Annotated in this window: 43 protein-coding genes and 1 pseudogene; 11 read left to right on the top strand and 33 right to left on the bottom strand. The window is 33.2% G+C overall.

Translation table 11 applies throughout. The features are described from left to right. Positions 1 to 245: 245 nt before the first annotated feature. Positions 246 to 473 (top strand): aspartyl-phosphate phosphatase Spo0E family protein, encoded by a 228-nt coding sequence (locus JOD29_RS16995; protein WP_124766674.1) that lies wholly within the window; start codon positions 246 to 248, stop codon positions 471 to 473. Positions 474 to 1257: 784 nt separating this feature from the next. Here the strand turns inward: JOD29_RS16995 and JOD29_RS16990 are convergent. The 4 genes from JOD29_RS16990 to gabT form a co-directional block, all read right to left on the bottom strand. Further along, a complete protein-coding gene (locus JOD29_RS16990; RefSeq protein ID WP_124766675.1) occupies positions 1258 to 2247 on the bottom strand; it encodes an HD domain-containing phosphohydrolase in 990 nt (329 codons plus the stop codon). Between the two features lie 13 nt (positions 2248 to 2260). Then, on the bottom strand, positions 2261 to 2404 hold the full coding sequence (locus tag JOD29_RS16985; RefSeq protein ID WP_158610606.1) for a hypothetical protein: 144 nt from the start codon (positions 2402 to 2404) through the stop codon (positions 2261 to 2263). Between the two features lie 511 nt (positions 2405 to 2915). Next, positions 2916 to 4304: an NAD-dependent succinate-semialdehyde dehydrogenase gene (locus JOD29_RS16980; RefSeq protein WP_124766676.1), complete on the bottom strand. Its 1389-nt coding sequence runs from the start codon at positions 4302 to 4304 to the stop codon at positions 2916 to 2918. A 3-nt stretch (positions 4305 to 4307) separates the two neighbouring features. Next, complete coding sequence (gabT, locus tag JOD29_RS16975) at positions 4308 to 5645, bottom strand: 4-aminobutyrate--2-oxoglutarate transaminase (RefSeq protein ID WP_302849680.1); 1338 nt, start codon at positions 5643 to 5645, stop codon at positions 4308 to 4310. Between the two features lie 139 nt (positions 5646 to 5784). Between gabT and gabR the strand changes: the two genes are divergently transcribed. Then, the gene (gene gabR / locus JOD29_RS16970) at positions 5785 to 7188 is read left to right on the top strand and encodes a MocR-like transcriptional regulator GabR (protein ID WP_124766678.1); all 1404 of its coding nucleotides are present in this window, start codon (positions 5785 to 5787) and stop codon (positions 7186 to 7188) included. A 378-nt stretch (positions 7189 to 7566) separates the two neighbouring features. On the opposite strand, the gene gltX is transcribed toward gabR, so the two are convergent. The 7 genes from gltX to JOD29_RS16935 form a co-directional block, all read right to left on the bottom strand. Beyond that, entirely contained in the window at positions 7567 to 9036 is a 1470-nt protein-coding gene (gltX, locus tag JOD29_RS16965; RefSeq protein WP_124766679.1) for a glutamate--tRNA ligase, read from the bottom strand. A 95-nt stretch (positions 9037 to 9131) separates the two neighbouring features. Continuing rightward, positions 9132 to 10619, bottom strand: coding sequence for an aldehyde dehydrogenase family protein (locus tag JOD29_RS16960; RefSeq protein ID WP_124766680.1), 1488 nt, complete (start codon positions 10617 to 10619; stop codon positions 9132 to 9134). A 13-nt stretch (positions 10620 to 10632) separates the two neighbouring features. Beyond that, positions 10633 to 11598 (bottom strand): PDR/VanB family oxidoreductase, encoded by a 966-nt coding sequence (locus JOD29_RS16955; protein WP_124766681.1) that lies wholly within the window; start codon positions 11596 to 11598, stop codon positions 10633 to 10635. Continuing rightward, positions 11599 to 12096 carry a hypothetical protein gene (locus tag JOD29_RS16950; protein WP_124766682.1) on the bottom strand — a complete coding sequence of 166 codons (498 nt, stop codon included), beginning with the start codon at positions 12094 to 12096 and terminating at the stop codon, positions 11599 to 11601. Between the two features lie 5 nt (positions 12097 to 12101). Then, entirely contained in the window at positions 12102 to 13100 is a 999-nt protein-coding gene (locus tag JOD29_RS16945) for a heme-dependent oxidative N-demethylase family protein (protein ID WP_124766683.1), read from the bottom strand. A 12-nt stretch (positions 13101 to 13112) separates the two neighbouring features. Then, positions 13113 to 14546, bottom strand: coding sequence for a cytosine permease (locus tag JOD29_RS16940; protein WP_124766684.1), 1434 nt, complete (start codon positions 14544 to 14546; stop codon positions 13113 to 13115). A 22-nt stretch (positions 14547 to 14568) separates the two neighbouring features. After that, positions 14569 to 14772, bottom strand: coding sequence for a hypothetical protein (locus JOD29_RS16935; RefSeq protein WP_124766685.1), 204 nt, complete (start codon positions 14770 to 14772; stop codon positions 14569 to 14571). A gap of 164 nt (positions 14773 to 14936) precedes the next feature. Between JOD29_RS16935 and JOD29_RS16930 the strand changes: the two genes are divergently transcribed. After that, positions 14937 to 16733, top strand: coding sequence for a sigma-54 interaction domain-containing protein (locus JOD29_RS16930; RefSeq protein ID WP_124766686.1), 1797 nt, complete (start codon positions 14937 to 14939; stop codon positions 16731 to 16733). Between the two features lie 86 nt (positions 16734 to 16819). Here the strand turns inward: JOD29_RS16930 and rpoN are convergent, their stop codons facing one another. Continuing rightward, a complete protein-coding gene (gene rpoN, locus JOD29_RS16925) occupies positions 16820 to 18088 on the bottom strand; it encodes an RNA polymerase factor sigma-54 (RefSeq protein ID WP_124766687.1) in 1269 nt (422 codons plus the stop codon). 86 nt (positions 18089 to 18174) lie between these two features. On the opposite strand from rpoN, the gene JOD29_RS16920 reads away from it, so the two are divergent. Beyond that, a complete protein-coding gene (locus tag JOD29_RS16920) occupies positions 18175 to 18354 on the top strand; it encodes a hypothetical protein (protein WP_205101722.1) in 180 nt (59 codons plus the stop codon). 91 nt (positions 18355 to 18445) lie between these two features. Here the strand turns inward: JOD29_RS16920 and argJ are convergent, their stop codons facing one another. Then, a complete protein-coding gene (argJ, locus tag JOD29_RS16915) occupies positions 18446 to 19639 on the bottom strand; it encodes a bifunctional glutamate N-acetyltransferase/amino-acid acetyltransferase ArgJ (protein ID WP_124766688.1) in 1194 nt (397 codons plus the stop codon). 16 nt (positions 19640 to 19655) lie between these two features. Then, positions 19656 to 20138: an N-acetyltransferase gene (locus JOD29_RS16910; RefSeq protein WP_124766689.1), complete on the bottom strand. Its 483-nt coding sequence runs from the start codon at positions 20136 to 20138 to the stop codon at positions 19656 to 19658. A 267-nt stretch (positions 20139 to 20405) separates the two neighbouring features. Between JOD29_RS16910 and JOD29_RS16905 the strand changes: the two genes are divergently transcribed. Beyond that, positions 20406 to 21443, top strand: a complete 1038-nt coding sequence (locus JOD29_RS16905) for an S-layer homology domain-containing protein (RefSeq protein ID WP_124766690.1) — start codon at positions 20406 to 20408, stop codon at positions 21441 to 21443. 265 nt (positions 21444 to 21708) lie between these two features. On the opposite strand, the gene JOD29_RS16900 is transcribed toward JOD29_RS16905, so the two are convergent. Beyond that, positions 21709 to 23364 (bottom strand): DUF2075 domain-containing protein, encoded by a 1656-nt coding sequence (locus tag JOD29_RS16900; RefSeq protein WP_124766691.1) that lies wholly within the window; start codon positions 23362 to 23364, stop codon positions 21709 to 21711. Between the two features lie 337 nt (positions 23365 to 23701). On the opposite strand from JOD29_RS16900, the gene JOD29_RS16895 reads away from it, so the two are divergent. Continuing rightward, positions 23702 to 24448 carry a YHYH domain-containing protein gene (locus JOD29_RS16895; protein ID WP_124766692.1) on the top strand — a complete coding sequence of 249 codons (747 nt, stop codon included), beginning with the start codon at positions 23702 to 23704 and terminating at the stop codon, positions 24446 to 24448. A 1037-nt stretch (positions 24449 to 25485) separates the two neighbouring features. On the opposite strand, the gene JOD29_RS16890 is transcribed toward JOD29_RS16895, so the two are convergent. After that, positions 25486 to 26652, bottom strand: a complete 1167-nt coding sequence (locus JOD29_RS16890) for a putative phage abortive infection protein (protein ID WP_239585772.1) — start codon at positions 26650 to 26652, stop codon at positions 25486 to 25488. Positions 26653 to 26972: 320 nt separating this feature from the next. Here JOD29_RS16890 and JOD29_RS16885 point away from each other — a divergent pair, with 320 nt between their 5' ends. From JOD29_RS16885 to JOD29_RS16875, 3 genes are all read left to right on the top strand, one after another. Then, complete coding sequence (locus JOD29_RS16885) at positions 26973 to 30071, top strand: Eco57I restriction-modification methylase domain-containing protein (RefSeq protein ID WP_124766693.1); 3099 nt, start codon at positions 26973 to 26975, stop codon at positions 30069 to 30071. Between the two features lie 18 nt (positions 30072 to 30089). After that, positions 30090 to 33209 carry a helicase-related protein gene (locus JOD29_RS16880; RefSeq protein WP_124766694.1) on the top strand — a complete coding sequence of 1040 codons (3120 nt, stop codon included), beginning with the start codon at positions 30090 to 30092 and terminating at the stop codon, positions 33207 to 33209. A 350-nt stretch (positions 33210 to 33559) separates the two neighbouring features. Next, the gene (locus tag JOD29_RS16875; RefSeq protein ID WP_124766695.1) at positions 33560 to 34117 is read left to right on the top strand and encodes a recombinase family protein; all 558 of its coding nucleotides are present in this window, start codon (positions 33560 to 33562) and stop codon (positions 34115 to 34117) included. 16 nt (positions 34118 to 34133) lie between these two features. Here JOD29_RS16875 and JOD29_RS16870 read toward each other — a convergent pair whose 3' ends face one another. The 7 genes and pseudogenes from JOD29_RS16870 to JOD29_RS16855 all read right to left on the bottom strand — a co-directional run bounded on the left by JOD29_RS16870 (position 34134) and on the right by JOD29_RS16855 (position 37674). Continuing rightward, on the bottom strand, positions 34134 to 34733 hold the full coding sequence (locus JOD29_RS16870; RefSeq protein WP_124766696.1) for a hypothetical protein: 600 nt from the start codon (positions 34731 to 34733) through the stop codon (positions 34134 to 34136). A 330-nt stretch (positions 34734 to 35063) separates the two neighbouring features. Further along, positions 35064 to 35195, bottom strand: a complete 132-nt coding sequence (locus tag JOD29_RS20665) for a hypothetical protein (RefSeq protein WP_275579662.1) — start codon at positions 35193 to 35195, stop codon at positions 35064 to 35066. 32 nt (positions 35196 to 35227) lie between these two features. Then, complete coding sequence (locus JOD29_RS20660) at positions 35228 to 35356, bottom strand: hypothetical protein (protein WP_275579661.1); 129 nt, start codon at positions 35354 to 35356, stop codon at positions 35228 to 35230. Positions 35357 to 35387: 31 nt separating this feature from the next. Then, a pseudogene (locus tag JOD29_RS20825) lies at positions 35388 to 35534 on the bottom strand (hypothetical protein); the annotation flags it as partial. Positions 35535 to 35555: 21 nt separating this feature from the next. Further along, the gene (locus JOD29_RS16865) at positions 35556 to 35759 is read right to left on the bottom strand and encodes a hypothetical protein (protein WP_205101721.1); all 204 of its coding nucleotides are present in this window, start codon (positions 35757 to 35759) and stop codon (positions 35556 to 35558) included. Between the two features lie 125 nt (positions 35760 to 35884). Further along, positions 35885 to 37063: an HNH endonuclease gene (locus JOD29_RS20490; protein WP_239585771.1), complete on the bottom strand. Its 1179-nt coding sequence runs from the start codon at positions 37061 to 37063 to the stop codon at positions 35885 to 35887. A 158-nt stretch (positions 37064 to 37221) separates the two neighbouring features. Further along, positions 37222 to 37674 carry an HNH endonuclease gene (locus JOD29_RS16855; RefSeq protein WP_124766697.1) on the bottom strand — a complete coding sequence of 151 codons (453 nt, stop codon included), beginning with the start codon at positions 37672 to 37674 and terminating at the stop codon, positions 37222 to 37224. A gap of 286 nt (positions 37675 to 37960) precedes the next feature. Here JOD29_RS16855 and JOD29_RS20755 point away from each other — a divergent pair, with 286 nt between their 5' ends. Then, positions 37961 to 39799: an AAA family ATPase gene (locus JOD29_RS20755; protein ID WP_124766698.1), complete on the top strand. Its 1839-nt coding sequence runs from the start codon at positions 37961 to 37963 to the stop codon at positions 39797 to 39799. A 6-nt stretch (positions 39800 to 39805) separates the two neighbouring features. Beyond that, entirely contained in the window at positions 39806 to 42643 is a 2838-nt protein-coding gene (locus JOD29_RS16845) for a nuclease domain-containing protein (RefSeq protein ID WP_124766699.1), read from the top strand. A gap of 29 nt (positions 42644 to 42672) precedes the next feature. Here JOD29_RS16845 and JOD29_RS16840 read toward each other — a convergent pair whose 3' ends face one another. The 10 genes from JOD29_RS16840 to JOD29_RS16790 form a co-directional block, all read right to left on the bottom strand. Further along, on the bottom strand, positions 42673 to 42963 hold the full coding sequence (locus JOD29_RS16840) for a recombinase (RefSeq protein WP_124766700.1): 291 nt from the start codon (positions 42961 to 42963) through the stop codon (positions 42673 to 42675). Between the two features lie 40 nt (positions 42964 to 43003). After that, positions 43004 to 43234 carry a DUF4181 domain-containing protein gene (locus tag JOD29_RS20820; RefSeq protein ID WP_205101720.1) on the bottom strand — a complete coding sequence of 77 codons (231 nt, stop codon included), beginning with the start codon at positions 43232 to 43234 and terminating at the stop codon, positions 43004 to 43006. A 590-nt stretch (positions 43235 to 43824) separates the two neighbouring features. After that, positions 43825 to 44913 (bottom strand): OmpL47-type beta-barrel domain-containing protein, encoded by a 1089-nt coding sequence (locus JOD29_RS16825; RefSeq protein WP_124766702.1) that lies wholly within the window; start codon positions 44911 to 44913, stop codon positions 43825 to 43827. A gap of 354 nt (positions 44914 to 45267) precedes the next feature. Then, positions 45268 to 45528 carry a hypothetical protein gene (locus tag JOD29_RS16820; RefSeq protein WP_124766703.1) on the bottom strand — a complete coding sequence of 87 codons (261 nt, stop codon included), beginning with the start codon at positions 45526 to 45528 and terminating at the stop codon, positions 45268 to 45270. Positions 45529 to 45713: 185 nt separating this feature from the next. Beyond that, positions 45714 to 46283: a recombinase family protein gene (locus JOD29_RS16815; RefSeq protein ID WP_124766704.1), complete on the bottom strand. Its 570-nt coding sequence runs from the start codon at positions 46281 to 46283 to the stop codon at positions 45714 to 45716. A 37-nt stretch (positions 46284 to 46320) separates the two neighbouring features. Continuing rightward, a complete protein-coding gene (locus JOD29_RS16810) occupies positions 46321 to 46611 on the bottom strand; it encodes a hypothetical protein (RefSeq protein ID WP_124766705.1) in 291 nt (96 codons plus the stop codon). Between the two features lie 312 nt (positions 46612 to 46923). Then, entirely contained in the window at positions 46924 to 48705 is a 1782-nt protein-coding gene (locus JOD29_RS16805) for a DUF262 domain-containing protein (RefSeq protein ID WP_124766706.1), read from the bottom strand. A 3-nt stretch (positions 48706 to 48708) separates the two neighbouring features. Then, on the bottom strand, positions 48709 to 50007 hold the full coding sequence (locus JOD29_RS16800; RefSeq protein ID WP_124766707.1) for a DUF262 domain-containing protein: 1299 nt from the start codon (positions 50005 to 50007) through the stop codon (positions 48709 to 48711). A 584-nt stretch (positions 50008 to 50591) separates the two neighbouring features. Continuing rightward, the gene (locus tag JOD29_RS16795; protein WP_124766708.1) at positions 50592 to 51194 is read right to left on the bottom strand and encodes a hypothetical protein; all 603 of its coding nucleotides are present in this window, start codon (positions 51192 to 51194) and stop codon (positions 50592 to 50594) included. Positions 51195 to 51447: 253 nt separating this feature from the next. Next, a complete protein-coding gene (locus JOD29_RS16790; RefSeq protein ID WP_124766709.1) occupies positions 51448 to 51897 on the bottom strand; it encodes an SHOCT domain-containing protein in 450 nt (149 codons plus the stop codon). Between the last annotated feature and the right edge of the window lie 329 nt (positions 51898 to 52226).

Genomic DNA, 52226 nt, shown 5'->3' with positions numbered 1-52226 from the left:
TTAAAATAAGACTGAAAAATACCCGGAAAATCTCAAAAAGACAAAAGGCCTTCAGAATGAAACCATTCTGAAGGCCTTTTGTCGACAATCTGAGTAATTCTACAAAAGTAGAATTGCTTTTTCTTTTTTTAAATAAGGGAATTATTTCAAAAAATGTTCAATTAATTCCAAAATAATGTATACATTTATATTTTACTTTTTGTATACTTACACCATAGAACGTAATAGGAGATAATACTAATTTAATGAACAATACGTTAGAAGAAGTAAATTGTCTAAAGGAAATAGAAAAAGTTAGAGCTGAATTAATAAAAAGTGGCATGGAAAAGGGATTATCCCATCCAACAACCATTGAAATTAGCCAAAGCCTTGATCAAATGTTAAACGAATATACGACACTTAGAAATTCTACTAAAATTGCCTATGCATACAAATCTACCGCTCACCTGTCTGTGCATTTAAATACTCCATAATTTCAGAGAAAGAGTCGAGATGTTTCTCGACAGTCTTTCTCTTTTTTTATTCTTTTATTAAGTCTCTTCTTATTGTGGTCGTCAAGTTGTAACTACTTTATTTTACGCCTAATCAAACTGTCCAGCTAACTGCTAAATCTGAGTAGGGTCACCCGCCAAAGTGACGGATTCCATTACCTCAAAGTGACGGATTCCAATACGTCAAAATGACGGACTGCAACACGTCAAAGTGACGCTCTCCAACCCGTCAATTTGTGGTGAGCAATACCATAAGATTACTACAGAGATTATAAACAGAGATTACTAAAAAGAATAAGAATAATATTGTGCGGCAGGCCGCACGCTTCATCCCTTTTTAGAAAAGGCATTAAAAAACAAAACAATAAAAAACCAAAAGAAAAAATCGCTTCTGTTCCCTCAAAAGAACTGAAGCGTTTTTCTTTTATTTTTATAAACGAATCTACTAGAACATTAACAATATAAAACCTGAACCAAAATAAAACTTGAAAAAAAATTTACTTAACATGTCTCTTTTTATGTCGTTAATCCGTATATAAAAGACAGATGGAAGATTAGAATGGAACAAACCACAATCCAAGGAGGATAATACATATGCAAAAATCAATTATCAAAGGATATCCGTTTAATTTAATCGACTCACAAGGATTAACCTTTATTAATTTCTACTCCAAGATTTCGAAAGGATTTTCTATATATTCAGAAGTCATTTAGATTTTATCTATCATCAATCCAAATTAAGAACGCTTAATATTACTAGTTACGACTAAAACAAGCTTATAAAAGTTTCAGCAATGGATGGATCAAAATGTTTTCCCTTGTTTTCATCAATAAATGTTAATGCTTTTTCTTTTGACCACGAATCTTTATAAGGTCTACGAGTGGTTAATGCATCGAATACATCCACTATTGATACGATTCTTGCTTCAAGAGGGATTTCTTCACCCTTTAAATTAAAAGGATATCCTGTGCCATCCCATTTTTCATGGTGATACAAAATAATATTTTCAGCTACTTCCATACTTTTAATAAAGTCATAATTGATTTCCTTAGACATTTTATTTAAAATATCTGCGCCTATTAACGGATGCATTTCAATTATTTTTCTTTCATAAGAAGTCAGTGCACCTGGTTTATATAAGATTCCCTCTGGCATTCCTGCCTTACCTATGTCATGTAATATACTCGAATGAATAACATTGTTGATATAATTTGGTTCTAATTGAAGGTTATTTTTCTTATTATGTGCTTTGATCAGAACTTCGGTTAATTCTTGAACTCTTATTAAATGCTCTTCCGTTCCAGGATCTCGAATCTCACATGATATTGCTAGAACCTTTAATAGTTCTCTTTGTACTTCTATTTTTTTGTTTTCGGATAAGTATAAGCCTTCTTCCAACTGTTCTAACGCACGAAAAATACCAATAAAAAACAAGTCCTCCCCAATCTGAAAAGGAGTGATTGTAATAGAAGAATGCCAAAGTTCCCCAGACTTCTTTCGATTAATAAAAATTCCGGACCAAGGGATGAGTTGCTTTAACGAAGTTTTCATTGAAGTATAGGTTGATTGATCTGTAAGGTTAGATTTAATAAATCCTGCCTTCAAACCGATGATTTTATTTCGTTCAAATCCTGTTATGGTTTGATATGTATCATTTACTTCTAAAATAATATGATGACTGTCAGTTATAATAACAGCATCTCCTAATTCCAAAAATCCTTTTAGTTGGTAAGGTAATTGTAACGTTGTTTTCATTATAATCTCCTATTTATCCCATTTCTTGTGTAATCAAGGTAAGACGATCTGCAGAGCGAGTAACCTCTTCAAAGGCTCTTCCTAATTCATTTATTACGTCTATAAATGAATTAAGCTCATTCCCAATCTTGTTACGTTGAAGCATTGTTTCTGCCATCCATTTTTGACTTCAACTTCACTATCCCTGATTATGTTTAAATCCGCATATTCCATTTAGGATTTTTAACTTATAGATCCATTCTTACGTTTTCACAAAATCACGAACCGCCTCAAATTAACATACATGGAAATATTATACTGATAAATCAAAAATAATGCGCACCTCTTCTTAGTGAAAAATGACACTTTTTCCACTCGTTATATTAAATTCTCAATTTTCTAATTTTTTATTGGATAAAATCCCCTGATTTATAGATTATTACATAACGCACATATGTTAGGAAAAAAACGAAAGTTGAAACATACGATTCGCTTTTAGATGGGGTCCGTGCTAATTTCATTTTACTTTCGACTGGATTGGATCACGATTTCCTTTCCATAGAAAAAAACACCTCCACGTTGCCTTTAAGGATTCAATGCCCAGTTCTCAACGTAAGGTGTTTTTATTTTATCTCAATTTATGGGGGAGTATGAAGATGTTTAAAACAGCAATTCGATCAGTGTTGGTTTTACACACCTACTGATAAATATTTTGTTTCTAAGTATGGCTCAATTCCTTCCGAGCCGCCTTCACGGCCCACACCAGAGTCTTTCATGCCACCAAATGGAATATGTGCTCCAGATGGCGCGCCATCGTTCCATCCGATGATTCCATACTGTAAGTTTTCACTTAAATATAAACCATCTTTATAATTTTCTGTAAAGAAGTAAGCAGCTAAGCCATATGGTGAATCATTGGCAATCGTAACAGCTTCTTCTAATGTCGTGAATGTTACAACCGGAATAACAGGTCCAAATGTTTCTTCATGCATGATTTTTGCATCTAATGGGATGTCGGTAATCACTGTCGGTAAAACAAAATAATATCCTTTTTCATCATCTATATCGTAACCATTTCCGCAAGCTAAAGTTGCGCCACGGTTAACTGCATCTTCGATTTGCTCTTTAATTTTGATAAACCCTTTTTTGTTGATGATTGGGCCTACATTTACATCTGGATCAAAACCATTTCCTACTTTTAATGTTTGTACTTTGTCGACTAATAGTTTCGTAAATTCCTCAGCGATCTCTTCATGTACAATTAAACGGTTTGGTGATACACAAGTTTGTCCAGCATTGCGGAATTTAGCTGTAACTGTTTGCTCAACAGCTACGTTTAAATCTGCATCTTTTGCGACGATAATTGGTGCGTGTCCACCTAATTCCATCGTTACATGCTTAACCGTTTGTGCACTTTGCTCCATCAGTAATTTTCCGACTGGTGTTGAACCTGTGAAAGTGATTTTACGGATAGCTTTATGTGATGTAAAAATTTCACCTACTATTGGTCCTTCATTTAACACGTATTGCAATGCATCTTCCGGAATGCCTACGCTATGTGCTAATTCAATTAAGCGAATTGTTGTTAACGGTGTTTCTTCAGCTGGCTTCACGATAAATGTACAGCCTGCTGCTAATGCTGGTGCAGCTTTACGTGTCATCATCGCCGCTGGAAAATTCCATGGTGTAATTGCCGCTACTAATCCAATCGGCTCTTTTGTCACCGTAATACGCTTGTTTGGCACGTGTGCGGGCACTGTACGACCATAAATACGTTTCGCTTCTTCTGCATACCAATCGATGTAACTAACAGCGTAATCAACTTCACCTAATGCTTCCGGTAATGGCTTACCATTTTCAAGTGTAATTAATTCGCCGATTTCTTGACGATTTTCACGGATACATTTTGCCCAGCTGTTTAATAACTGTGCGCGTTCATGTGCACTGCGTTGTTTCCACGATGAAAACGCTGCTGCTGCAGATTCAACTTTTGATACAATCGCTTCTTCTGAATCATATTGAAGCGTATGAATTAACTCCCCATTTGCAGGGTTGTTGACGTAAACAAGTTGAGCCATCTATTATTTCCCCCCATAGTTTGCAAAGGCATCATCTAAAATCGCTAAACCTTTTGCTAATTCTTCATCTGTAATTACTAATGGTGTTAAGAAACGAATGACATTCCCTTTAATTCCTGCAGTTAGCAATAATAAACCGTTCGCATTTGCGTATTTTGCAATTGCATAAGCTGCTTCTTTATTTGGCACTTTATTGTCGCCGATTAACTCAACAGCAACCATTGAACCTAAACGACGAATATCACCAACAAAGCTATATTTTGCTTTATATGTTTCTAAGTGTGATTCTAACTTAGCACCGATTGCTTCTGATGCTGCACATAAGTTTTCTTCTTCGATAATATCAATAACCGCTAACGCAGCTTCACATGCTACTGGACTACCAGCATATGTTCCACCTAATTCACCCGGTGTTGATACTTCCATAATTTCTTTGCGGCCAACTACACCACTTAAAGGCAAACCAGCAGCTAAAGATTTCGATACAGTCATTAAGTCTGGTACTACATCAAATTGCTCAATCGCAAATAAAGTACCTGTACGTGCGAAACCAGTTTGAATTTCATCTGCAATGAAGACGATATTGTTTTCTTTACAGAACTTCGCTACAGCTTGTACGAATCTTTTCGGTGGTACGATGAAACCGCCTTCCCCTTGTACTGGTTCCATTACAACACATGCAACCATTTCTGGAGCAACCGTTGAGACGAAGAAATCATGGAATTGCTCGATGATGAAATCTACATATTGCTCATCTGTAAGCCCTTCTGGTTTACGGTATAAATATGGGAATGGCGCTTTATAAATTTCCGGAGCAAATGGACCAAATTCATATTTATAAGGTTTTACTTTTGAAGTCATTCCCATTGTTAAGTTTGTACGGCCATGATAGCCATTTGTAAATGCAACGACACCTTGTTTCTTTGTATACTTACGTGCAATTTTCACCGCATTTTCTACTGCTTCTGCACCAGAGTTTAATAAGATGACTTGTTTCTCATGTGTACCTGGTGTAACTTCTACTAACTTTTCTGCTAGATTAATATACGAATCATACATCATCACATTAAAGCCTGGATGTAAAAACTTTTCTACTTGTGCTTGTACTGCTGCTACTACTTTTGGATGGCTATGTCCTACATTTAATGTACCAATGGCAGATGCGAAATCGATCCACGCATTACCTTCTGTATCGATAATTGTCGCGCCCTTCGCTTCACTTGCGATTGCTAAACAGCCATTACTTACTCCTTGTACGACGAATTCTTTACGTTTGTTTACAATTTCAACTACTGTGTTTTCTTTAATCATTTTGTTTTTCCCCTTTGCAAATGTTTGTATTTGATAGTATTAGTATGTAATTTTTTGGTTCACAAAAAAAGGTCCAACTTTTATAAAAAAAGGTACCAGTTTTCATCATTTAAGCTCAGCTTTATACTATAATCAGAATACACAGTTTTTTTAATAGAGGAGATTTTCTATGATTCGCATTGATTTTACATCTGATCATCGTTTTATTTACCAACAAATTTATAGTCAGCTTCGAAAACAAATTTTACAAAATGAACTGCGTGCACATAGTAAGCTCCCATCCAAACGAGAGCTAGCAGAAATTTTAAATGTTAGCATTAACTCTGTAAAAACCGCTTACGAACAGTTAATGGAAGAGGGCTATATTTATACAGTCGAACGGGTTGGCTATTATGTAGAAGAAATTCAAGAATTTAAACTAGCGGCAAATACGCAACAAACCTTCCCACCAAACCTAAAGGAAACAGTAGAGACACGTAAAGGTTGGTTGTCATTGTCACATATGAACACAAATCCACATCTCTTTCCATTTAAAAAATGGTTATCGTGTCAGTCAAAAATATATAATACATATATTTCTTCACTCGGAGATATGCCACATACGCAAGGCCCTTATATGCTACGCCAAAGTATTGCAGAGATGCTGTATCGAACACGAGGCATTACTTGTGAGCCAGAGCAAATCGTTTTGCATGCAACAAGCCAAGGCTTATTAGAGCGAATTATTTATATGCAACAAAAGAAAACGTTTGCGACGGAAAATCCTGGCTATGCACGCTATCATCATTTATTAAAGCGGGCCAACATAAATACACATTTAATCCAACTAGATGCTCAAGGAATTGACGTAGATTATTTAACGAATACAAATGCCGATATTGTCATTACAACACCATCGCATCAATTTCCAACAGGAATTATTATGCCGATTTCAAGGCGAATTGAATTATTAAACTGGGCAGCAGCAAAAGAAGAGCGTTATATTATTGAGGATGATTATGATAGTGAATATAAATATCAAACAGACAATATTCCGGCGTTACAAAGTTTAGACTATAATCAAAAAGTCATTTATATGGGGACTTTTTCAAAGACGCTGTTACCAGGCATTCGGATGAGCTATATGGTACTTCCGCCAAAATGGTTATCATTATACTTAGATCATTTCGCTTTAGAGATTCAACCAGCCAATATACTAACCCTTTATACGTTACATGAATTTATTGATAGTGGACTGCTTGAAAAACATGTACGTAAAATGACCAAGCATTATGAAACAATTCGCACCCTGCTTATTGAACAGCTCTATGAACAATTAGGGGAACATATTGTGATCCACGACATACCGGCAGGACTGCATTTTTTAGTGGAAGTCTTTACAGAAAAAACTTATACCGCAATTGAAGAACAAGCCATTTTACATAAACTCGAGCTCTATACGTTAAAGCGTTTTTCATTAAATTCGCTTCCCCTGATTAAAAAAAGTCGTTCGATTATTATCGGCTTTGCCAACATTGCGCCTGAAGATATTCCAAAGGCTGTTGAAAGACTTAAAAAAGTGTTGTTTCATTAGGGGTATACTGGCCTCACAGCTAGATTGAGACACAAAAAAACCATTTTTCTCTTTGAGGAAAATGGTTTTTTCTATTTATGATAATTAGTGGTACTCCATCAAAGTAAATTCTAATAAAGAATCTAATATAGTATCAGGTGAGAGCAGACTGGCACACAAGCCGCAAAGCCACGTTGTAAACGTGTCTTTACGACTTGTCTTTGTGCTTTGTGTAAGGTCTGCTCACATATAATGTGCCCTTCTAAACGTTCAGGAAACTTTGCGCGGCTTACAGTGGTAGGCCGCGTTTTCTGGAGGATGGCTAACACTTTTTCATCTTAAATTAAAGGTAATAGTAGCATTTCTTAATAATTTCACTTAACTTCCAGTCTCGTTTTTTTATATTGTCACTTTACCGTTAAATTGCGCTAATCGTTTTACTAATAGATCCTTCCCTAGAAGTTTCAACACTAAAGGTAATTCTGGGCCGTGTGTTTGGCCTGTTAATAAAATACGGATTGGCATGAATAAATTCTTCCCTTTTAGGCCCGTTTGTTTTTGGATTTTTTTAATGAGTTGTTTCCACTCTTCACTACTCATTGGCGTTTCTTCTTGAAGAGTTGTCGTTAACGCCTCTGCAATTGCTGCTGTTTCGCTTGCTTCTAACCATGCTTGTGCCTCATCTTCGTAGATCACATTCTCTTCAAAGTAGTGCTTTGTTAGCTCAACAATTTCTGCGCCGTAGGTCAATTGTTCTTGATATAACAGTGCAAGTTCCTTCACCCATTCAAGTTGCTCTTCATTTACCTCAGCAGGGAACACATTTGCCTTTTGTAAATGTGGTAAAACCAACTCTACTAATGCTTCTGACGATAAGCGCTTAATATATTGATTGTTCATCCACATCAGTTTTTTCTGATCAAACATTGATACGGATTTTGAAAGGCGTCGAACATCAAATTGTTCAATTAATTCTTCCGGTGATAATAATTCTTGCTCCCCTTCTGGAGACCAACCTAATAAAGCAAAGAAATTAAACATTGCCTCTGGTAAAAAGCCTAGTTCACGGTATTGAGATACGAACTGCACAATTGTTTCATCTCGCTTTGAAAGCTTTTTACGTTGTTCATTGACGATCAATGTCATATGTCCGTATTGTGGTGGTGTCCAACCGAATGCTTCAAACACCATCAATTGTTTTGGTGTATTCGATAAATGCTCTTCCCCACGGAATACATGGGAAATGTCCATATCATAATCATCTAACGCCACCGCAAAATTATATGTAGGAATACCATTTGTTTTCATAATGACCCAATCGCCAATATCTTTTGATTCAAATGCGACATCCCCGCGAACTAAATCATGGAATCGATATGTTCCTTCAGGTACACGCATACGAAGAGTATAAGCTTCTCCTGCAGCCTCTTTCGCTTGTATTTGCTCTTGTGTTAATGTTCTACAAGTACCATCATAGTGAGGTGCTGCTACCCCTGCTGCTTTTTGCTCTTCCCGTGATTGTTGTAGGCGTTCTGCTGAACAAAAACATTTATAGACTTGGCCATTTGCTAATAGTTTTTCGGCGCGTTCTTTGTAGATTGATAGGCGCTCCATTTGTCGATACGGTGCATACGGGCCACCTATATCAATGGATTCTTCAGGTATAATGCCTAACCAACGTAAATTATCTAATTGTGAGGCCTCACCGCCCTCTACATTGCGTTCTATATCCGTATCCTCTATACGTACAATAAATGTCCCATCGTAGTGTTTCGCGTATAAGTAATTAAATAATGCTGTTCGAGCTCCGCCAATATGTAAAAAGCCAGTAGGACTTGGCGCATAACGTACACGTACTTGTTTAGTCATTTTGTTTATCTCCTCTGCTATGTAAAAAATATCCTTATTATATAGTTTTGTGAATCTATATAATAAGGAATTCATGTCAATTTACTTCATGATTATTATTGTGGGAACCAGCCTACTGGTTCAACATTTAAACGAATATTAATTTGTTTTACTTCTTGGAATTCTTCTAAACTATATTTTCCTAAACTACGACCAATACCAGATTGCTTGTAGCCACCCCATGGAGCTTCTACATAAGTTGGGTGATAATCATTTACCCATGTAATCCCTGCACGAACTTGCTTAATCACACGTAATGCTTTCGCGCCGTCATTTGAGAAGACACCACCAGCTAAACCAAAATCAGTGTCATTCGCTAATCGAACAGCTTCTTCTTCAGTTGAGAACTTTTGAATCGTGACAACTGGTCCAAAAATTTCTTCACGCACGATTGTCATATCTGGAGTTACATCCGTAAATACAGTTGGTGCGATAAAGAAACCTTTATCTAAACCATTTTCAGTTAGACGGTAACCACCTGTTTTTAATGTAGCCCCTTCTGCTTTACCTTTTTCGATATAACCTAAGATCGAGTTCATTTGTGCTTCACTTACGATTGCACCCATGTTTGTTTCTGGATCTAAACCAGGACCTACTTTGATTTTTGCTGCGCGCTCTACATAGCGTTTTACGTATTCATCATAAATTGTATCTTGTACTAAAATACGGCTACCTGATGAACATACTTGACCCGCACCTAAGAAGATTCCAAATAAACCATAGTCAACTGCTACTTCTAAGTCTGCATCTGCAAATACGATATTTGGCGATTTCCCCCCTAGTTCTAATGAAATCTTCTTTAAGTTGCCAGCTGCCGCACGCATAATGCCACGTCCTACATCTGTACTACCTGTGAAGGATACCATGTCTACGTCATTACTTTCTGAAATCGTTTGCCCAATAATTGAACCTTGACCAAATACCATGTTAACAACACCTTTTGGTAAGTTTAGCTCATGTAAGATTTCAAATAACTTGAAAGCTGTTACAGGCGTCACTTCAGCAGGCTTGTAAACGATAGTATTTCCTGCTGCTAAAGCAGGTGCGATTTTCCATACACTCATTAGTAATGGGAAGTTCCAAGGTACGATTAATCCTGCAACCCCAACTGGCTCTTTAACAACCATCGCTTGGACATTATTGTCAGGCACATGATATGTTTCACCGTCTGGATGTAAAATAATCCCTGCATAGTAACGGAAACAAGCAATTGCATCTTGTACATCTGCTTCTGCTTCTGCATATAACTTCCCGTTATCTTGAGTTTCTAATGTAGCGAATTCTTCAAGACGCTCCTCAAGTTTATTTGCAATCGCGTTTAAAATATTTGAACGGTCTTTTGCTGTCGTATTTTTCCACTCGCCCTCATCGAATGCTACACGTGCAGCACGAATCGCCTCTTCTGTTTGTTCTTTTGACATTCGAGGTGCTGTAGCAATTACTTCTTGGTTTGCTGGGTTAATAACTTCAACTGTATTTTCTGCTTCTACCCATTCACCATTTATATAACTTTTTAAGTATAATACGTCAGTTGCTATTGTCATTGATCATCCCGCCTTATAGTTTAATAGTTAAATTAGTAGATTTTGCACGTGAGCAACAAGTTAAAATGGTGCTTCGTTGCTTTCTATTTTCTTCAGAAAGGAAGTGGTCTCGGTGTTCCACATCCCCTTCTACAACTTCAATTTCACAACTACCACAACCACCGATTTTACATGCATATGGTGCATTAACCCCTTCGCGTAGTAGTGCATCTAATAAAGTCTCTTTTTCAGATACTTGAATTTGTTTACCGCTTTCCGCTAGGGATACGACAAAGGGTTCTAGGTTTGAATTATCTAAACCACTTGAGAATAATTCAAAATGAACAGCACGTTCTGGGTAACCGTAAGAGAATGCTGCATCACGGAATTCCTCTACCATGCTAACAGGTCCACAGAAATACACATGAGAACCTATTCGGTGTTCCTTCATTAAATCTGTTGTTAAACGGTTTGGCTCTTCTACACGTGAAAAATGGAATGTCGTAATGTCTGCATATTTTTCTTTTAGTTCTTCATAAAATGCACACTCTTCAGGTGTACGAGCTGCATAATGAAGCTCTACTGTTTGTTCAAATTGAATATCTTGTAGCATCGATAGGAATGGTGTAATGCCAATTCCAGATGCATAAAACACATGATGTTTTGCATGTGGATTTAAAGGAAAGTAATTTCGTGGGAATGAAATTTCAAGTTCATCCCCTACTTTCATTGCTTCATGCCAATGCTTTGAGCCTCCACGTGAGTTAGGATCTTTGCTAATCGCAATCTCGTAGTATTCACGATTACGAGGATCACTTATTAATGAATACTCGCGTTCATATACTGTTTCCCCATCGCTTACAAAAGTTTTTAAGTGAGAACCACCTGTAAACGCAGGTAGCTTTTCATCTTCTGTAGGTACAAATCGGAAACGTTTAATCGTAGACGTCTCTTGTACAATACGATCGATTTTAACTGGAATATTGCCTGCGATTCTCATTTACATCACTCCTTCTGCTTCTGGTACAAATGGATAGCCAATATACCCTTTACGCACTTTTGAATAAAAAGGTCCAACATTTAGATGTGCACCACAGCCGCATTGTACTTGCTTGGCTTGTGTGTCGATTTCGCTAGGGGTGAAGCATTTCATACAGTAAACATATTTACGCTTTTCGCCGATAGTTTTTACTTGTAGTTCTTCTTCAGAGACCCCTTCTTCAACAGCTGTCGAGAAAATCGTTACGGCATCATCCCAATTAGCGACGATGTAAAAACAAGTGCCCATCTTTTGCTCTACTATAAATTTTCGAACATCAGCTGGATTCTCGAATATCAATGTATCTGATGGTGTATCGTAGAGCTGTGCTTGTAATTGCTGCGCTTCCTCTTTGTAGGCCTCATCGCAAATAATCGCAGCCTTTACGAAATGAGTTTTAGGCGATAACTTTTCTGTTAATGTAACGGATTCAAAAAATAATACCGGGCTATTATACATACAGCTTATCCCTCCTGCGTTTGTAGTGCTTGATTCTTTAACTTTTCGTCTACACGACGTAAATACTCTACAGATTGCGGTAAATAAGGAGCGATTCCTTTATATTCTGCCATCGCTTCTGGAATATCTTGCAATACGCTATAAGTTAAATCAAACCACTCTTGACGAAGTTGTAAATCTTCTAAAGGTAGGAACTGTGTATTTAAAACAAATAAAATTGCATTACTGCGTGACATGCGATAGAATTTTTGTTCTTCTACACGTAGACGTACTAATTTACCTGCATTTTCAGGTGTGATCAGGCTTCGTTGTGGTTCCCAAACATCCATAGTTTCATAGTTTACATCCCAACGGTTGGCCATTAAGTTCCAGTTAATTCGTGTCCATGGCTCCCCTGGGTTTATTCCCAATAAGAATTTACGAACGCGATCTATTAAGTTATCCCCATTACGTGATACAAACGGTACTGGTCCATGGATTTCATCGAACGACATCCCTGTATTCCAATGGGCAGAAAATAAAGCAGCGTAAGACACTTGTCCTATTTCTAGGTAGAAATTATCTTCGCGGTTCACCATTAACACAAAATCTTGGTGGAAATGACGACCAGCAAAATCATATGGCTCATACGGTAATGTAGATGGATCACCGAAAGTAAATGTTTGCTCTTCTTTTAAAATATTATTTTTAAATGTCCATTCATCCCCATTTTTAATAAGCTCAAAATGTTGAGGATATTTTTCAACTGCCATTTCAAATACCATTTCTAAAAACTCCCACTGCATTTCCATTGTGTGTGGGAATGATTGATAACGAACCTCTGGCTGTTCATCTAATAACCGGCGTTTAGCACGAACTTGCAATTCATATTCTGGTGTGATTGTTACTAAGTTTGTGTCCTCTAATTTGCGCAAGTCATTGGAATAACGATAATTATCCGAACGGAATGGGAATGGGAATGTATTTAAGTCCGTTGTTTTAAAATCTAATTCTTGTGTAAACATATAAAACGCCTCCTAAAGTGATGTTTTCGTTTTTAATAAATATTCTTTAAATTTCTCATCTTTTGCTGATACACGATCCACTTCGAATCTAAAAATGAATTTCGCACACACATAGTACAAAACACCTGCCAGGAAGAATGTCGGAATACCAGCTGTAATCTTCAAAAATAATCCCTTTGCTTCTAACGTTATAGGGTTGTAGATCCCCCAGAAGAAGAAATAACTTGCCACTAATGTCACGATTGCGGAGGGATTAAAGCCGAACCAGTAGTTATACTTTCCTTTTGTGTTGTACAGATCACGCAAAGAAATATTTTGGTTTTTCACGAAGAAATAATCGGCAATTAAAATACCACCTAAACTCGCCATCGAGAACGAGATGACACTCATGAAAATATTAAATGCATCATAGAACGTTGAATTTAATAGCAAGATAATCGTTGGTAATAGTGTACTTACCGCTATAATCCATGAACTTTTTGAAAATAGTGTTTTAAAGCTGATGGCAAATGAGTACATCAAGAACAATGTCGCTCCTAAATTGGCAACTGTTAATAAAATCAATCCAATAATGGCAAATTTGCTACCCATAATGGCATTCATCCAATCACCTGGATACATAGAACCTGAAATGAGTGCGGCAATTGCTCCAACTACAGCTGCAACGACTACAACCACTCCATAGCTATAAAAACTAGCGGAATAAGCTGACTTTGATGATTTTGCCAAACGGCTATATTGTCCTAAATATGGCAACCAAGAAAAGCCCAATGCAACATTAATCTCAAGTGCCGTCATAAACGATCGTGTATGATTTTCAAAAGGTTCTACCGGCGTTAACTTATTTAAAGCAGGTATATGGTCTGAAAATACAACCGCAATAATTAGTGCGATCAAAAATAAGAAAAATGACGGTACCGCAATAATATTGAATTTACGAATCGCATTCGGCCCCCGTAAGACGATGATAAAGGCTATGAAAAATAAGATAATCGCACAAACAGTTGGACCTACACTGCCAGAAAGAAACTCCGGAGCATTTACCACCTTGAATGCACTTGATAGCGATTCACCTGCCATAAATAAAGCTAAAGCGCTATAGCCTAATGACAGCAAATAAAACAAAATAAAGAATGCGACGACGCCGTTATAACCAAGCGCACTGCGATAACCTACAAAGGTATCCACTCCATACTTGGCGAAATAAAATGCAACTGGTGCAATTAAAAACATCGGAAAAGCATTTCCAAAAAATACTGCAATTAATGAATCGCCAGCTTCAACCATTGTTCCTGCATATGCTCCAGATAGTAGACCAAATGCAGATAGGCCAACGACCGTCTGGACTAGCAACAAATCGAAAAAGCTCATCTTTCTCTCTTTTTTATGTGTTGGTAAATAAGCAAACGCAATATCTGCATTTACATTTGATTTTGTTTTAGACATAGCCTCATCTCCTTATGTTGGCTCAAAAACTAAATAAACCAATCGTAATAATCGCCATAACCACTGTGACACCGATAAAGTCTGAAATTTTTGCTTTGTCATTTTTCTCGATTAATTCTTCTTCGAATGTTTCAATTCGTTTTTCCAAATCCTCATACAGCATTTTTACGAATGGTTCCTCTGATTGAAGTTCCTGTTCGTAGCTCTTTACAGAAGCAGCTTTCATATAATTCCTCCTTTTTTTATCTTTACTTTTAATAATGCAAGTTGCGTGCCAATTAAAAAGAGTATGAATTTACTGAATTTTGTGTTGAAATTTGTAGAAATTTATTGCAAATTTGAAATAACGATTTCATTTTTGAAATTCATTCGTTAAAAGGGGTAGTTTAAATGGAACAAGTAACAATTTTGTCTCAGATGTTTGACTTTTCGATTGTTACAAAAGAAAATGGTGAGATTTTAGAGTACTTCGCAAGCAATGATACGTATAAAAGTAATTTATCTTTACATAAAAGTATTGTTTCCTTTGAAGAGGAAATTTTTAGTAACCCAATTTTTACATCACTTGTAGTGAGTGATGAAAAGCAAACGTTTCTCCAACAAACATGGAACAAGCACCGTGTGTTAACGTACGTCATTCATTCTAACGGTAACTATATATTTGGCTACAATATCATTGAAAAGCCAGCAGAAGTGAAGAAGGAACCTTTGAGTTTCAACAGCGACTTTATCGTCAAAAGTCCAGCAATGACTAAAGTAGCGGCACAAATTCAAAAAGCAGCAAATGCAGGAGCGACAACACTTCTTTTAGGCGAATCGGGTGTCGGTAAGGAAAAAGCGGCACGTGCAATATACCAGTCAGGTTCGCGAAAAAATCAGCCATTTGTGGCGATTAACTGCGGGGCATTACCGGAGACATTAATTGAAAGTGAATTATTTGGTTATACAGAAGGTTCGTTTACAGGCGCCCAAAAGTCGGGGAAAATCGGTAAATTTCGTGAGGCAAATAAAGGAGTCATTTTCTTAGATGAAGTCGGCGAGCTTTCATTATCGATGCAAGTAAAGCTTTTACGTGTCTTACAAGAGCGGATCGTCACGCCAATTGGTTCTTCGAAAGAATATCCAATTGATGTTCAAGTGATTGCAGCAACAAACAAATCACTAATTAATATGGTCAATGAAGGGTCATTTAGGGAAGATTTATATTATCGCTTAAATATTATCCCAATTACGATTCCACCTTTACGCGAACGTGCAGTTGAGATTCCAGAACTTATCGAGCACTTCACCACAATTTCTAATAATAAATATCATTGTAACCGCCTATTCTCTAATACGGCCATTGACTTTTTAACATTACAAGAGTGGCCTGGAAATGTACGGGAACTGGAGAATTTCATTGAACGTACGATTATATTAGCGGATGAGGACATCATTTCCATCCAAACCGCGCGTGATTTTCTAGATGCACCAAGCAGTAATCAAGCGGTAGAAAAGGACTTTTCCATTAATAAGCTAATACCATTACAAGAAGCCCAGGAGTTAATTGAAGAGCAACTGATTACAATGGCAATGGAAAAATATAATTCTTTAAAACTGGCCGCAAACGTTTTAGGGATTAGCCCTCCAACGATGACCCGCAAATATAAAAAGATTAAAGAAATGAAAGAAGAAGCTCAGATGCTGTTTAGTACGCGGCATATTTTAGAAAGTGAATTAGACAAGCGGTTGCGTGCGACCGCTGTCGTGACATCTGTCTCAATATCACCGACCGTGTTGGAAGAGGCCGTTAAGCAACCAAACAATACAAAATATCTTGACCCATTATCTGAACAACTTACCCAAATCTATACAAGAGAAGAAGGGGTGCAATGGGGGTTTATTTTTGTTCGTGATCACGAAGGCAACATTGTGAATCTCACTTCAAGTGAAGGCTTTGTGATTCCAGTTGGGACTACTTATATTGGTAGTGATATTATTTTAAAATCCATTGATAATGCGTTTAAAGGCATTGTGAGTGTGACCCCTGTTTATGAAGATGAATACGGTGAATGGAAAACATGTTGCTCACCATTGTATGACTCAGAAGGTAAAGTCATCGCGATTTTAGGCTTTGATTACTCAAAGGAGTATGTAAATAATGAACTACACAAATTAAGTGAATCCTTAAACATCTCTCTTTCTTAAAGAATTAAATAAAGACCATAAAAAAAGACAAAGTACATGAGGAGCGAACCTCTCCACGTACTTTGTCTTTACCTTTGACTATTATTCTATTCTTCTTTTAAGTATGCCCGCTTCTGAGAGCTTGGTATATTTAGCTGTTCGCGGTATTTAGCAACCGTTCTGCGTGAAATCGTAATTCCCTCTTTTTTTAATAAAAGTTCAATTTGTTGATCGCTATACGGAGAATTTTTATCTTCATCTGCAATAATAGCAGCAATCCGATCACAAACAGTCGAGGTCGTCACATTATTAATGGCTTTTACAAATAAGTCATTCATCGCAAAATTCCCTTGTGCTGTTCGTAAGTACTTGCCCTTTACTGCACGACTAATAGTTGATTCATGCATATCCAATGCCTCTGCAATATCTTTTAAGCGCATAGGCTTCAATGCACGAGGTCCTTTTGCAAAAAAATCTGGCTGCTGTTCAATTAAATAATGTGTAATGGCATATAAAGTATTTTTACGGAAATCTAACCCTTGTGCAAGTGTTGTAAAATCACGCATACATGCTTTCAAATATGTTGGATCCTCTATTTTTAATAGGTTGACGTACACATCATTTAAACGAATAGCAGGCACTGCTTTTTGTTCAACTTCGATCAACCATTGCCCGTCAATACAATACACAGAGACATCTGGCAAAACCGTTGCCACCACTTCGTTTAAAGAAATAACAGGCATACAAGGCAACTCTTTAATGAATGTAATCGTGGCCATTACTTCACTTGTCGTTAGATTATAACGTTTTCTTAATGACACAATGTCCATTTTCGCTATAGCTTCCATTTCATACATGACGAAGTCTTTGGCGAATTGCGGTACATCCTCGCATTGATCAATATGCTTCAATAAAAATTGTGTGCTATTTTGACACCCCACACCAATTGGTTCAAATGATTGTAGAATTTGAATGAATCGCTCCGCTTCTTCTACTTCCATCGTAAAACGCTGTGCTACTTCAGTTGCATCCGTAGTCAAGAATAAACGCTCATCTAAAGAATGAATTAAATAAATTAACACAGTTCGTTCAAAATCGGTCGCTTTTAATGGAATCTGCTCTTTTAGAAAATCGGCTGCCGTATGTTGCATGGCAATCATACTATAGTCTGTTTCAATGCTCCCCTTTAGCATTTTTTCAGAAGGCCATGTGTCTTCCTGTTGATCCATCAAATCAATTAAAGGATTCTCTAAATTTTTTTGTTCGACGAGCTCTTTCAATTCCAAATTCGTTAACTGTAAAATACTTAAACGTTGAATCATTTGTGCAGTTAACTGTTGCGACATGATGGTTTGCATTCCCAATTGTACATTCATATCGCCACCCCCTTTGTATGAAAATGATAAATTAGTGAAGAGATTCTAGATTGTTATTTCAACTTTCTTCAAATAGGTAAAATAACTTGAATTTGACTTTATACGATAATATTCGACAAAAAATGATTATAGAGATGGAGTTAGCTGGCTTAGCTAACTCCTATGATTCAGCTGCCCCCTTTGCGCCAAATACTCTCTATCTAGTTTACATTTCAAGTCATGACGTCTTGTTTACGTTGCAAAACAAATGGGAAAACTTTAAATAAAAGATTTATCATCTTGAAATGATAAATCTTTTGAAGTCATATTATATTTTCTAAAAAAGTAAGGTTAAAAAGCTCAGTGAAAAATAATGATTTACGTTGTATAGGCACCATTAATTTCTACATAGTCATAAGACAAGTCACAACCCCAAACAGTCGCTTCATGTGTTCCTGTTCTAAGTGAAACTCTGATTTTTATTTCAGAATTCTCCAGATAGTTTTGGATCTCAATTAAATTTTCGTCCCCTAATGGTCTGCCCTGATAAATTAATAAATCTCCAAAATAAATAGAAACGTTTTCCGGATGAATATCTAATTCATCTTCACATTTTCCGATTGCCATAGCGATTCTTCCCCAGTTTGGATCTTTACCGAATATCGCCGTTTTCACAAGCGGCGAGTTGACAATACTTTTCGCAATTTTTTTAGCTTGTGCAAAGCTAGATGCCTCATCTACAGTAATCTCGACCAATTTTGTCGCACCTTCACCATCGCGTGCAATTTCTTTTGCTAAGCCGATACTCATGTCAATTAAAGCTTCTTTGAATTGTTGTAAGTCAACTTTTCCAGCCAATCCATTTGCCATAATCGCTACAGTGTCACTTGTACTAGTATCTGCATCAACACTTACCATGTTAAACGATTTATTAACCGCTTCATTAAAAATAGTTTGCAAAGTATCTGAAGGAATTTCTGCATCTGTCACAAAATAGGACAACATGGTCGCCATGTTAGGTTCAATCATCCCAGACCCTTTAGCAATCCCAACTAATGTAGCATCACCGACTTTGCACATTTTAAATTTAGGATACGTATCAGTTGTCATGATTGCGACTGCTGATTTCTCTAACTGACCTACTACTAAATCTGCTTTTAAATTCTTAATACCATTTCTAATTTTATCCATCGGTAATTGATGTCCGATTACTCCTGTAGATGATGGTAAGATATCTTCTGGTGCGATTTCCAGCTCTTGAGCTACCAAATTAACGATTTCTTTCACATTTTGAATTCCTTGTTCACCTGTAGCTACATTGGCATTTTTACTATTAATGACAAAGCATTGTAATTTACCGTTCGCTACATTTTCTCTTCCAATAGGGATAGGAGACCCACAAAATCTGCTTTGTGTAAACATGGCAGCTGCATTGGCTAACTCTGAAGATAAGATCACAGTAAAATCGAGGGTTTCATCTTTGATTCCAAGGTTCTTCACACACGTATAGAAACCTTTAGGCATTTGTCCTTGTAGGTTACTTTCTTCTGTTATTTCTCCCACTTTTTGCATTCGCGTCTTCTCCTTTTTAAACTACTGCAGTTTTAGATTCATTATTTTGTAAATATTTAACTAAAGCAATTTCATCACAATTATTGATTTTTGGGCAGTTTACACAGTCAGTCCATACCTTTTCAGGCAAGTCATCTCGAACAGCCATTTGAAACCCTAACTTTTTGAAAAATTCAACTTGATATGTTAAGGATATTAATCTTTCGACTCCTAATTTAGGACTTTCCTGAATAATATGGTCAACCAGAATACGCCCAATTCCTTTTCCTTGATAGTCAGGATGAACAACTAAAGAACGGACCTCTGCTAAATCTCTTCCTAAAACATGTACTCCGGCTACTCCAACAACCTTGTTTTCTTCCTTCACAACATACAAACATTGCAACTGTTGATAGATTGATAATAACGAACGAGGTAAAACAATCTCTTGATCTGAATAGATTTTAATTAATTCATAAATAGAGTAAACATCATCAGTTGTCGCGTTATAAATCTTCATACACTATCTCCCTCTTTTATGTCTGATCAGTTTTGTTTCCCAACTCTATTTTTCAACAATTCGAAAAATAATATAATATAAATATTGCATTAAAAGCTTTTATAACGCAAATACTTTTTTGAGTTTTTCGAAAATACAGAATCCAAAATGTACTAGATTCGCCTTCTAATTAATTGTATAAATCCGCCCTTTTCAACATAAACCCTTTAATTTCCAACACCTAAATCCACTATACTATATTACTATTAATATTAGAGGTGAAAATATATGGAGAAAATAAAAAAAGTTACTAAGGCATTAGCAACAATAGGGCTAGTTGGTGGGATCGCTCTTTCATCAGTAGGCAATGCATCGGCTGCACAAGTTCATTATAAGGACGTAAAAAAAGCAGATAACTTCTATACATCAGTAGAATACTTATTAAGTGAAGATGCGATCAGTAAAACCTTACCGAATTTCAGACCATATGAAAATATTACACGTGGGCAGTTTGCTAGTATTTTTGCGAAGGTATTGGAAGAAAGATTAGACGATGTAAGCACATATGATTTTTGGAAAAAAACTGACTTTAAAGATGTTCCCAATACACATCAATTCAATCAATACGTGGAGAAATTAGTAGGAAATAGCATCATGGGTGGTTTAATCAGTCCATTTAATAGAGGCGGAGGTATATTTGGTGTAAATGAATCCTTAACTCGTGGTCAAATGGCAGGTATTCTAGTAAAAGCATATAGAATTCCACTAATTAATGCAGAAATTTATAAAGAAAATGGTGGTAAAGTATCTGATATATTTGATGGTAAACGTTTCAAAGGTCAATGGGGTTTACAATTAGCGACACTTGAATATTTAGGTGTTATGAGCGGCTACGGTGATGGTAGCTATAAGCCTAATGCACCTATCAAACGTTCACAATTCGCTAATATGTTATATAAAATTGAAAATAACATGAATGCAATTATTCCAGACAACCATTTCACAGAAGAACTTAATAAACTTGGTGTATCAGAAGAGGCTGCCATTAAAAGTATTAAAGACTTGAAAGATAATAATGTTATTAATTACATTGGCTCCTATGACCATTATGTTGCTTATGAAACAGTGGATCCACATACACTTTACTTTGTAATGGACATCCAAAAAGAAGGTGAAGTTTTACTTGAGGATTTGAATATTAAAATGATAGTCTCTAAATCAACATATACATTCTATGGTTATGATTTTACTTTTGAAAAGGTAGAAACTCAACAACCCACAGCACCAGCAGAAGATCCTACAACAGAAAATACTAATGCTGAATAATTATTATTTAAAAAATCCATGAGGATATATTTCTCATGGATTTTTTAAATTTTATACTCAATAAATTTACTGTTTTATTAATCTTAATAATTACTCCATTGTTATATTAAAAAAGCAAATATATTGAAATACATTCTTCAGTGTAATAATGATTACTATCTTTTCAGTACATGGCACTGCCTAAATGATATTGATCATACTAAAACCTTTGAATTCTTAATCCAGTTCATCTTAAATTCAAGAACTTTTTAGTTAATTGTTCAACTCATTCTTCATTTTCCCCTATTTTACTTTGGGATTTTATCAGTTTGTTTCTTAATGCTTCGTCACTAGCGTATATATACAACCCTTTAATGCCGCGCTTCATTAAAATATTTACGGAATTTAAAATGATTCTTTCCTTCGCTGCCTCAACATTTTCGATTCCTTCTGTACCCGAATAGGCTCCTACATCCTTATACGCCTCAGTTTTAATGACCAACCGATCAGTTTGTTCATCATAGGAAATAGACGGTCCTAAAATTACACCTACGTAATTCAAATCAAATCCTTGTATCGTATAAATCGAACCAGCTTCATTTACGGTAGAAGCTTTCTCCGCCCAAGTAAATTTACTGTCTGTGATATTCCAGGGAATTTGATATTCTCCACGATCCTCTGTAATGTAGTACACTCCGCCATCTTTTTTATGTAAATAATCAAATGTGGAGACAACACGGCTTAATCCATATTCATTATTTTTCGTTTTAATCGCTTCATGCATTTCTTTTAACGTCACAAATACTTTGAACTCGTATCCTTCATCATAAGGCAAAGGTAACAAACGCTTTTGTTTAAATTGATTAATCCACTCGATGACTTCATCATTTGCTTGCATCCGGAACTGATTCGTCAACTCGTAATATTCGGTATGCGAACTTTTTTCAACTAAAATCTCCAAAGTCAACTCTTGCCAGAGACTTTTTAATTTTAAAACTTGATCACTGTCATAAACCATGACAACAACTTTTGCCAACTTTAATAACTCTTCAAGCTGATTTTGGGCATGAAAGTTGTTATATGTATCTGGTCTGGTCAATAACAAATGCGCTTCATCAACTAGAATAATATCTACTTTTTTATCTTGTTTAATTAACTGATTAATTAAAGGTGTTGGTTTTGCGAAATTTTTAGCCTTTAAATGTTTTAATTGAGATGCAATTCCTTTATACGTTTTATACATCTCTTCATGGTTCACAACTAGATAATTTTCCGTTTTGTATAGCGGCGAAGAGGCTTCAGTAGTTTGTTCTTGTATGGTATTAAAAATCGAACTCAATACAACACTTTTTCCAACTCCTGCTTCCCCTTTAATCACGAACAAACTTCCATATTCATGTTGCTGTAATTGAACTTGAGCCTCACAAAACTCAATTACCTTTTCTTTTAAATCGATTTGTTCTAAGGACAACTCTTTAAAAGGCGATAATTTGAATATATCCTTATTTTCAATAACATGCTGTTCGTTTGCTACAATGCCTTTTTCGAATAATTTAATCCATAGCTCTTTAAAAACCCCTTGATCATAAAATGGTTTATTGAAGTAGTTGTGTGTAAAGTCATTTGTCGTTTTACTCTTATTTTGAAGCTTATATTTCTCGTCACCTAAAAAGTAATTGATCAGCTTAGTCTCAAGATGAAAAGTAGCCGAACGATTGAATTCCTCATGTTTAATTAAATGCATGTATTCTAAACTTTTCCGTTCTTTGTTTTTTATATGTGATCGCATGCGCTTTTTAAAATAAACCGTTTCACCGATATACGCCTCTTTTGAACCATTTAATATATAAATAACAGGATAGTTTAAGTACGATTCATTGTTGCCGATCTGATTTAAACTTTTATCTTGAAATGGCCATGTTACGATTTCTAAGTTTTCCATTAATATCACCTTCTTTTTTAAGCAAACTCAGTAACTCATTTAATTAGATTTTAATTCTTTTACAACACTTCTTACCACCTATCAGTACTCTCATCGAATTCCCTCTACCAATTATAGAACAATATAAATAAAAAGCTTATAAGTTTGAGCCATAATACGCAAGTAGTGTACTAAACTTGCATATTATGGCTCTTTATTCGGTTTAATCAAATTTGAGACACTTCTCTAAAAACTATCTTTTTTATATCAAATTTTTGTCGATGACATATATTTATTTATATGGTAAATTTTACAAAGCACTAAACATAGATAAAATGAATATTTTGGAGGAATTTTAATGAAAAAATCAAGAATCTTATTATCAACAGCTCTAATCATGGCTCTATCAGCAAGTAGTGTGTATGCACACCCAGGAAGAACAGATAGTAACGGGGGCCATACTTGCAGAACGAATTGTACCGAGAGATGGGGATTAGAGTATGGTGAGTACCACTACCACAACGGAGGCAGTTCTTCGTCTAGCAATTCTTCTTCAAGCAGTTCTTCATCTAGTTCTAGTGCTGTTAAGAAAAGCGGACCATCTGTAAAAGAAATTGCAGCACAAAAAGCAAAGAAAGCTCAACAAGAAAAAGAAGCTGCTGCAAAGAAAGCAAAACAAATTGCTCAAGCTGAACAAGATGGCTATGCAGATGGTTTAAAAGATGGTTACAATGGGACATCTAATATTAGTACAAGCAAATACCAAGGCGCTTATAATAAAGGATATAAGAAAGGTTTCGCTAAAGGAGAACTTAAGCTATCAAACGCTAAGAACAAAGCATGCCGCGCTGGATATGCTGCAGCTCAGAAAACTAAGTCAGCGGTAGTGCCTGCTGCTTATCAAACAAACACAACACTTTCAGCTGCCTTCTTACAAGGCTTTGAGCGTTATACTATAGATGTTGAGAAACAGAAGTATTATGATATGGGTTATAAAGACTCATTTACTATGGATAAATATAAAGAACCAAACTTAAATAACGAAAATCGTATTCGTTGGTACAAAGAAGGCTTCGATGCAGGTAAAAAGGCACAAGTAGCTTAATATATCTAAACGATTTCTACATGGACGAAATAATGCACAGCTACCGCACAGGAATTTAGAAGATTCTAACAGCGTGATTTTTTAGAACTGTGATATGGCTAGATGTTTAACTAAAAGAAGCATTTAAATAGAAAGAAAGATGACAGTCAACAACGACTGTCATCTTTTTATTATCATCTAGTCCATAGTCGACTACTAACTATAGACTCATTGATATTTATGTGTTCAACCACCAAATACTATCGTAATAGAATGTCTAGGATACAACTTGACATTATGTGATAACCACAATACACAATACCTTTTTCTAACTTGTAATGATGTTAATACATGTTACAACTTCTTATATAGCTTTTTTGTGACTTTTTCAGAATAGCGCTTTACTTGCACACCAATCTTGATGTTTCCTAAGTTAGTGATTAACTCATTCCTTCGTCAGCCGTAATAGCTTTTTTTGATACAACATATCCTAACTTTTCAAAAATTCAAGCCACAACGTCTTTATCTACTTTAGAATCTCTTGAACTTTAATAGCATCAATCAGCCTTTAGATTGAATATAAAAAAACAATTGCTCATTCTTTTTTGCGTTCACCAGATCCTAAGGGTAAAGGATTTTCTCTTTTCAAAATCTAGCATAAAGTTTCCTAAAGTAAAAAATAAAGCTTCCAAACTGCAATTCGTCACAGAGTTCAAAGCAAAATAAAAAGCGACTCAATTATGGCCGCTTTTGATGCTTGTTAACACAATTGTTACCATGATTTTAAAATCTAGTGATATCAACGGGTTAACGCACTTTTATGGAGACGGCGGGAGTCGAACCATATTTTTAATAAAGGCTTGACATCACTGTTAGCTCAAGCGCTTCGGGGTATTTATCTATATTACAAAATGCCAAATTAAATGCCATTAAAATAAATTAGCGTTGTCGGGGGCAAGTCCAATTTTACTTTTAATTCATGCGGATAATGAATGTTTTCTTTATTCAATCCGTCTCCCTGTTGGGGGTTTTTTTAAAAAAAATAAAAATATGTAACATTAAATATTTATTAACTCATCTAAAAATGGACAATTATTTTTAAAGACAAAATCTACTTCGTTTAAATGTTCTTGAAAAAAATTGACCTTATTTTCTATTAGTAGATTGTAGAATTTTTCACCCTTACTTGAATAACAGATATTATAATAAAGCATTATTAATTCTGATGTAGACAATTGTGCTCTAAGTATACCTACATATGTTTTTTTTTCTGTCTCTTTAAGATCAGATTCAACAATAAATTTTACTATCCTATAAAGGTTTCTAAAATAATGTCCTATAGTATTAACACTGCTACTATAAAATTTCTCATAGTAATTTTGCCTCCATCCAATATCATCTATAGGGACATAAAGATTATATTCAAGGTTTATATAATCTTTATCCATTAAATATCGTGTTAAATTATTATTCAATTTGTTATAAAATTTTCCATCGGGACTCCATATTCCATGTTCATTTAATAATTCATATTTAGCTATTAAAGTAGGAAGCGCTTCAGAGAAAATATTTATTTCCATGTAATAACTTTCTGAGTCAAGCTTGAGCTTCTCAAGCTCAAAATATAGTATTCTTATTTTCATCAAATCATCTAAGTTACTTATATATATTTCAAATTCATCCCTACTCTTCGTTGAAATATTAGTTTGGAAAATAATAAATAGTTGTTCAATTGCATCTCTACCTGATTTATTTTTAAATGTTACTTCTTTTAGAATATCGTTCTGCAAACTAATTAAATTAAAAAACGTACTATCAAAAGCTTGTTTTTTCATAGTGTTATTAGTAACTTCAAACTCTTTTGTAGTTTTTGAAAGTTCCTCTCTTTGAAGCTTCAACTCATCTTTTTGCATCATTACAGCTGCAGTTACAAATAATATACTAGACAGACTTAATAAACCAACCATAGTTCCGCCAAAAAAGTCCCCTATAGTTCCAATGTCTGCAAACAAATCAACTGTAGGTTTCTTACCTATCATTAATAATATAATTAAGGGCGATGCAAATCCTGCAATTGCAAATGTTGTACCCGCATAGATCCATCTACTTTCATTACTCTTATCCTGTTTGTTTTTTCTTTCATCTCTTAAAGATGTACTGATTACTGTGGTTATGACAACTGTAATTAAAAAAACCAATAAAGCAAATAATAAATAATTTAACAATTAATTATCCTCTCCTTAACTTCCAAATTTTATTATGAATGTATTTCTTTATATTTTCTACAATAAAAAAGGAACCATAATTGTAATAGCTTTGGAAATCTATTGTTTTGTTGATAATGCAGTATAAATAACCCTTTAAAGTTTCATGAATCCATACCTATTTACGGTTTACACCCCAAAACCTTCCTAAAGACTGAATCTGACAAGTTAATGGATTTTATTATTTTATTACTAATGAAGAATTGTTTTATGTTTATTAATAAAGGATAAAATTATATATATGTTATATTTAATATTATTAAGGTTTTGGAGGAAGACATATGATCAATTTGCAAAGTAAAGAAAATATACAAAAATACTTTTCAAAAATTGGTTATGAAAATAATCCTATTTTTGCATTTGATAAAACAAAACTTGATTTCACTTACGATTGGCTACAAAACGCACATTTAATTAGTAATACTGATGATTTCAAAATATGGATATTTGAAATCGATAAGCTAAAAACTGAATTCATGAATACAATAGCTAATCGGTTGTATCGTAGAAATCCTTTTGATTATAATTTACTAATATTTACTACACTCGATTATAGTAATACAGTTTTTTTACATTACCATAGAGATAATGATGGGAAAATTAAGATTAGACGATTAAGAATAGAAAAAAATAGGTTAACTGCTACTGATATTAGAATATTATCTGAAATAAAACTAAGTGGAAAAGAAATCATCGATGATCTAGATATAGCAAAAGTTCATAAAGATGCGTTTGATATCGAACGCGTAACAGACAAATTTTTTGAGGAATTTAAAGTTCAAATTGATTACTTTACTGAGAATATTAAAGGACTAGAATCAAATAAAGACAAAAAAAATTATGCACTACTTATTCTTAGTAGATTAATTTTCTTATACTTTATTCAGCAAAAAGGTTGGCTTAATGGAGTAAAAAATTATCTATACGACAGATTTCAATATTGCTTATTAAATGATAAAAATTATTTTCAAGATATTTTAAAACCTCTCTTTTTTGAATGTTTAAATACTCCATTTGAAGAAAATTTATTTACTAAAAATAAAAGATCTAAACAAGCAAAAAGTCTATATGAAAATTATGAGCCAGTTTTAGATGATATTGAGATTATTGAAAGCTTTCATGGAATCCCATATTTAAATGGTGGATTATTTGAGGCAAATCCATATTACGAGGTCAACAAAAATATCCATATTAACAATGAAGTTTTTCAGAGTATATTCGAAAACCTTTTAAATAAATATAACTTTACTGTAAGAGAAGATCTTGGTTACGATACCGACATTGCTGTTGATCCAGAATTACTAGGTAGGATTTTTGAAAATATGATTATAGAAGAGGAACGTTCGAATACAGGTAGCTTTTACACTCCAAGAAATATAATTAATGAAATATGTAAGACTTCATTAATAAAGTATTTTAGTAATAAATTCGAAACCTCTCTTTACAACAAATTTGAATATTTAATTCTTCACCTAGAGGATGAAAACTTATATTCAAAACAAAAGAAAGTGATTATTGATAATCAAAATACCGAGATAAAAGATTGCTCGGTTTATAAATTAACCATGAATGAAGCAACCAAAGTCTTAAACGAACTTAATCAATTAAAAATATGTGATCCAGCCGTGGGTTCAGGTGCTTTCATTTTAGGGATGCTTCATATATTAGTAGAAATTAAAAGGAAAATCTCATTACATTCAATGGCTTCTAGAATTAATATCTTTGATAGTAAAAAAGAAATTATTAAAGAAAATTTATATGGTGTTGACCGAGAAGAAGGAGCAATAGATATCGCTCAATTACGGCTTTGGCTATCACTTTCCGTTGAACATAATGCTAATTCAATTGAAGAAATTAGGCCGCTACCAAACCTAGCATATAAAATTATTCAAGGTAATAGTTTATTCCCCTCAATTGATGGAATAGATTTTGATGAGGAATTTAACAAATTAGGTTATGGACAAATCTCATTATTTGAAAAGACAAGTAAATTGCATTCAATAATTGACGAAATAATTTCTAAAAAAAATGATTACTTTCATGCTACAGTTAATAAACATGAAATTAAAAATTCTATTAAAGAATTAGAAAGTGATTTGCTTCACTCTTTTATATCGGATAAAAAGAGGATTCCAGAAAGTTTAAATAGTAGAGAATTATTCTCTTGGAAAATAAATTTCCCTGAAATATTTGAAAATCAGGGTTTTGATATTATTATTGGGAATCCACCCTATGGGGCTGAATTTAATGAATATGAAAAAACATTTCTTAAAAGTAAATATCCCAATGTAGCTGATTATGAATCATCACAATACTTTTATTTAAGAGGACTAGAACTAATAAAACCAAACGGAATTATTAGCTATATTACTACAAATACTTTCCTATTTAATGTTTATGCCAAAAATTTTAGAAATGAAATTATTACAGAGTCAATATTAGATAGCATCTTTGATTTAACTGAAGTAGATGTTTTCAAAAAGGCAAAAGTAAGAACTGTAATTAAATATGGAATAAAGAACACAATGAACAATTACGATTTAAAATATTATAATTTTGATTCAGAATATGAGGGGTTCTACTACAAAAATAAAAAACCTATTAAGGACCTTCTCAAAAACGATAAAACGTGGTTATATATGATGAGATTTACAGAAGAACAGGAGCAGCTTATTAAGAAAATTGCTTCAAAGGGGAAACCACTTGAAAATTATTTTGATGTGAGTCAAGGATTAATTGCTTATGATAAATATAAAGGTCACTCACCCGAAACAATAAAAAATAGAATTTGGCATTCCAATTATCCAAAAGATGAGACGTATAAACCTGAATTAAAGGGTGAAGATGTAAAAAGATACGTAGTAAAGTGGAATGAAAAGGTTTGGATTAGTTATGGTGATTGGTTAGGTGCACCAAGAGAACGAAAGTATTTTACAGGACCAAGAGTTTTAGTACGAGAAATTGTTAATAAACAAACAGGTAGACTTAATGCGGGATACACAGAGGACGAATATTATAATACTCCTAGCATAATAAATATTATTCAAAAAGAACAAAGTAAGGTATCACTATTTTATATCTTGGGCTTATTGAACTCTAAATTATTTGCTATTTACAACTATGGAACTTCTCCAAAAGCCAAAAAAGGACTTTTTCCTAAAATACTGGTTACTGACGTCAGGGCGTTACCAATAAAATTAGGAAATAAAGAACAAACTTATCAAATGGAAACAATAGTTCATACCATTTTCAGATTATTGAGTGAGCAAGGTATTGAAAAAGAAATAGAAGAAGTACAACTCGAAATTGATCGATTAGTATTTGAAATTTATGGGTTATCAAATGATGATATACACACATTATTAAGTATTATTGATTAGAATTGGAGTGAGGTAGCGATGCCTGAAATACCAGAAATAATTGATAATAGAACAAGTTTGTTAAAAGATACAATTAATAAGTTAATAAAATATGCTGATAAGGTAGATATAGCTGCTGGCTATTTCTACCTTAATGGTTTTAACTTAGTTAAAGAAAACATCAATGAAAACTGTTCTATTAATATAGTAATAGGAAACGAAACAAATGCTATGACTGCAAGTGAAATTTCGTCTGGTTATGATTTAAAGAAAAATTTAATACTTCGATCAATGGAAAAAGACATATCATATTTAGACGATAATCAAAAACAAGAAATTTATGAATTATCCGAATTGATTCGAGATGGAAAAGTAAATTTTAAAATTTTTGTTAAAGATAAATTCCATTCTAAAGCATACATTTTTGACGTTTCATATAATAACGGAGATATTAAAGAACAATATGCAATAGTTGGCTCTAGCAATTTTACAAAAAGCGGTTTAGGTGACCATGATGCAACTAAAATGAATACGGAACTAAATGCTGTACTACGTCAACCTTCTGCTATAAAGGAAGTAAAAAATTGGTTTAATGGAATTTGGAATGAAGCAGAAGATTTTAATGAACAATTGCTTAATATTATTGATAATAATATACAAGTTGAAAAATTAGAGTTTTCTCCGTTTGATATTTTACTAAAAACACTTTTTGAATATTTAAAAGATGACCCTACCTTTGAAGAAATACAGTCTTTAAACCTCGACGATTTAACTGAATTTCAAGCTTTTGCTGTAAGAAAAGCAATACAGATTTTAGAAAAATATAATGGTGTAATTATTGCAGACAGTGTTGGATTAGGGAAAACATATGTTGCCAAAGGGCTTTTAAGGTATTTTTCATTACACGAAATGACAACATTAATTATTTGTCCTGCTTCATTAAAAACAATGTGGGAACATCAAGCAAATGAATTAAATATATCAATTGAATTACTAACTCAGGAAGCAATTGGCAAGGATGGAATTCCTTTTGATAAAGTTCAAAATGTTGAAAATATAATTATAGATGAAGCTCACAATTTCCGTAACGATAATGCAAATAGATATAAAGAATTAATTCAAGTAACTATGGACAAAAAAGTAGTTCAATTAACAGCTACCCCTGTAAATAATTCAATATATGATTTATATAATATTCTCACATTGTTTTTAAAAGATGATGATTTTAAGAATAAGTTTGGAATAGCAAAATTAAAAGACATCTTTAATAATTACGAGGAAAAGAAAGATCAAGTTTCAAATATTTTAAATGAAGTTATGATTAGAAGAAGTAGGACTTTCATTAGAAGGAAATACGGAAACAAGGAAAAAACTTTATATGTTAATGGAAAAGAAATTAGGTTTCCTTCAAGGCATTTGAAGAAGATCAGCTATAGTATCTCTGATTTATATGGAGAAAATATTTTCACTGAGATAGCAAATACAATTGAATACCTAAATTTACCAATAATAAGTGAAGATTCGATTTCAAAAAAGCATCAATTCAACAACAATGCTCTTGTTAAAACAATGTTATTAAAAAGATTCGAAAGCTCGGTTGAAGCATTCAGAAATTCTATAATGAAACAAATACGATATTGTAATTTACTCCTTTCAGCGATTTCGGAAGGTTTCCTTGTTACAAAAAAGGATGTAATGGATGATTTAGATTCGGACAGCTTTGATATTTTAGACAATGTAACAAAAATCAATTTATCAGATTATCAAGGAAATATTGAAGATTTATTATTGAAAATTGAAGCTGATAAAGAAAATCTTAATAAAATTATAGAAATGATTGCAGATATTGATCATGAAAGTGATGTTAAACTTCAAACATTAATTAATCATATAAAACTCGAATATCGTAAAAATAAGAAACAAAAACTGCTTATATTCACTCAATTCAAAGATACTGCACGTTATATTTATAAACATCTCCTTGATAATAATTTTGGTATAGTAAGTGAAATTGATAGCAAAAACAATCAAAATAATAAAAAAGAAAAAGTAGTTGCTCAATTTGCTCCAATTGCAAATCCAGAACTATTTGACCCAGAAAAACCCGAAATAAATATTTTAGTATCTACTGATATTTTATCAGAAGGTCAGAATTTACAAGATTGTAATACAATCATTAATTATGATTTAACATGGAATCCAGTTAGAATAATTCAACGAGAAGGTAGAATTGACCGTATCACTACTGAGCATAACAATATATATATCTATAATTTTATTCCAGATGATAAATTAGACTCAATTTTAAAATTAACAAAAAGACTATCTGAAAAAATAAAATATATTAATGAAACTATTGGAAATGAGAGTCGAATTATATCAGATGATGAAATTCTGATTGATAAAGTATTTAATGAAAAAGATCATGATCAAATTTTAAGAATAAATAGTGAAGATCAATCTTTATTAGATGAACTTGAACTTGATAGAGAAGAAATTGTACCTTCAGACGAGTATATTTATGAGGATTATAAAGAATTAATTTTTAATAATGATGAGAATAAAAAGTTGGTCTCTAATTTTCCAGACGGTATTTTTTCAATAAAAAAATCAGAGTTATATAAAGGAATATTTATGTATTTTAAAGTGTCTAACGAAAGCTACTGGTTATTTTATGATATAAATTTAAAGGAAATGAAAACAAGTAAGGCTGAAATATATAAAATCATTTCTAGCGGAAATTATTTGTCCAACAAACCAATTAAAAGAGAAACTGATTATAATGTAAATCTTTTATTGGAAATTGGTAAAAAATATGTAGCAGATCAAGTAAATGATATTGCTCAAATTCAGGTTACATCTTCGGAAATTGATAAAGTCCAAAAAGATATTGCCGAAAGATTAGAGAAGATTTTTTCAAAAACGAAATTTAGAACTAGAATAACCCGTGAGCAGCGGAAAATAAGAAAAAAATTAAAAAATCCACTGCATAAAGGAACAATTAGCAAGTTAAAGACCATTGAAATTTCTTTACTCTCAGATGAAGAACTAATTAATAAATTAGACGAAATATTAGAATATATTGATATTGAAGAAAATGTTACCGATTTAAACAAAAATAGTGAAGTGAGACTAATATGTTACGAATTATTTATCTAAATAAAAAAATGTCCCGTTCTAACGGGACACTTTTCCATTTTAAATTTACCACCTATTTCTCCCCTGTATTTTCCTTTTCACACCTCTATTTAGTAGATGTCATTATGGATAATCGATTTAGAATTTTTTACGCTGCTGATAAGTGTGGTTTTCTCCTCGTGTGAAACCATTAAAATGCTCTCCCATTTTCTCATAACCTTCTATTTGAGATTCTCTGAATACTTGATATCGTCACCAATTCCCATAACTTATAAGTTTTGATACCATTTGTAAATTATGATAAAATCAATATATCAAACGGTGTCATAACTTATAATCAAAATTATATTTTCATTTAGGGGGTAAACTTTTTGAAATATGGTTATGCTAGAGTTTCAACAGCTGGACAAGATCTTGAAACCCAAATCCAAAACTTAAAAGCAGCTGGTTGTGATGAAATCTACAGTGAGCATTTTACAGGAACTCAAACAAATCGTCCCCAATTTAATACGTTATTAAGAAAGTTAGAGGTTGGAGATACTTTAGTTGTAACTAAATTAGATCGTTTCGCACGATCCGCTACTAAAGGTAGTGAGCTTGTGAGAGAGTTAATTGACAGAGGGATAGCAGTCCATATTCTTAATATGGGATTACTAGATAACACACCAGCATCTAAACTCGTAAGGAATATTTTTTTCGCATTTGCTGAATTTGAACGAGATATGATTGTTGAGCGTACACAAGAAGGAAAAGCAATTGCAAAACAACAACCTGGCTTTAAAGAAGGCCGACCTCCAAAGTATACAAAAAAACAGTTAAACCATGCGGTACAACTGCTTAATAGTAACTCATATAATCAAGTCGCCGAGCTAACTGGAATCTCTAAAAGTACAATAATACGAGAAGTAAAAAAAAGAAAGTTGAAGTAAATTGAAACTTAAACTATTATTTTTGAGAAGACTCCTCTAAAAAAACTTCTTCAATCTTTCTAGACAAATTTATCATTACTTCAAATTTATAATTATGAAATAAATTTTGCCATACGTTTAAGAGTGGATTAATAGAAATTAATATTATAAATATTACCATAAAGAAGGAATAATCTTCAATATTACTATTATTAAAAATAAACACAGTAGCTGTAAGCAACATAGCAATATACGGTGTTAATTCAAACCGTTTTATTCCTTCTTCTCCTTTTTCTTTAATTAACTTTGCTAGGATTTGAAATTGTTCTTTATTAACGATATTCTTTTGGATTAAATAATTCCTTATGTAGACTTTATCCCTCTCATAATCTTTCTTAATATGAGTATTTAATACTCGAGTTAACTTTTTATCAAACAATCTAATACAAATAAAGAGAATAATTATTGGCAATATTAAACAGTTATACCAAGTCATATAAAAACGAATTATAAAAAAAATCAGTAATCCAAAAGTTATGAAAAATAATAATGTGAACTTTTTTCCAACCAATTTATAACCCCTTGTTTTCTTCTTGCTCTTATATTTAATGAAATCTTCTATAAATTTATCTACCATCATTTCCCTCATATCTTAAACTAATAAAAATAGTTTTTTTTATTGCTCAATTGATAAATATACTCCATTCTATACTATCACATGATAAACTTAGATCCCTGGCCCAATAAGATTGAGTCTCTTTTATGCCTCCGCAAAGACATCTATAGGAGGCTCTTTCTTTGTTACTTATAATCATTAAATATTCATTTATTTTAAAACAGATAAAGGGGCAGATTGCTTATTTTTGGTTTCCTGTTCTAAAATTTTGCTATTTAGCTTTTTAAAAATTCCAACCAGTTTTTCTAATTTGTTAATAGGTATAGAAGGGTAGCATATATAATTCCTAAGTTAATTTTTACTTAACTTATCTAGCACTTTTCCGTACTTTTTAACAGCACCCTCAAAAATATTCTTAATTTCTTCCTTACCAACTGATTTACCTTGTTTTGTATTTTCCTTTTCCTTATTATTTTCTTTCACTACCTATACACACTCTTACCAAATAAGTTGTATCATTCTTTACTTAGCCTTTTTAATGCATTTCCATTTTGCTTTACTAATTTATCAAAACTTTGTCTAATCTTCTTTTTCTTGTCCGTTTTCTCCTGCAAACATTTTGTTTGTTTATCTTTCTCGTTCACTCTTTGCCTCACCCTTTATTAGTTAGTCAATCTATGATTTAACTTTCTTTTCTTCATATAAATTTACTAAATACACAATATTGGTTGCACACAAATCCAATGCGTATTTAACTGTTGATGATGCAACTTCCTTTGCTTCTATTTGACCATACCCTAATTGATTTCTTATTGTTGGTAATCCACTGGATAATGAATTTTTTTATGCATTAAGATGAATTTCACTTGATACATTAAAGAAGCCATTTGTTGCCAAAGTGTTAATAAGTGAACTAGTAGTTGCCCTTGTACTATGTAAATATCCCATTTTATCGCAAATAATTTTCATTGTACCTTCAAAAGAAACACAAGCTTTTACAATGGCACTTTCGTAATTACTCGTTTTATATAAATTATGAGCTTCCATAAAATATGATGAGGCACTAGCAAAATCGTTTTGGTGAAGTAATTTAATAGCTATCTTCAGACATTTAAACTATCTACTCGGTCTTTTCATTAGATATCATAAACTTAACCCCTCTAATTCAAAGATTAATTTCTGTAGATTTTTTCTTTCAACTCTTCTATTGTATAAGGCTTATCCCCAACTTTGGAGTGAAGAGCTAAATGGCAGTTTGGACATACTGGGCGTAAATCATTAATTGGATCCACTTCATATTCTTCATTTATTTCAGAAAGAGCTTTAAGATGATGAACATGAATTTTCCCCTCAAATTCGTCCCCATAAAACTTTGCAAACTCAAAATCGCAAACTGAACAGTGACAACCATAATAGTCTATACATTGTTGTCTTGCTTTGTAATTTCTTTCATATGAATTAACCAGGACCTGTTTCTTTGCTCCTTCTTTAAGTTTAGGAGATTCTTGCACAGGCAATTCATCTGCTAAAAGTGCCATTTGCTTTCTCTTAATAAGTTCTTCAATCTCTGAAATAAAAGAAGAATTAATTTCCTGCTTTGATTGTGAAAATCGAGTAATATTACCATCAATTTTATTTATTTCGGCTACTGTAATGGGTTGAAAGACTTCGAGCGTTTTTATATCGAATTGATAGGCTCCATAATATTGCTCCTTTTCCGGGGTATCAAACTTTTCAATGCTATGAAGGTTAGCTGAGGCGATAATCAAATTATCAAATTGAAAGAGTACTAGAGAACCTTCGGGAGCATACATTCCAACTCTTCTAAAGTAAAAGATGCCATTCCGCTTTTTAAGTTCACCCAAAAAGAAATCCTCTTGCACGTCTTCTATGCTCATTCCAGGAAATTCTTCTTTACTACTCATTGGCAATATTCTTATGGATGGTGTTACTTCACTTTTCACAGTAGGCCTTGGTAAATCCAGATCAATATGTAAATAATCTGCGAGCTTATACCATTCTGTACATTCTCTAATTTTTTTCAATTCCTCACTAAATACTTCTTTAGAAGTAAGTTTCTTTGCATCGGGAAAATACTGTGTATAAAGTTTATAAAACCCTTCCCCTGCCACATTTACTCCTTTAGTTACAACCTTTGCTGAAAGGAATGGCAATCCAAGCTGAAAACATAGTTCTGAAATAACTCCAATATGCCTGGGAACCTGACGATGGTGAATTGGCGGTGAAACCCTATCCCCAAGCTCCTTATACTCTACAATTGGTTCCTTTTTCATCACGGTAATTAAAAGTTGTTCAGCAAGTTTTATCTGCTCGTCAGTAAACTTAATCATTTTTCAGCACCTCATCTTTCTCCACTTATTACCATATTACAAATATTATAAAAAGATTTACCACCTAATCTCAGTAGCTATATATTATTTAATAATAAGACAACAATTTTTAGAATGTTATTTCAATACCCGCTTGTTTAAGCAAATCTTTCCTTTGCTCATATAGCTCTTCCATAATGTAAAAGATTATGACAGTGACTACATAAGGAAACTATATTTTCTTCAACATCTAGTGAATACGAAAAATCAGAATGACTGCTCAATGGAATTAAGTGATGAAGCTCTGTATACGGATTTCCATCTCTCTTTTTTATAAAAGTTGGATGGTCATTATCACATCCACATCTGAAACTTGCCATTTTAAGTGCATTAACAGAGACATTTAAGTTTCGAGGATAAAAATTCGCACCTTTAGCATTGACATTAAATTCCTCTTTTTCTTTCGGTGTCCCATTATAGGTCGGCGCCTTATCATTGTTTATCTCTATCTCTTTAATGCTATCAATCAATTCGTTATCATCAAGAAATTGAATTTCATCAACATCTAAAAGTCCAAATTGTTCTCTTAATCTATAAATGTTTTTCTTGCTATCTTCATCTTTTTGAACCAATTCCGTTTGCCTAGTAGGTACATCGTTAATTCTTTATTTGATAAGAATAAATACCAGTATTCCCTCTAGAAACTGGCAGGATGTTCCTCTTGAAAGATTTTTATAATTTGACATATCGTACCTCTTTTCTAAAAATTGCTAAAAGTTGTAGTCATCTTTTGAAAAACTAAAGTAAAAATCTTTTTCTTTCTAATTCCATTGTAACAGTTTTCTTGGTATATACAGGAAAATAGTATTATTATTATGATAAAATAATGTATATTCTGTTTTATTGGAGGTTTTTTCGGTGATCGAAGCTATTACAATAGAAGCGTTTGCAAAATTAGTGCCTGATAATAGAGAGGCATACATATTGGAAAGGACACAGTTAGAAGATTTCTGGCTTATTGGACGTGTAAGAAATCCTTTTGAAGAAAAACCATTTTTCTTTATTGAACAATTGATTAATCCATATACAGGAGTAGTTTTAGAATCTCAAATTTTTAGTGATTTTAGCCGTCCACAATCTATTTTTTGCCGAACAAAGGGCAAGGCAAAGAACTATGAGGACGGTACATTAGTGGCTGCAAAGGTTACCCTCACTGAATTTGAAAATGAGGTGAAAAAAGGAAATATATTTAATACCACATATAATGAAGTCTATCAAATTGAAGATACTGATGAAATATTTGATTTAATCGGAATGAACAAAGAGGACTTAGGTATTATCGCCTTAGCAAAGCCATTTCTATATAAAGACAGAGAAAGCCGCTTTATTGATGCCGCTAATATTATAAAAACTAAAATTGAAAATGATATAAAGAACCTTGATTCAAAATTAGACGAGAACAAAAAACAAATATTGTATATGGAAAGGCAGGAGGATCGGTTAGATAAAACAAAACAAAATCTATATTCACTTCAGCAAAAACTAGAAAAATTAGGTTTTGTATTTGACAAACAATCTGAAGACCAACTAGAAGAAACAGAGGAATCATTTCTTGTTATACCGGAAACAGTTTCTGAATTATTAAAAGGAATACTATCACAACTTAGTGCTCGTGGCTATCATTATGAGCAAAAAACATTACGTCAGCTATTACTAGCACTAATGACAGAGCAAATGATTATCTTGTCTGGTCCCTCTGGTACTGGAAAGACAACAATTGTGAAGCAGCTCGCGTCGATTATTAATGCAAAGTATGAAATAATTCCGGTTCAGCCAAGCTGGACTGATAAACAAGATTTACTTGGCTTTTATAATCCTATTAGAAAACTATATGTACCTTCTGCATTTTTAGATTGTCTTATCGAAGCAAAGCAAAATAAGGATCATCTATACTTTATTTGTTTAGATGAAATGAACCTTGCGCAAATCGAATACTATTTAGCTGACGTACTTAGTATAAGGGAATTAGAAGATGGAAAGCTTCGTTTATATAGTGATTTTGAATACGAACAAAATATGAATGAAATAAAATGGTTCATTCAAAGAATGTCTCAAGAAGAAACACTAGAAATTGATGAAGCCTTAAAAAAGATTCAAATGGATTCATTAGCACATTATGAGATGGTTACTAGATTTGAAAATTTAAAACGATACGCACCAGTTCTTAATATTCCACAAAATGTTCGTATTATAGGAACAATGAATGTAGATGGTGCTGTACAAGCTCTGAGCCCAAAAGTAATTGATCGTAGCTTTGTCATCCCACTTTATCGTCAGGAAAATGAAAAAGTAGCATCTGTTTCAGAAATTGGACAGTACGATATTTCTGCCCAGTACTTTACAACCAATACAACCGAAACACCAAGAATCTCTAATCAATTACGTGAAGCAATAAATGATATACAACAAGAACTTAAAAACTGGCATATCGAATATAATGAACGTGTAGAAAGACATATTTTATTATACTACGTCGCTGCGAAAAACTTAGGAATTTCTACTAAGCAACTAGCAGATGATATTACAATAATGAAACTTTTACCTAGGATTCATGAAATGGTAGATGATGAACAGCTAATTACAAGATTAATAGAAGTTGTTGAGCGCCATGTAAAAGATGAATTATTAAGTAAGAGAAAACTCGAAAAAATGCAGCAAAGATTTGAACAAACTGGCTTATACTCATATTGGAGTTGATAAGGTATGTATGTAGAGTTATTCATGATCAAGGTGAGGTATGACCATAGCCTAAAACCAAACCAAAAACTACTACCGATAAAATCTATAGATATTGGCGATAAAATTGCAAAAAAAAATAAAGAAGAGTGGGTTATTCCAAACCATTATCGCAGCCAAAATGAAAATTTCATACGACAAATTGGTGTTCGGTTCGTTGATAAGGAAAATAATGTTGAAAAAGTTTCTATTATTTCACCCGACGAAAAATCTAGTCATAATTTTGTTTATCATTCCGATAAGAATATTTGGTTTGAACCAACGCTTTTCTCAAATAAGAAGCGTAAGAGCTATTTTCTTTATGAAGAATCTAGTATTTTAACTGGACTAACAAATGCAGGAACAGCAAAGTTAAGCTATACAGCAAATGGTCTATCTAACAATTTTGCCACCATCCACTTTGTTCCATCCTCCTTACCAATTGAGGATTATGAAGAGATGATCGCTGATTTATACAGAATCCGGGAGGATTTTGTACGAGATGACCGAAATGTTGCCAAAGTTGCAATTAGTTCAAATAAAGTTGTGATGGAACTACAGGAACAATTAAAAAAACTAACAACTGCAATTAAACAGATTAATGCTAACCCACATACAGTACTAGAATTGCAAATAACCAAGAAAAAGCCCCAGAGTCACGGACGCTTTGACCTTCGTATGGAAATTGAACAATATATGAATCCTGGAAAACCAAATTATCGAAATCGATCGCTCATACCTATGGTCGCTACGTATGAGAATAAGCTAATAAAACAACTATTGGAAGATTTAATACGATATAGTACTGCAATGGGTTCAAATGAAATTACAACAAAGTCTCTACTACGTAATGTAAAAAATGAACGTGAGATGTATTTCCGTAAAAGTGATTTAGAAATTCAAAGATTACTTGGTTCTGTTGATAAGATAGAGGATATAAACACATATAACAGGATACATAGTAAGTTAACACAGGATATGCAACGTTACTTAGATGAAGAAAGCAGTATTCGAGAGAATATTAAATCTACAGCGAACTTTACTGCAAATCCAAATAGAGTACTTGATACCCAATATATTGAACTAACACTTGAGATGAATGGCATATTTACGAATAGTAATCACTATTATCATCATCAATCAATTCAGGGAATGAGAGCACAATTAAAGTATGATAGACGTGAACAGCAATTAAAGATCAGAAACTATGCTATCGAGACTCCTTTTGGCCGAATCCCACAGATTCCAAATAGCCATTTTGGTACAATCCAACTTGGTAGTAATCATGTACAGTCTCAAATAAGATTATATAAAGCTTTCTGTGAAGAAGCACAAATACAGTCAGAGCATCGACCTAGAACTATTTATATTCGTGGATTTGTGCGACCACAACCAAATGGTATTGATGCAGTCGCCACTCCAAGACTGGATAATTATTATGATTATACATTTGACTTTGTGCAGATTTCTAGCATTCACGTAAACGGTAACGAAATACTTGTTCCAGCAGATAGAGATTCTCTCCTAGCTTTTTTATATAACGAATTACCGGTTATGATGCATGGTGCAGACCAAAGCGAAGAAGCGTTTATGCGTTTAAAGCAACTCGAGAAACTCCAAGCACTTACCAAATATAAAGAAGAGATTCATAGTGCTGCTGAGGAATTTGATGAGTTGAGAGAAACTGCACAGCGTTTATTGGAGTTACCTTTATTTTCAACACTTGATTTAAATGAACGACTCCCAATAAGACCAACTCAAGTATTTTTGCATAATCCAACTTACCGAGTAGCATGGCAAGCAGTCAAACGTATTAAGCATGAGCTTTCCGCAACATTATATATAGAACAGTATCAACGACAGATTAGTACCGGAAAAGTTGAACATATTTTCGAAGTTTGGACTCTTTATAAAATTTTACACCTACTAATTAAGGAAATGGGCTGGAGGTTAGATGGTTATAAGGATGTAACTTCCTGCCTAGATAACTACTTACTCATTGGAAATCAAAAAGGACTCCAAAATTTTTCTGTTACACTTTCTTGGCAGCATTGGCAAGTTGAACTCTATTATGAGCCAAAAATTGATTTACCCTTTACCCAATACCTTACACCAGACTTCGTTCTGAAATTTAAAAAGAATAATAGATCTATGGGAATTGGTGTTTTAGATGCAAAATATCGAAATTATAATTCACAGGGAATAGAACAGTGGGTAGAGGATATTAATGATATTGCAATTAATAAATACGGAAACATGCAGCCAATTGATTCAAAGTGGCAAGCCCCAATTCTGGCATCCGGTATTATACATTCTGATATAACAATTTCTGAAAACGCCGAAGATAAGTATAACCCATACCATGTCATGTATAATGAAACGCTTTTTAATACAAATTTAAGTAATGAGAAGGCACATAAGTACGGTTCCATTTATATGATACCTTCTAAAACCTATGTTTTTAAAAATTGGTTCCGTTTGATTATGGAATACCATCTCGGTGAGCATAAAGTATGTTGGAATTGTGGAGAGGCTGAAGAAGTACATGAGCGTCAACTTCTAACTCAAGGAGGATATCCAAAATACTATTACACATGCAAAAAATGTAATGAATTCTGGGTAAAGGTACACTGTCGCTCTAATCGTCATAAACTTGTAAAGCACATGAATAACTACCATCTACAAGTAGAAAGTCGCAGAAAATGGTACGTTATATGCCCAAGTTGTGGAGATGGCCGACCAACACAAGCAGCTCCCCCACTAATAACGACTTTATTTGAACCACCACCAGAATTAATCGATTTAGATGATGATATACCATGGTAATCTTAAAAGATTGCATTATATTAATTAGTTCAAAGGCTTGGATATAATTCCAAGCCTTTTCTTTCAATTTGGCACTCAACTTCTGTGCCATCCAGCAATGTCACAATCACCTTTGCTTCTTCGTAGACCGTCATCTTTTTCACTAGTTTAAAGAATAAATTCATATCAAAATTTTCAAGTGGTTTGGCTTTTGTTATGATTTCAATAAACTGCTTGGCTTTATATTTCTCGAGTTGGTTCTCGCTGTTTTTCTTTTCTTCCCACTTTTGTATAAAATACTCGTTATTTTGTAGAAGGGCATTAAATAAAAATAGACGCATTCCTTATTATTGAAATGCGCCTGATTGTTTAATAAAACAGTTATAGAAAAATTTTCGTAGTATGATAGGCTATGATGATTATGGGTAACCATACAGAGTAGGCGAAATGGATATAATATGCTCTCGAATCTTTATCAAACCTTTTTGCCATGTATCCTCTAAATCCATACAATACAAAAAAATATAGTGAAAGCCACAAATATAGTGGGATTGGATTTAATGGACGATAGATATCTTTTTTCAAGAACAGTAAAACTCGACATAAATGCACCAATAAAAAATATAATCGACATTAAAATTTCTATTAAAGTTTGATTATTAGTGAACTTTTTATTATATTTAATTTCCTTTGGAAGATTAAATTTCCGTTTTACCAGTTTTTCGAGATTCAAAAAACAATTATTAAGAGAAAATAGATGGTGATTGCGAACCAAAATATTACATTTCTCCTCCATATAAACTTTTCTTTTTATTTTAATATTAACCTCTTTCCACTTATAAAATATTTGCTAAACGCGAATGAAACACTCTTAAACGCAATGATCTTTAAAAGCAAAAAAGCGCCAATTCCTCAAGAATGGCGCCCGATTCTGGAATATATAAATACCTAATCTAATTCACCGATAAACCAAAGATCTCTATTATAAATTTCCCCATCTTCATCGGATATTTCTTCTTTGAATCCTAATACATTCATATCGCTGGGGATATTTATTCTCCATTCCACAATGCCGAATTCAATATAGCACGCCTTTTCTCTCCTGTTAATAATGCAAGTATTTCTCAAATGAAGGGTTTAGTTGGAAATTATAAAAATAAGAAAAGCAGCAATACCACTTTAGGGTATCACTGCTAATTTATTTACTTTATGGAATTATCATGTTTTACTACGATATTTTGAGAAGTAATAACTGAATTTCCTGCATTGTCAGTTGCTTTATAAATAATGGTATAAATACGATTTCCATGACCGCTTCTCTCAGAACGAAGTAAGAAATTTACGTCAGAGGTACCAAACTCTGCTCCTTGTATATCTTGAGCTGTGTTCCCATCTCCTTTTCCGTTATCCGATTGATTACTTAAAATGGATACCAATTCATATGACGCAACACCTGATAAACTATCATCTGCTACTATCAAAGCGTTAATAGGTGTTAACTTATGATTACTGTCAGTTATAACTGATTGATTAAATGAAACATTTAATGATGGTGCTGTTTTGTCTATTTTCACCTCGGCAGATTTAGTTTCTTCCATATTGCCGGCTCGATCAATACTTCTGTATTCAATTAGGTTTTTGCCTTCGGAAAAGGAGTCAATTGGTCCAGTATATTGAATCCAATCACCTTCATTAATTCTGTATTCTGTTTTATCTATACCTGATTCTTCATCAAAAGCTGTTAATGTAATATATACGTCTTTATTGGTCCAATTTGCTGGAACATTACTAGAAGATGTTACTGGCGCTGTCTTATCTTTTATGAGAATATTTTTAAATTCATTAGGCTCAACGAACACCATTGTATAACCAGTACCTTCCGCATTCGTATAACCCCATTTTTGAACGTATTCATTCCATTCTTTGACTTGAATCCCCGACAAACGGTACCCCCACGCTTCGGCTTCTTCTATTGTCTTAAATTTGTTATGGGAGTCCCATGAATACATATTATCCCGGGCTTGATATGTTTCAAAATATGGATGATTAATTTCATTTCGAACTATTACAACCATATAACGATCTTCTGGAAGATCATATCCTTGCCAAATTTTCTTCTTTTCTTGAAGATATGGGTCTACGATAAACGATTCTTCGTTTATCGGACCGTCATTATCCCAAATCTCATAACTTAATTCAATTGGTTTCCGTTCTTCCTCCGCCTGGACATCGATAAACCCTGTAGTTACAATAAATAATATTGATAAAATGCTTGCTAAGACTTTTTTCAAGATGCTGCTTCTCCCTTGTTTTATATTAATTTGGTAACTAATTTACTCTATCAAAAGTAAAAAGGTACTTCTACATGTTTTTAATGGAAAATCCCCCTTAAAAGGCCACGTTGATTAGGACTATTTAGCTCATTCACCAAGGAAAACATTCTCATAGCGTTTGGAGCAGTCAGTTGACTTCCACAGGGCGATTATTACAAATTAACTATACACAACAAGATCCGAAAGTAAGAAATACGGAAATAACTAACAAAGTTTACCTTTAAAGTATGCATTGAAGAAAAGCAGATTGTAATTCATTAAGAATGGTCGGCTCTGCTTCAAACTTTGAAATTGTGCTTTTCTATAAGTCTTTTACAACGCATGTTGTTTTAAATATGAAGTTATAGCTTGGATTCCAGCACAAGTCCATTTATGAGTATTTTTTTTCCATTTATCATTGTATTTAAACAAATATACATGTCCTGTTGGTAGGAACTCTCCCAAAATAAGATACTTCCCCAAAATTTTAATTTGATTTTCTCCTAGAAACTCAAATTCTAAATTTAACTCATTTAAAAGACTAACTACTTCTTGTTTTCTTTTATCAGGGGAACATTGGTATTTTAATGACATTATGAATCACTCCCTCTACTAAATAATTAGCTGATTTTTGTTGATTTACTTATATATTACTTTATTCCTTTTTCAAGTCCGTAACCTTTAAGTTATGAGACTATATATCAGCTATTTCAGTTATACTAAGGTCTTATTTATTTAATATAACGGATAAAATTGTCACCTATCTGATTTAGTTAGGGTTAAACTTTACTTTCATTCATAATCCTATAAACTGTTGCTCTCCCAATCCCATATTCTTTCGCAATATCTGTCGCACTTTCACCAGCCTTAAATAATGCAATAACCTGACGCTTGGTTTTATCATCAATAGCAGGTCTTCCCCCAACTTTCCCTCGCTTACGTGCAGCCTCAAGTCCTGCATTTGTTCGCTGCTGAATAATATCCCGTTCAAACTCTGCAAACACAGCCAACATCCCGAACATCGCTTTACCTGTTGGAGTTGTTGTATCAAAACTATCATGAATACTAACGAACTCGACACCCTTTTCTTTTAGGTGGTCTGTTAGTTGATACAACTCTTTTGTGCTACGTGCTAGGCGATCGAGTTTATAAATGACAAACACATCACCTTTTGAAGTTGCTTTTAAAGCGTTCTGCAGTTCGGGCTGGTCTTTTCGTGAACTAATTTTTTCAAGGTACATCACCAATTCCAAATTCTTTTCCTTGGCATACTTTTCGATTGCGATTTGTTGCATGTCCAAATTTTGGTCTTCAGTACTAACGCGTGCATATCCAATTATCCGTGTCATTTTTTCACTTCCTTATATTCTCCTCTTGTGTAAGTAGCTAAATTGAAGTGCTGAAATAGACCACCGATTGTTGTGAAGTTACAAGGTGATGTTTTTTTGCTTGCGTTGGATTCTTTTCTGTAAACCATTTAATCGTAATAGATTGATTTTGAACGAGTTCTTGAAAGGCTGCTTTTAATACATCGAATCTTACTTTTTTTGATCGTCCATTTTTACAGATTGAATACGTAACCCCTTCATCATTAATTTCTAAAATTGAACTAACCACATTCGGTTTCTGAAATTTCAACCCTACATATAAAGAATCTTTAAAAGCTAAAAAATCCATTTTTACACCTCCAACGTCTATAAATGGTACGTTTTATATAGTTTTATTTGTAGACGAGTTTGTAGACAAAAACAATAAAAAACAGCTACCAAAACGGTGATTTTTGGTAGCTGTTTATTTTGTATATAAAACGGTGGTTTTTTAGAAAACAAAATACATTTATTTCCTTCCAAATAACACCCGACAGACTTAAAATAACAGTATTGATGTCTAAGTTTTCGAAGACATATCAATATTTTATACCTTGTTTGTGTTTGAAAAATTGTAGATGAACCATCTACTTCTTATATCATTAACTTTCACTTGTAAATACTAACCCTTCAATATCCTAATCATTTCTTCTTTATGTTTGCTTGCTTTTTCTTCAGTCCATTTTTCATCATCGAAATTGACTAATTCTTTCATGATCTTCAGTTTCAAACTTTGTTCGATAATGCTTGGGTAGGAGCTGATTTTCCCTGCAGGTGGCAAATTAGAAAACCTTGAGTTTCCTGACACTGTAATTAAAGCAAGGTTTCCAAAACCATCGAGGTCATCCGATTCCCAATTTACACCCTCAACTAGATGCTGTGGTTGGAAGTGTTCTATCGAACTTCTAAATTGAAATTGCCAGTCATCACTCATTGGCGGGATTATTGCCTTATCCAAGTAAGAATACCCATCCTTGTATAAAAGATAATCAAGGTAAGTAAATACGATTCTTTCAAAACCAAATCCACTAGCATTCTCAAAATTCGATTTTATAACTTTTGTTTTACAGTAATCTTCTAGAATTTCAATGATGTCACATGATTCATTCTCTAGTAACCTCGTTAGGACTAGTGAAATCCAATGCATAGTCTTAGGTGATGTGTAGGTTATGCGCAAGCAGGATTGCAGTGTTCTTATTAGTTTATTATTCTGACTATCATCATCCCCGAAAGTACCTACATATTTGGGCTTTTCCCCTTTCACATCACTATATTTCTCTAAACGTTGTAACGACCATTTTCCAGTTTCTTTATAATCTTTAGCATATTCACGTTTCAAAATATATTTATCAAACAATACACGGCATTTTAACATTTGATATAAAAAGTTCTTTGCTCTATCAGCATCACTCCAAGCCCACGATAGATTATTCAAAAAGTGTTTATCATCAAGTGTTGAATCTTCTTCACCTAACTTACCAATGACTGCATTTACCTGTAATAAAAAATTGGGGAATGAAATAGTCGATTCAAAGCGTTCATTCTCACCTTCATTCTTACTTCGTCCATTATTGAGGAGCTTCTTACTTTTTAGAATATCTATCAAAGGAACAGAATGTTTATCATCTTCATCATTCGGAACACATTCTCTAATTGAATTAAAATCGTTAATATGCTCCTTGATGCTAGACCAATCTTTTGTAAAAAGAGCCTTTCTAACTTTGGGATCAAAATTCATTTGGATATATGAGTCCATATCAGAACATTTTTCCCAAATCAATGCTGCAGTTTTTTTATCGTGTTCTGTATCCAAAACTTCTAAAAACTTTGCCTTTGCTATTTCATGAAGTTCTAGTTGCTCACCCCGAGTATTCATGATTTCAAAATAATGATTTAAATCTATACCTTGCGGAACTTGTACACGAACAAGAAAAACCTTTTCTAATTTTTTCTTTAACTCATCTTTGTCGATTTCTTTCGTTTTTTTAAAATAGTTTTCAATCATTTGATAACCTGCTATGATTTCAACTGATGCTAATTCCTCCAGTAATTCACCATTGTTCTTATTGTTTATCATGTGAAGTGTACGGTTTGACTTTTTCCGTGCTTCAAATCTCAACGCATCATTCGCAAAATTCATGCCAAGATACTTTTCTAATAGAAATAATGTCGTCAACCTTTGTTGTCCATCTATTACTTCATAAACATTATTATCAGTTTGATTAACAATAAGATTTCCAAGAAAATAGTTTTTACTAAGATCGTCAATTGAACTATTAATATCTTCTATCAGTTGTTCAATTTGCATTTCTCCCCAAGCATAGTTCCGTTGATAAATTGGAACTACATAGCTGATATTATTAAAAATGTTTGATACCGGTATGATTTTTAAATGATTATCCATCTCCTACCACCTATTCCATTCACAAAGTAAATCATATACTGCTTTGTACTTCTTTTTATTATTACTTTCAGTATCTGGTTGCTCCAAAACAATGAGCTTTAACTCCTCAGCATGGTTCATATCACTAATTTCTGAGAACAAATCCAAATCTTTGTTCAACCGTTCATGTTTTCCTCGTGCATACTTATTGATTGTCTGAGGATACACAGCATGCATAGTAAGTCGCAAAGAATAGCTCCATGAATATAATTGGTGCATCACACCTTTTGATAGGCTTTCAATACCAAAGCGATCAGCAAAAAACAATAACGCACATTCATATAACTGTTTAATGTAAAGATCTCCAGAGCGTCTACTCGGAATTTGTTCTTTCGTATGAACCTTATTTATTAAATTTTGTATTTGCTCAAGTTGCTTTCCATAGTGAAGGGTATAATGGAAAAACCGTCTTCCTGCTATTAGTGGCTGTGTTAATTGAAATTGATTTAATGCTTTAGATGTAAGTAGTTCATTGTTTCCATTTGCATTAAACTGTTCTAAGAAAAGGTTACTTGCTTTATGATAAATAGCATAATTAAATACATTTGCGGCTTTAATCCCTTTGAATACATCAATGTTATTTGCAGAATAGCCCAAACCATTCTTTCCTTTATACCATTGCGTCAACGGGAACAGATAACTTTTAAATAAGACATTTAAATCATCCTGGTTCGCATTTTCCCAATCGTTGATAATTCTTACTTTCTGCTGTTCGTCTTCATTATCCATCTCACGTAAATGATATGACTTTAATAAATCATGTGGGTCTAACTCTTTGCCACGAGAATTTTGCGAATCAAAGAATTGAAAAGCCTCTTGCTCGCTGTCCGTAACAATTTGAACTGCACTACAATGCTCTAGTAAATATTGTTTGTATTTGCTTTGCTCATCTTCCGAAAGTTCACTTATCCTCTTAGATAAAATTTCAAAATTAATCACTATTACATCATTAGATAGTTGATTATATTTTTCTCGTAATAGCCCCTGATCCTCTTCACCTAAACAGTATAGAAGAATCGAAAGTGTTGTCAGTCGTTGTTGGCCATCCACAACGTTGTATATTTCATCTTCCTTATGTAAAATAACAGACCCAATTCTGTATTCTTCTATTCCTTCTTGATATGCATTATAAGTATCAAGAAAAAGCGTATTTGTAGACTTTACACTCCATCTATACGGACGTTGATATGATGGTAAGGCCAATTTCATTCCAAGTAATTTATGAATCTTTGTTATTTTTAATTCGTTTTGAAGTAGAGCCATCCTTAAATCCCCCTGACAAAACTTGACATTATTTAAATTATACCACCCACAAACTCTTTTTCCCTAGAATGCTCATCTTCAGTTCTAGTCCAAATAGCTTCCATAATGCTGGGAAGAGCTTGAGGATAGGAAACACTATCATGCTTTAATATATAACATAATACAGGTTTTGCAATTTCCCCCTCCGTTTATGAGATAATTGAGAAATAAAAACCACTCATTATTACGTGTCATCCTTTAATGTACTAATTTGTGTAATAATTTTATGTAATATATAAACCCTGTTAAATGAACCAACTATCTTTTAAACTAGAACATTACATATTTCATCCTTTTATGTAACTATCTCTCCGAATACCCTTTAGTTTTTCTCACAGAATACGATTTACGATCACTATAAAGAAAAGTGGACCATCTACTAAAGAAGTTCAAGCACAAAAAGTTAAGCAAGCTCAAATAGCAAAAGAAGTATCCGCAAATAAATCCTTTGAAATCTTATTCAATTAATTGGACCTTTAATGAGAAAAGACGCATTCTTTATTAAAGAATTGCGCCCTATTGTGGAATAAAATTCATATAAACTTTTACTTAATAAAATCTGCTTTAAAAAGATATACAACGTCGTATTTTTCCAACTCATTAATATGTCCTTCAACATCTTGATAAAAATCGGCGGTAAGCGAATTCATTCTTCCTTCATTCGAATAACAAATACTTCCTAATACTACTTCTCCTTCAATAATAGTGTTCTCTGTTGGAAAGGGTCCCCACACAATTGACATATCATCCAAATCATCTGAGTTTGGATCAAAGGCACTTCTGGTACTAACGCCTTCCTTACTGCTAATTGCAGTATTAAATATAGGTTGATTTTGGCTATAATTTGTTTTAGGAGTTGTGAGGATAATAGAGCCATCTCCCTCTACCTGCATCGTTAGTTCGCTTAATTTATCCTTAACCAAATTTCCGAATTCATATTTTTCTATCCATACAGTTACTTCTTTGTATTCTTTGTTTATATTGAAATCAAATACTAATGATTTGTCTGAACTACTCGAAAGTATTGCATTTTCTCTGTCTGTTAATTCGGAAACAGAAATTGTATTTGAATTCGAATTACTATCATCACAAGCACTTATAATAAGTAACAACAGAGCTGATGCTAGTATTGCAAGTGTTCTTTTCATTTATATATCTCCCCTAGTTGCTCTTTTCCTTATTCTACTAACCAACTGCGTTATTTAAAGTGGACTACTTTACAATATTTTTATATTTTAACATAAATATACAATTGGAATTAAGATTTCTCCACCTGGCCCTTAAGAAACACTTTTTAACTAAATGAAAAAAAGCGCCAATTCCTCACGAATAGCGCCCGTTAGTTAGATAAGGAATACTCCTTTACCAAAATTAATATGTATTATATTAATAAAACTAATATTATTTTAGATAAATACTTTTCTTTTCTTCGTACTCTTCTTTACTAATAATTTTTAAATCATATAGTTCTTTTAATTTTTTTAATTCGTCAAAGTATCTAATAGCAGCATCAGCAGTTCTATTCTGATTTTCTGATACCTTTTTCTCTAAAAATTCTTTTATTTCAGTGGCCATTTTTATTTCATTTTTTGTCGCAAAGTAAATTATATTGTCAAGATTATCATTACTTTTTTTATTTCTATCAAAAACTAACTCTATAGATCCATTTATAAGTAATCCCATACTTTTTTTCCACTTTAATTCAAGTATATCTTTATAGTGTATAAGTCTGTATTCTTTTGCTCGAATTACTTTATTCATAATACCACTACGTTTAATATCCATATAACTTTCAGATAGAGTAACAATAACTTTTCCATTACCTGCCTTAGTAAATATATATTGTTTCATAAAGTCCCTTCTTTCAATCGTGCTATACATATATTATATCGCAATTTTTATTTGTGATATGTTAAATATTAAAGTATTAACTCGTAAGTTAGTATGCTTGTATTAATCACAATCTTTTTGACGCAATTCATTTATACTCTCAATAAATTAACATAAATGATCATTTTTTATTAAGCGGATATTCAAAATAATGGCCCTTTTCATGAAGAAAAACGCCTTTCTTATTTCAGAAACGCGCCCGTTCGTAATATAAGGTTAGCCAGATTTTTCTGGTTGACCTTTTTCTATATGGTCTTATTATAACGGTAGTCGGGGTAGAACGTAGCGCC

Origin of the sequence: Lysinibacillus composti, from assembly GCF_016908465.1 — a bacterium.
Classification (GTDB): Bacteria; Bacillota; Bacilli; order Bacillales_A; family Planococcaceae; genus Ureibacillus; species Ureibacillus composti_A.
This window is presented reverse-complemented; position numbering and strand designations above follow the sequence as displayed.

Excerpts from the sequence above, each read along its gene's own strand:
- JOD29_RS16995 (WP_124766674.1), top strand. The coding sequence starts at position 246 with ATGAACAATACGTTAGAAGAAGTAAATTGTCTAAAGGAAATAGAAAAA.
- JOD29_RS16990 (WP_124766675.1), bottom strand. The coding sequence starts at position 2,247 with ATGAAAACAACGTTACAATTACCTTACCAACTAAAAGGATTTTTGGAA.
- JOD29_RS16985 (WP_158610606.1), bottom strand. The coding sequence starts at position 2,404 with ATGGCAGAAACAATGCTTCAACGTAACAAGATTGGGAATGAGCTTAAT.
- JOD29_RS16980 (WP_124766676.1), bottom strand. The coding sequence starts at position 4,304 with ATGGCTCAACTTGTTTACGTCAACAACCCTGCAAATGGGGAGTTAATT.
- gabR (WP_124766678.1), top strand. The coding sequence starts at position 5,785 with ATGATTCGCATTGATTTTACATCTGATCATCGTTTTATTTACCAACAA.
- gltX (WP_124766679.1), bottom strand. The coding sequence starts at position 9,036 with ATGACTAAACAAGTACGTGTACGTTATGCGCCAAGTCCTACTGGCTTT.
- JOD29_RS16960 (WP_124766680.1), bottom strand. The coding sequence starts at position 10,619 with ATGACAATAGCAACTGACGTATTATACTTAAAAAGTTATATAAATGGT.
- JOD29_RS16955 (WP_124766681.1), bottom strand. The coding sequence starts at position 11,598 with ATGAGAATCGCAGGCAATATTCCAGTTAAAATCGATCGTATTGTACAA.
- JOD29_RS16950 (WP_124766682.1), bottom strand. The coding sequence starts at position 12,096 with ATGTATAATAGCCCGGTATTATTTTTTGAATCCGTTACATTAACAGAA.
- JOD29_RS16945 (WP_124766683.1), bottom strand. The coding sequence starts at position 13,100 with ATGTTTACACAAGAATTAGATTTTAAAACAACGGACTTAAATACATTC.
- JOD29_RS16940 (WP_124766684.1), bottom strand. The coding sequence starts at position 14,546 with ATGTCTAAAACAAAATCAAATGTAAATGCAGATATTGCGTTTGCTTAT.
- JOD29_RS16935 (WP_124766685.1), bottom strand. The coding sequence starts at position 14,772 with ATGAAAGCTGCTTCTGTAAAGAGCTACGAACAGGAACTTCAATCAGAG.
- JOD29_RS16930 (WP_124766686.1), top strand. The coding sequence starts at position 14,937 with ATGGAACAAGTAACAATTTTGTCTCAGATGTTTGACTTTTCGATTGTT.
- rpoN (WP_124766687.1), bottom strand. The coding sequence starts at position 18,088 with ATGAATGTACAATTGGGAATGCAAACCATCATGTCGCAACAGTTAACT.
- argJ (WP_124766688.1), bottom strand. The coding sequence starts at position 19,639 with ATGCAAAAAGTGGGAGAAATAACAGAAGAAAGTAACCTACAAGGACAA.
- JOD29_RS16910 (WP_124766689.1), bottom strand. The coding sequence starts at position 20,138 with ATGAAGATTTATAACGCGACAACTGATGATGTTTACTCTATTTATGAA.
- JOD29_RS16905 (WP_124766690.1), top strand. The coding sequence starts at position 20,406 with ATGGAGAAAATAAAAAAAGTTACTAAGGCATTAGCAACAATAGGGCTA.
- JOD29_RS16900 (WP_124766691.1), bottom strand. The coding sequence starts at position 23,364 with ATGGAAAACTTAGAAATCGTAACATGGCCATTTCAAGATAAAAGTTTA.
- JOD29_RS16895 (WP_124766692.1), top strand. The coding sequence starts at position 23,702 with ATGAAAAAATCAAGAATCTTATTATCAACAGCTCTAATCATGGCTCTA.
- JOD29_RS16885 (WP_124766693.1), top strand. The coding sequence starts at position 26,973 with ATGATCAATTTGCAAAGTAAAGAAAATATACAAAAATACTTTTCAAAA.
- JOD29_RS16880 (WP_124766694.1), top strand. The coding sequence starts at position 30,090 with ATGCCTGAAATACCAGAAATAATTGATAATAGAACAAGTTTGTTAAAA.
- JOD29_RS16870 (WP_124766696.1), bottom strand. The coding sequence starts at position 34,733 with ATGGTAGATAAATTTATAGAAGATTTCATTAAATATAAGAGCAAGAAG.
- JOD29_RS16865 (WP_205101721.1), bottom strand. The coding sequence starts at position 35,759 with ATGGAAGCTCATAATTTATATAAAACGAGTAATTACGAAAGTGCCATT.
- JOD29_RS20490 (WP_239585771.1), bottom strand. The coding sequence starts at position 37,063 with ATGATTAAGTTTACTGACGAGCAGATAAAACTTGCTGAACAACTTTTA.
- JOD29_RS16845 (WP_124766699.1), top strand. The coding sequence starts at position 39,806 with ATGTATGTAGAGTTATTCATGATCAAGGTGAGGTATGACCATAGCCTA.
- JOD29_RS16840 (WP_124766700.1), bottom strand. The coding sequence starts at position 42,963 with ATGCGTCTATTTTTATTTAATGCCCTTCTACAAAATAACGAGTATTTT.
- JOD29_RS16820 (WP_124766703.1), bottom strand. The coding sequence starts at position 45,528 with ATGTCATTAAAATACCAATGTTCCCCTGATAAAAGAAAACAAGAAGTA.
- JOD29_RS16815 (WP_124766704.1), bottom strand. The coding sequence starts at position 46,283 with ATGACACGGATAATTGGATATGCACGCGTTAGTACTGAAGACCAAAAT.
- JOD29_RS16810 (WP_124766705.1), bottom strand. The coding sequence starts at position 46,611 with ATGGATTTTTTAGCTTTTAAAGATTCTTTATATGTAGGGTTGAAATTT.
- JOD29_RS16805 (WP_124766706.1), bottom strand. The coding sequence starts at position 48,705 with ATGGATAATCATTTAAAAATCATACCGGTATCAAACATTTTTAATAAT.
- JOD29_RS16800 (WP_124766707.1), bottom strand. The coding sequence starts at position 50,007 with ATGGCTCTACTTCAAAACGAATTAAAAATAACAAAGATTCATAAATTA.
- JOD29_RS16795 (WP_124766708.1), bottom strand. The coding sequence starts at position 51,194 with ATGAAAAGAACACTTGCAATACTAGCATCAGCTCTGTTGTTACTTATT.
- JOD29_RS16790 (WP_124766709.1), bottom strand. The coding sequence starts at position 51,897 with ATGAAACAATATATATTTACTAAGGCAGGTAATGGAAAAGTTATTGTT.